This window comes from Oceanicaulis sp. MMSF_3324 (assembly GCF_030733545.1).
Lineage (GTDB): Bacteria > Pseudomonadota > Alphaproteobacteria > Caulobacterales > Maricaulaceae > Oceanicaulis.
This window is the reverse complement of record NZ_JASHIU010000018.1, coordinates 1-41,088: the sequence shown is the minus strand read 5'-3', so window position 1 is coordinate 41,088 and position 41,088 is coordinate 1. Positions and strand designations below refer to the sequence as shown.

Here is a 41,088-nt window from a genome sequence, read left to right as displayed (position 1 = left end):
TGAGAGCGCCCGGCGTCCGGTCTTACATGCCCGGCATGATCACGCTGTCGATGACGTGAACGACGCCGTTGGAGGCGTCCACGTCGGCGGCGATCACGGATGCGCCGTCGACCATGACGGAGCCGTCGTCGCCGACCACGACATTCACGGTGTCGCCCTGCAGGGTGGTCAGGTCGTAGGAGCCCGGGGCAACGTCTTCAGCGAAATATTCACCCTGGACCACGTGATAGGTCAGGATGGACGTCAGCTGGTCCCGGTTTTCCGGTTGCAGCAGGGCGTTCAGCGTTTCATCACCGACTGCGGCGAAGGCGTCATTGGTCGGTGCGAACACGGTGAACGGGCCTTCGGCGGACAGCGCGTCGACCAGTTCGGCGGTTTGCAGCGCCGTGACCAGGGTGGAGAAGTTCTCATCGCCCGTCGCAATGCTGACGATGGACGGTTGGCTGGCGTGGTGGTCCTTGGTCACTTTGGGCGTGGATGCAGCGTCGGTGTTGATCGCAAAGGCCGGCGCGGCGAGCGCGGTGCCAAGGGCGGCGGCGGTCAGAAGTGTACGCATGTCGTCGGTCTCCCATTTGGGTGTGAGCGGATCAGCCGGGTTCATCCCGGCGACCATTCCAACGTGACTGGAACACCCAAGGGTACGGTCTCGTTGCAAAACCGGATCAGCTTTGTGTCTGGTTTCGGGACACTCCGCCATGCGCCCGGCTGAATTCCAGATGCGAATGATTGATGTAAAAAGCTGATTTAGAAGCGCTTCTCGGCAGGTGTATGAGGCGCTAGCTCTCAGACCCGTCTCGCGGCGCCGTGAAATAATGGCTCAAGCCGGAATCGAGATTGGCCAGCCAGTTGACGCCGGGATGGTCATGAAGCTCGGGCTCGGCTTCGATGGTTTCCGCCGTGATGACCTTCAGGGGCCAGCCCGGAAACAGGGCCGCTTCGCCATAGGCGATGTCCAGGATGGCGAATTCCTCATTGCGCCGGTCATCCCAGATGCATTCGAGGATCGAGCGGATGACTTTCGGAGCGCCTTCCAGGGCGTGCAGGCATCGCTTGTCGTTCATCAGGAATGCTGATGTGACGCCCATACGCGCATTATGGTCCAGGCCGTCACGGATCAGTGACTCGATTTCCGCAGCGCCGAGGTCGGCGCGCAATACGCTTCGGTACGCGACTCGGAACACCCAAGTCTCCTGATGGAATCCTCTAAACTTGGCAGGAGGTTATGGAAAACAGCCGGTTAAAAAAGACGTATTCGCTACAGTGAACGCATTTATTGTAGTGCTCTGCAGTTATACGCGTATTCGGATCGCGCTTTATTTGGGCTGTTGGCCGGCTCCGCCGCCGCCGGGGGTCAGGATTTCAATCACTTCTCCGGCCTCTACATCAATACGGAACAGGGCATCCAGTGGTTGTTGTTCGCCATTGGCGCGCCATACCGATTGAGCGCCGGTCAGGCCCGGTTCGCCGCCGTTCAGACCCGCTGGTTGCTCCTGACGCCGGCCTGACAGAAGGGCGGCCTGCATGGGTTCGAGAAACGCGATGCGTCGTACCGACCCGTCGCCGCCGTGATAGGCGCCCTTGCCGCCAGAGCCCTGGCGCACGGCGTGGGTGACGACCCGGACCGGATAGCGCGCTTCCAGCACTTCAGGGTCGGTGAGCCGTGAATTGGTCATGTGGGTGTGCACGGCGCTGGCCCCGTCATAGCCGGAGCCATCCGCGTAATAGCCGGCGCCAGCCCCGCCGCAGATCGTCTCGTAATACTGGCGGGTTTCATCACCGAAGGTGAAATTGTTCATCGTGCCCTGGGCGCAGGCCATGCGACCGGTCGCCATGAACAGGGCGTCCACCACAAGCTGGCTGGTCTCCACATTGCCGGCCACAACGGCGGCAGGGGGCACAGGATTGAGCAGGCTGCCCTCGGGCACGATCAGCGTGATGGGTTTGAGGCACCCTTCATTGAGCGGAATGGCGTCATCCACAAGGCAGCGCAGCACATACAGAACCGCCGCGCGGGTCACGGCGCTGGGGGCGTTGAAATTGCTGGGCCGCTGTTCGGACGTGCCGGTGAAATCGATGACGGCTGTGCGGTCTGTCTGGTCGACGCTGATCTTGACCTTGATGACCGCGCCGTCCTCGAGCCGCATTTCCGCTTCGCCATCCCGGAGCGCCTCGATCACGCGGCGCACCGCGCGTTCGGCATTGTCCTGAACATGGCCCATATAGGCGCGGACCACCGCCGTACCCTCGGCCTTGTTGAGCTTGGACAGTTCTGACGCGCCTTTCGAGCAGGCGGCGAGCTGGGCCTTGAGATCGGCGATGTTCTGATCGGGATTGCGGGCCGGATGCGCGCCGGAGGCGAGCACCTTGCGCACGACATCTTCTTCGAAATGACCCTGGCTGAGGATCTTCACGCTGTCGAAGATCACGCCTTCCTCATCAATGGTCTTGGAGAAGGGCGGCATGGAGCCCGGCGCGATGCCGCCGATGTCGGCATGGTGCCCGCGCGAGGCCACGTAGAACATGCGTTCGCCGCTCTCATCGCAGACAGGCTGGATGACCGTGACGTCGGGCAAGTGGGTGCCGCCATTATAGGGCGCGTTCACCGCGATCGCGTCACCGGGGCCGAGATCGGGATAGGCGTCCACCGCCGCGCGCACGCTGGCGGACATGGAGCCCAGATGCACCGGCATGTGTGGGGCGTTCGCCACCAGCCCGCCTTCGGCGTCGAACACGGCGCAGGAGAAGTCGAGCCGCTCCTTGATGTTCACCGAATGCGCCGTGCGTTCGAGCACCACGCCCATCTGCTCGGCGATGGACATGAAGCGGCGGTTGAAGAGCTCCAGCCGGATCGGATCGAGACTCGTATCGCCGGCCTGCATGGGCGCGGCGGCTTCATGGGTCAGCACCAGCATGCCGTCGGCCAGCCGGTCCGCCCGCCAGCCCGGATCGAGCACGATGGTCTGGTTGGCATCCATGATCAGAGCCGGGCCCTTGATGCGGGCTTCGGCGCCCAGATCGGCCAAGTCGTAAACGGGCACGCTCTGGTCCTCGCCCTGGGCGTGCATGATCGCTTCGGCCCGCGGTGATGCCTCGCCGTCTTGCGGTTCAAGGTCCGCTTCATGGCGCGGCGCGCCCGCTGGCGCGCCTTCGGCGTCCGCAGCGGCAGAGTCGAGCATCAGCACGGCGTTTTCGGGCGTGAAGCCGAAAAGCTGGCTGTGCGCGGCGTCAAAGTCGCGGCGCATCTGGTCTTCATCCGCCCAGCTGACAGGCAGGGCGGTGTCTGATCCGTGGACCCGGATGCTCACTTGCCGGGAGACCGTGATGTCACGGGCGTGCTGGGATTTGAGCGATTGCAGGGCATCCGCTTCGAGCTGGTCCAGAACACGCGCGGCGGTGGACAGGCCCGCCTCGTCAAAGGTGATCTCAAGTCCGGCCTGACGCGTATCGCGCAGCGGGGCGAGGCCGATACCATAGGCGGACAACAGGCCGGCCTTGGGGTGGATCAGCGCCGTGCGCATGCCCAGGGCTTCGGCCACCTTGCAGGCATGCTGGCCGCCGGCGCCGCCAAAGGCGTTCAGGGCATAGCCGCGCGGATCGACGCCCTGGGCGGTCGAGATCTGCTTGATGGCGTCGGCCATGGCTTCGATGGCGACCGAGAGGAAGCCCGCTGCGGCGGCTTCGGGGCTGTCGAGCCCCATCTTGTCCGCCAGCTTGCCCAGTGCCGCGCGCGCCGCGTCCACATCCAGCGGCCCGTCATGATTGGGGCCGAACACTTTGGGGAACCAGTCCGGCTGGATGCGGCCCAGCACCACATTGGCGTCGGTGACCGCCGGCGGGCCGCCGCGGCCGTAACAGGCCGGTCCCGGATCCGCGCCGGCGCTGCGCGGGCCGACCCGGGCGCGCTCGCCATCAAAATCCAGCACCGAACCGCCGCCCGCCGCTACGGTGTGTACGCTGAGCATGGGCGCGCGTAGGACCCGGCCGTCCAGGCTGGCCATATCGGTGCGCGAATAGCTTTCCCCGTCAAAGCGGGACACGTCCGTCGAGGTGCCGCCCATGTCAAAACCGATGACCTTGTCATGGCCGGCGGATTTGGCGGTCAGAGCCATGCCCACCACGCCGCCTGCAGGCCCGGAAAGCACCGCATTGCGCGCCTTGAAGTGCTGGGCGCTCGAGAGGCCGCCTCCCGATTGCATGAAGTAGAGCGGCGCGCCTTCAAGCCCCCGGTCGACCCGGCCCACATAATCGCGCAACACCGGTTCGAGATAGGCGTCGATGACGGCGGTGGAGGCGCGCGGCGCCAGCTTGATCAGCGGGCTCGCCTCGCTGGAGCAGGTGATGTGCTCGAACCCGGCTTCACGCGCCAGCTGGGCGGCGGCCTGTTCGTGAGCGTCGTTGGCATGGGCGTTCATGAAGGCGATGGCGACGCTTTCAAAGCCGTTCGCGCGCGCATCTTCAAGCGCGGTTGTTACGGCCTCGCTCTCAAAGGCTTCGACTTCCTCGCCATGGGCGTCCATGCGCCCGGCCACTTCCACGGTCTGCGCTGGCAGAGGCGAGGGGCGCTTGATTTCCAGCGCGAAGATATCCGGCCGGGTCTGATCGCCAATGCTCAGAATGTCGCCAAAGCCTGTGGTGACCAGGAACAGCGTTTTCGCGCCATCAAGCTCCAGAAGGGCGTTGGTGGCCACGGTCGTGCCCATCTTCACCGCGGCGAGCGCGCCTTGCGGCAGCGGGGCGCCCGTTTCGACGCCCAGGAGGCGGCGCACGCCCTCGGTGGCGGCGTCCTCATAGGCATCGGAATTGGACAGGAGTTTGAGGGCTTTGAGTGCGCCATCCGGCGCGCGCCCAATGATATCGGTGAACGTGCCGCCGCGATCTATCCAGATTTCCCACTCGGCTTGGGCGGCGTCAGATCGGGTCACGCGGAACTCCTTGGCGGCGAATGTGCAGGCCTGCCGCTATGAACAGCATATCTTGCCCGGACAGAGCAAGAACACCACCGCATGTGCTGGGGGGCTTTGGTGCGTGAAAGCATGGCGCGATGCGGGCTTTTTGGGTAGTATTTCGCGGATGCAGCGTCGTCTTGATTTCCCGCGCCGCTTCGGCGGCGACTCGCCATTGGAGGCGGGGGTATGAGCTTTTGGCGCAGACTGGCTGATTTCATTACCGGACATCATGATCCGTTCGAATGCCGGGGCGAGGACTGCCCGCCGGGCCGGGCGGTGGATGACGCCGAATTCGCCATGGCGCTGATCGGGCTCGGCGCAAAGATGGCGAAAGCCGACGGCATGGTGACGCGCACCGAAGAGCGCGCCTTCCTGCAGGTCTTCCGCGCGCCGCCCGGATTCGAGGATTCCATTCGGCGCGCCTTTGATCTCGCCAAGCAGACGACCCTGGGCTTTGACGGCTATGCGCGGCGGCTCGGGCGACGCTTCAAGGACCATCCCGCCGTGCTTGAGGATGTGCTGGACGGCTTGTTCCACATTGCCAAGGCGGATGGCCGCGTTACCCAGGATGAGGATGATTTCCTGTCAAAGGTCGCCGAATTGTTCGGCTTCACCGAACGGGAGTTCGACCGGATCCGCATTGGCCATCTGGGCGCGCCTGAAGACGACCCTTACGTTATCCTCGGCATTGACCGGGATGCGGACGATCAGGCGGTCAAGAAAGCCTATCGTCGCGTCGCTTCTCAGAACCACCCCGACCGGCTGATCGCGCGGGGCGCCCCGGCGGAAATGCAGCGCATTGCGGTCGAGAAGATGGCGGTGATCAACGCTGCCTACGCCGCCATCACGCGACAGCGCAATTCCGCCGGTCTGGGCGCGCCCGCTGAATGACAAATCCTTCACGCTTGAGGATCGATCATTGACCTGAAGCGTTCTCTTCCCAGATGATCATAAGAGGCTGGGGCAGATGACTTACCGTGGAGAGCTAGTAATGACGCACCAACAGACCTTTGACGGGGGCAATTTGATGAACGCCCTGCGCGCGCTTCTGGCCGGTGTGGCGGCTGTCGCGGTGATCGGTCTGGTCCTGGTGCTGGCGGCTTTCCTGACCATGGCGGCCTTTGTCGTCGCCGGGCTCGCCGCCGTGGGCGCAGCCGGCTATTGGGCCTGGCGCAAGCTGACCAAAGGCGCTCACAAGCGCAATACGGACGAGACCGTGCTGGTCGCGCGTCGCGGTCCGCACGGCTGGACCGTGGATGGGGAAGACCAGCCGCGCGGCGCCTGATCGGTCACATTCTGACAATCATCGTGAGCGACACAGTGCTTGCAGGCTGACGCCGGCTCGCTTAGAGCCGGTTCATGTCTTTACGCCACTTCGCTCTTCTCTTCGGTATCTGTCTGGTCTGGGGCTTCAATTTCGTCGTTGCGAAATGGTCTCTGTCCGGCACGCCGATGCTGGTTGAAGGCTTTGAGGGCAGCCCGCCCTTCTTCTTCGCCTTCCTGCGTTTCTTCCTTCTGTATGCCGTGCTGGGTCCCTGGCTGCGTCCGGTCCCCAAGCGCATGGGCGCGGTGATCGGCGCGGCGCTGACCATGGGCGCGATCCAGTTCGCGCTTTTGTTCGTGGGATTGCGTTACGCGTCGCCCTCCGCCATCGCCATCGTGGTGCAATTGGCGGTGCCGTTCACGACAGTCCTGTCCATCATCTTCCTTCAGGAAAAAGTGCGCTGGGTGCGCGGCTCGGGCATGGCGATCGCGTTTGTGGGCGCGGCGCTTGTGGTGTTCAAGCCTGCCGAATTCTCCTTCACCGCCGGTCTTCTGGCCGGTGTAGGGGCCGCGTTCGCAGCGGCGGCAGGCTCGATCCTTGTGAAGAAAGCGGACATGCCCGCCATGTCGCTTCAGGCCTGGATCGGATTGATTTCCTGGCCGCCCCTGCTGGCGATGACCTTGCTGTTCGAGCGCGACCAGATCGCCGCGTCGCTGGAGGGCGGCTGGCTGTTCGTGGCGTCGCTGGCCTTTACCGTCCTGCTCGTGAACATTTTCGGCCATGGCTCCTTCTATTACCTGCTGCGCCGGTATGACGCCTCGCTGATCGCGCCCATGACGTTGATGGGCCCGCTCATCGGGGTCATCCTTGGCGTGGTGATGCTGGACGATCCCGTGACCTGGCAGCTTATCGTCGGTGGTCTCTTGGCGCTGGCGGGGGTGGGCGTGGTCGCCGCGCGCCGCGCCAAGACGGTCGAGCCGACAACGCCCATGGGGCGGCCGCGATAGGAGCGCGTCATGGATGTAATCAAGCACGCCTCGCCCAATTTCAATGAGCGTCGCCTGCCGCTGTCCATGCTGGTGCTTCATTATACCGGCATGGAGACGGCCGAAGCCGCGATTGCGCGCTTGAGCGACTCCGATGCCGGCGTCAGCGCCCATTATGTGGTCGAGGAAGATGGCCGGATCATCCAGATGGTCGCCGAGGACAGACGCGCCTGGCATGCGGGCAGGGGTGTCTGGCGCGGCTGTGCGGATGTGAACTCGGCCTCGATCGGCATCGAGATCGTCAATGGCGGGCATGATTTCGGCCTGCCCGATTTTCCGCCTGACCAGATCGCGGCGGTGCTGGCGTTGAGCCAGGACATTCTTGCGCGCCATCCCATCGCGGCCTGTGATGTGATCGGCCATTCCGATCTGGCGCCCGATCGCAAGCAGGATCCGGGAGAGAAATTTCCCTGGAAGCATTTTGCCCAGAACGGGGTGGGGCTGTGGCCGGAGCCGGTCCAGCCCACTTTCGCAGCTTCAAAGCCGGGCGATGTGGGGCCTGATGTTCTGAGCCTGCGTCATGCCCTCTCAGAGATCGGCTATGGCGTAGAGGCGGACGGCGCGTATGACGACGCTCTGAAAGCCGTCGTCCTGGCGTTTCAGCGCCGTTTCCGTCCGGAGACGCTGAGCGGGGTGGCGGATGCAGAAACCTGTGCGCTGATCGAGGGGATGCGCGTAAAGGTGACATCTGTCACCTCCCGGGCGTGACGCTTGCAACCTGATCGGTCGGCGCGCGCGGGGCAGTATGGGGATAACTAAGCAAAGGAGCTTTCCCCATGTTGTTGCCCCTGATCGCCGCTCTGGGATCCGTCTCTGTCACCGTCACCACGCCGAATCCGGAAGGCGACATGTATGTGTCGATCTGCTCGCAGGAGACGTTCCTGAGCGGCGGATGTGAGCATGGCCAGTATCGCGCCGCCAGCGCCCATGATGTCTTCGTGTTCGAGGATGTGACGCCGGGCGAATGGGCGGTCCAGGTCTGGCGCGACCCTGAAGGCGACGGTGAGATGCGCACCATGGCGTTCGGCATTCCGGCGGAGCCGGTGACCATCTCCAATGATCCGCCCATGAATTTCGGTCCGCCCCGGTTCAGGGACGCCGCTGTCACGGTGGACGAGAACGGTCTCGAGATCGAACTGTCGATCCGCTGATTGCACGCCTCGCAGTCGCAGAAGACTGGCCGTCGCGCTTGACCGCGGCGGCCTTTTTCGTGATGGGATGGCGCATCAGAGGGCCGGGCGGCCGCTGCTGCGAGAGGGGAAACCCTGCAGGAGAGGAAAGTCCGGGCTCCATGGAGGCAAGGCGCCGGGGAAATCCCGGCGGGCCGGATTTCCGGTTCAGGGACAGCGCCGCAGAAATCAAACCGCCGCATTTCGGTGCGGCAAGGGTGAAACGGTGGGGTAAGAGCCCACCGCCCCGACCGCAAGGAAGGGGGCACGGCAAGCCCCGCCTGGAGCAAGACCGAATAGGGACCCGCGCTGCATTTCGGTGCAGCAGACGCGCCTCCGCGTCGAGGTCCGGGTAGGTTGCTGGAGGCGTCGTGCAAGCGGCGTCCTAGAGGAATGGTCGCCCCCGGTCATCACATGGGATGACATGGGACAGAACCCGGCTTACAGGCCCTCTGATCCTTTATTTCAGGTGTTTATGGTGCGCAAAAGGTTAACGGAACCCCTGATCTGTTCTCAATCTGTTCTTGCTCTTGTGTCCCGCTATACGCGGGATTTTCTGTTTTCATGCGGGAAAACGACCGCTGCAACAGGTTAGAGCCATTGTAACCCATGCTTTCCCATGTTATCCCATAGTTAACCCGCCATGATGGGGTGCGGGTGAGTATGGGGCTAAGCCGGTCATGTTCGTCTCCACGACGACAAACGGAATTGATGCGAAGGGGCGGGTGTCTGTACCCGCCGACTTCCGCGCAACCGTGTCCGGTCAGGGCTTTCCCGGCATCTATGTCTGGCGCTCGTTCAACGGCGCCTTCCTGGAAGGCGGCGGCCAGCGTCTGCTTGAGGATTATTCCGACGCCATCGAGGACATGGATCCGTATGATCCGGCCCGCACCGCGTTCGAGCGTGTGATCTTCGGCGGCGCCAAGGCGCTGAGCTTTGACTCCACCGGCCGCGTCTCCCTGCCCAAGGAATTTCTCGATCATGCCGGCCTGGACAAGCAGGCGGTCTTCATCGGCATGGGCAAAAGGTTCGAGATCTGGGATCCGACCGCCCATGCCGAGCAGCAGGCGGATGATCTGAGCTTTGCACGCGACAACAAGTCTGCGCTGCGCGGGCCGTCCCGGCGTCGGGGAGGCGAGGCATGAGTGATCAGCCGCATATCCCCGTCATGCTCGATGAAGTCCTGACCGGCCTGCAATGCCGTGATGGCGGTCTGTATGTGGACGGCACCTTTGGCGCAGGCGGATATACCCGCGGCATTCTGGGCGCAGCCGACTGCCGGGTGCTCGGGATTGATCGCGATCCGAGCGCGCGTGAAACCGCAGAGCTGATGAAGCCCGCCTATGAGGGGCGTTTCGCATTCGGGTTCGGCCCCTTCTCGATGATGGAAGACATCATTGAAGCGGCTGGCAGCTCGGGCGTGGACGGCGTGGTGCTCGACCTTGGCGTCAGCTCCATGCAGCTCGATCAGGCCGAGCGCGGCTTCTCCTTCCAGAAGGATGGTCCGCTGGACATGCGCATGTCCCAGTCCGGCCCGACGGCGGCGGATGCGGTGAACCATCTCGAAGCCAATGAGCTGGCGGCGATCTTCAAGGTCTATGGCGAGGAGCGCCATGCGCGCCGGGCGGCGAACGCTATCGTGCGCGCCCGCGAGGTCGAGCCGATCACCCGCACGCTGGTTCTGGCCGACATCATCGGCAAGGCGGTCGGCGGCAAGCCGGGTCGCATCCACCCTGCGACGCGCGCCTTTCAGGGGTTGCGCATCTACGTCAATGACGAGCTGGGCGAGCTGGTGCGTGGGCTGCAGGCGGCCGAACGCGTGCTGCGACCAGCCGGGCGTCTGGTGGTCGTCACCTTCCACTCGCTGGAAGACCGTATCGTGAAGACGTTTCTGCGCGAACGCGCCGGCCTCACCGGCGGCGGTTCGCGCCATCAACCGGAAATCCAGCCGGAACGCGAACCCAGCTTCTCGCTGGTCAGCAAGAAGGCCCAGTCCGCCACCGAAGCCGAAGCCGCGGAAAACCCGCGCTCGCGCTCGGCCAAGCTGCGCGCCGCCATTCGGAACGAGCATGCGGCCTGGCCGCGTGAGGATGAAGGGTTTGCAGGCGTGCCGTCCTATCGCCGTCTTGAGGAGTGTGTTCAATGATCCGCATCGTTGAAATCGTCGGCGTCCTGGTCGCCGCCGTTCTGCTCGCCGCGCTTTACGTGGCCAAGTCCGGCACGGCCAATGACCAGGAAAAGCTCGCCCAGCTCCAGGCCGAGCTGGCGCGCGAACGCGGCCGGATCAGCGCGCTCGATGCGGAAATCTCTCATCAGGAAGAGCCCGAGAACCTGCGCCGTCTGGCGCGCGCCTATCTGGGATTTGAGCCGGTGCGCCCCGAGCAGGAGCTGGCCTTTTCCGAGCTGCCGCGCCTGAGCGCAGAGGATGCGCCGGACGGTTTGCGTGATCCGCAGGATGCGATGCCGACCGCACGCGTTTCTTACGCCCAGCCTGGACGTCAGTGATGAAGGTCCTCCGTCGGTTCTCGCGGCGGGTGCGGGTCAGTGATGGCCGTCGCGCAACGCCGCCTGCGCCGGTGGAGACGGCCCCTGCGCGCGCCATGCAGCGCGTGCGGATCGAGAACGGCGCCAACAAGGCCGGGCGCCGCCGTTCCCGCCTGAGCGTGATCGGCCTCGTGCTGAGCGTGGGCTTTGTCATCTCTGCCGGTCGCGCCGTGCAGATCGCCGCCTTTGGCGCGCTCGCCAATGAAGAAGCGGAAGCCGTCGTGGCCGAGGCCGCGCCCGTGCGCCGCGCCTCCATTCTGGACCGGGATGGCGAAATCCTCGCCGCCACGCTCGACTTTCACTCAGTTTACGCTGATCCGCTTTATGTCTGGGACGCCGAAGAGGTGGCGCAGCAGCTCGCCACCGTGCTCACCGATCTCGATGTGGAGCGACTGACCCGGCGGCTGTCGTCCAATTCGCGCTATGTGCCGATTGCGGACGGGCTGAGCCCGCGCGTGCGCCAGGCGATTCATCTTCTGGGCCTGCCGGGCATTTTCTTCGAGGTCGAGCCGGGACGCATCTATCCCAAACAGCGCGTGGCCGCCCATCTGGTGGGCTATGTGGACGGCCAGATGCAGGGCGTCGCCGGCGCCGAGCGCGCCTTTGAGGCCGAATTGTCTGAGGGCGGTCGCCCAGTCAGCCTGTCCATCGACCTGACCGCGCAATATCGGGTGGAAAGCGTGTTGCGTGAGCGCATGGCCGCCCATCAGGCGGCGGGGGCGTCCGCGGTCCTGATGCGCGTCGGCACGGGCGAGATCGTCGCCATGGCGTCCTTGCCCGATTACGACCCCAATCGTTTTGCCGAAGCGACCGCGCCGGGCTCTGATGTGGACCCCTTGTTCAACCAGCCTGTCCAGGGCGTGTACGAGCTGGGCTCGGTCTTCAAGCCGCTGGCGCTCGCCGCGGGGCTGGAGGCGGGAAGCGTTCACATGGATGACGTTTATGACGCCTCCACTCCGGTGCGCATTGGCGGGCACACCATCAATGATTATCGTGGTGAGAACCGCCCGCTGACGGCGCGTGAAATGGTGCTCTATTCCTCCAATATCGCAGCGTCTCGCATGGCGGATGTGGTTGGGGCCGAGGATCTGACGGACTTCTATTCCGATTTGCGCCTGTTCGAGGCGCCGCCGATCGAGCTGATGGAGGCGGCCGGGCCGAACCTGCCGCGCCGCTGGGGGCGTATCCAGACCATGACCGCGTCCTATGGGCACGGCTTCCAGGTCAGCCCGCTGGCGCTGGCGGCGGCGTATTCCGCGCTCGCCAATGGCGGGGTGTACACCCCGCCGACCTTGCGACCAGTCGCGCCGGGCGAAACCGTTGCGGGCGTGCCCGTGATGAGTCCGAACGTGGCGGCGCAGGTTCTGGGCGTGATGCGCGAATACGTGGCCCGCTCGCAAACCGGCTCGGCGGATGTCGACGGGCTGGCCGTGGCGGGCAAGACTGGCACGGCGGAGCGCGTGGTCGGCGGCCAGTACATGGAGCGCAACACCTTCAACACCTTTGTCGCCATATTTCCGTTCGATGATCCGCAATATGTGCTGACTGTGTCCATGGATCGGCCTCAGCCAACCCCGGAAACCCACGGGTTCTCCACGGCGGGCTGGACGGCGATGCCGGCAGCGGGCGAGATCATTCGCTCACTGGCCGGTGTGCTGGACATTGACCGCCATGACGCCGACCCTGAAGCGCAAGTCTCAGTGGTCGCTGAACTGTTTGCTCCCCGTCCGCGACTTGTGGCTCCGTCTGAAGAGCCGGTCGCGCTGGAATATGACGCCGCATCCGAGGACACCCCATGATCCGCACGCTTTCCGACCTTCTGCCCGAGACGCTGAGTGCGCCCAAGGGGGCTGAAGACCTGGAAGTGACCGGGCTGGCGCTCGACAGCCGGAAGGTAAAGCCGGGCGATCTGTTCGCGGCCCTGCCGGGCGTGAAGGTGAACGGGACCCAGTTCATCGACATGGCGGTCGAGAAAGGCGCCGTCTGCGTCCTGGCGCCCAAGGGTGCGCACGCATCGGTGCCGGTGGTCGAGGCCGAGGACCCGGCCGAAGCGCTGTCGGCGATTGCCTCAAATTTCTACCCGCGTCAGCCCGCGACCATTGCGGCCATCACCGGCACCAATGGCAAAAGCTCCACCGTGGAATTCCTGCGCCAGATCTGGGCGTCAACGGGGATCGAGGCGGCGGCGCTGGGCACGCTGGGCGTGACGCTGTCTTCGGGGCGCACCGATGTGGGCTATACGACGCCGGACGCCATCGCCCTGCATCAAAGTCTCGATACGCTGACCGAGGACGGGGTGACGCATCTGGCGATGGAGGCCTCTTCTCACGGGCTCAAGCAGCGTCGCATGGACGGGGTGCGCCTGTCCTTGGTGGGCTTTACCAACCTCACCCAGGACCATCTCGACTATCACCCTGACTTTGAGGACTATTTCGCGTCCAAGATGCGGTTGTTCTCGGCGCTGGCCCCGATGGGTGCGCCCGCCGTCATCAACATGGATTCCGACTGGTCCCAGCGCGTCGCCCAGGCGGCGCAATCGGCCGGGCTGTCGCCAGTCGAGATCGGTTGGCGCGGCCGGGACCTGACCGTGCATGAAATCACCCCCCATCCGGCCAGCCAGATGGTGCGCTTCAGCTGGAAGGGTGAGGAGCGGGAGGTCGACCTGCCGCTGATCGGCGAATTTCAGGCCGCGAACGCTCTGGGGGCGGCGGCCATGGCCATCGCCAGCGGGGTGTCTCCGGACGCGGCGTTCGAGGCGATGGCTCGGCTCAAGGGCGTGGCGGGACGTTTGCAGACGGTGGGCACAACGAAAGACGGCGCTCCGGTTCTGCTTGACTATGCGCACACGCCGGACGGGCTCGACAAATTGCTGCGCGCAGCGCGCCCACACACTCAGGGCCGGATCATTCTGGTGTTTGGCGCGGGCGGGGACCGGGACGCCACCAAGCGCGCGCCCATGGGGGAAATCGCGGCGCGATTGTCCGATGTCGCCATCGTCACTGATGACAATCCGCGTACCGAAGACCCGGCGAGCATTCGCCAGACGATCATGGCGGCCTGCCCGCAGGCGCGCGAGATCGGTGATCGTGAAGCCGCCATCCTGGCCGGCATCGAGATGCTGGAAGCCGGCGATGTTCTGCTGATCGCTGGCAAGGGCCATGAAACCGGGCAGATACTGGCGGATCGCGTCATTCCCTTTGACGAGACGGCCATCGTCACCCGTATCCTCAAGGAGCTGGGGGGCGAGGCATGAGCGAGCCGCTCTGGACCGCTAAAGACGCTGCCGAGGCATCCCAGGGGCGCCTGACCGAAGGCGGCTGGGCGGCGACCGGTGTCTCCATTGATACGCGCACGCTGGAGCCGGGCGATCTGTTCGTGGCGCTGACGGATCGACGTGACGGGCATGACTTCGCCGAGGCGGCGCTGGAAAAAGGCGCTGCGGCGGTGCTGGTGTCCAGAGCCGATGCATGCACCGGCCCCCGCCTTGTGGTGGATGACGTGCTTGAAGGGCTGATGGCTCTGGGCGAAGGCGCACGTCGCCGCTCGGACGCGGTCCGGGTGGGCGTGACGGGCTCGGTCGGCAAGACCAGTGTAAAAGAGGCGCTGGCCGTCGTGTTCCGCAAGGCCGGGCCCGCGCATTGGAGCGAGAAGAGCTATAACAATCACTGGGGCGTGCCCCTGACGCTGGCGCGCATGCCGCAATCGACCCGTCATGCCGTGTTCGAAATGGGCATGAATCACAAGGGCGAGATTTCCGAACTGACCCGCATGGTGCGTCCGCATGTGGCGATGATCACCAAGATTGCGCCCGCCCATCTTGAGAATCTGGGCTCCATGGAAGCCATCGCCGACGCCAAGGCCGAAATCTTTGAAGGGCTTGAGGCGGACGGCGTCGCCGTGATCCCGGCGGATGACGAGTTCGCGCCGCGCCTGATGCAGGCTGTTCAGAGCTCGGGCGCCGGATTCATGCTCGATTTCGGTCTTACTCCGGGCGCCGCGGTGCGCATCCTGTCCTATGACGAAGGACCGGATGGAGGCGTGGGTCGCATGGATGTGATGGGCAAGCCGATGGATTTCCGCCTGCGCCTGCCCGGCGCACACCAGGCGGTGAATGCGGCGGGCGTCGTGGCTGCAGCGCTCGGGGCGGGCGTTGATCCGGACCTGGCGCTGGATGCCCTGTCCGAACTCAAGCCCACGGCGGGACGTGGTGTGGCCTTTTACGCCCAGCTGTCCAACAAGCGCGTCATCGAGGTGGTCGATGAGAGCTATAACGCCAATCCGGCCTCGATGCGGGCGGCCTTCGGCGCGCTCAAGCTGCGCAAACCCTCAGGCGAGGGGCGAAAGATCGCCGTCATCGGCGAGATGCTGGAATTGGGTCCGGACAGTCATGCCCTGCATGCCGCCCTGGCAGAACCGCTGGTCGAGGCGGGCGTGGAGCATGTCATTGGCGTGGGCGACGGCGCCCGGGCGCTGATGGATGCGCTGCCGTCGGACCGACGCGCCGCCTGGTGCGAGCGTGCGGACGCTGCAGTTGAAACCCTCGGCGAACTGGCGCGGGATGGCGATGTGGTCCTTGTTAAGGGATCAAACGCTTCTGGTGTTCATAAACTAGTGTCATCGCTGCGCGACAAAGCCAAACCTGCCTCCGCCTAAAGGGCCGACTCGATCATGCTTTATCTTCTGCTGTCTCCGTTCGCAGACCAGTTCCAGGCCCTTAACCTGATCAATTATCTGACGTTTCGGACTGGGGCGGCGATGATGACCGCCTTCATCCTGGCGCTCGCCATCGGCAATCCTTTCATCGGCTGGCTGCGCACCAAGGGCTCTCAACCGATTCGCACCGATGGTCCGGAAAGCCATATCGTGGCCAAGGCGGGCACGCCTACCATGGGCGGCTTCATCATCCTCGCCGGCATTCTGGCGGGGACGCTGATCTGGGGCGATATCTCCAACCCGTATCTATGGGTGGTGATCTTCGTCACCGCCGGGTTCGGCGGCATCGGCTTTATTGATGACTGGCGCAAGGTCACCCAGAAATCCACCGAAGGCCTGTCGGGCAAGGGCAAGCTGATCTTGCAATTCGCCATCGCGGCCGTGGCGGTCGTGGCGATGGTCTATCTGCTCGATACCGCGCCGGACACGCCGGACAATTTCGCGACCTCTGTGGCGATGCCCTTCTTCAAGGATCTCATGATCCCGCTCAGCTATGCCTTCTACCTGTTCGGCATGGTGGTGATCGTGGGCGCGTCCAATGCGGTGAACCTGACCGATGGCCTTGATGGCCTGGCGATCGTGCCGGTGATGATCGCGGCGGCGAGCTTCGGTTTCATCGCCTATTTCGTCGGCTCCTCGGTTTATTCCGAATACCTGTTCCTGAATTTCACGCCCGGCACCGGCGAACTGGCCGTGATCTGCGGGGCGATGATCGGGGCCGGTTTGGGCTTCCTGTGGTACAATGCGCCGCCCGCCATGGTTTTCATGGGCGATACCGGCTCGCTGTCGCTGGGCGGTGCGATCGGAACCATCGCCGTGGCGGTCAAGCACGAGATCGTGCTCGTGATCATTGGCGGCCTGTTCGTGCTCGAAGCGGTGTCGGTCATGGTCCAGGTGGCGAGCTTCAAGCTCACGGGCAAGCGCGTCTTCCGCATGGCGCCGATCCACCACCATTTCGAGAAACTGGGCTGGGCGGAATCCACCATTGTGGTGCGGTTCTGGATCATCGCCTTTGTGCTGGCCCTGATCGGCCTGTCGACCCTGAAACTGCGCTAGGCGCGTCGGGCCGGGCTGAGCCGGCGAGGCGCTGTCGAACTAGGAAGAGCCCATGAGCACCCGTCGCAAGGCCGGATTGTGGAGCGGACTGGACCGCCCGATCCTGGTCATCGTGATCTTTCTGATGACGATCGGGATTGTTCTGGCCTTCGCCGCCAGCCCGGCGGCGGTTGAACGCTCATCCTGGGTCGATGACCCGTTCTATTACCTGTATCGCCAGCTCTTCTTTGTCGGGGCGGGACTCGCCATCCTGGCCTTCACCTCGGCCTTGTCGGTGACGGGCGTCAGGCGCTTTGCCGGCCTGGCGCTGCTGGCGTCGCTGATCGCGCTGGTGCTGGTTCTGGTGATGGGCGCGGATGTGAAGGGCGCAACGCGCTGGATCCGCTTGGGTTCTTTCTCGCTTCAGCCGTCCGAATTTCTCAAGCCTGCTTTCGTGGTCATCGCCGCCTGGCTGTTCTCCGAAGAGGATCGCGGCGCGCCCGTGCCCGGGCGACTGGTGGCGTTCGGTTTTTACGGGGTGTCGGTCGTCCTGTTGATGCTGCAGCCCGATTTTGGCCAGACCGTACTGATCTCGCTGGTCTTCGGCGCACTGTTGTGGGCAGGCGGTTTGTCCTGGCTTCACACGACGGTTCTGGGCGCGCTGGCGCTGGTGGGCGGCGGCGGCGCCTATATCGCCTTGCCGCATGTGCGCGATCGCATTCTCGATTTTCTAGGCCCGGGCGGCGGACGCACCCAGACCGAAACCGCGCTGGACGCCATGTCGCGCGGCGGCGTCTGGGGCGCCGGGCCGGGCGAGGGGCAGGTGAAACACCTCTTGCCAGAAGCGCATACCGATTTCGTGTTTTCCGTGGCGGCGGAAGAGTATGGCCTGATCGCCTCGCTGGCGATCATCGGGCTCTATGCGCTGCTGTTTGCGCGCGCCTGGATGCTGGGGCTGCGTCTGACCGATCCCTTCGCCCAGCTGGCCACGTCGGGTCTGGCGCTGCTCTTTGCACTGCAGGCGCTTGTGAATATCGGGGTGAATCTCGATATCGCCCCGCCCACCGGCATGACCTTGCCCTTCATCTCTTACGGGGGATCGTCCATGCTGGCCCTGTGTTTCTCAGCGGGCCTGCTGCTGGCGCTGACCCGCCGCCGCCCCGGCGCCTATGCGCCTCATGCCCGTCAGGGAGAATTGTCCGCGTGACCCCCAAACGTTTGCTCATCGCCGCTGGTGGTACGGGCGGCCACATGTTTCCGGCGCGCGCCGCCGCTGATGCGCTGATGGCGCGCGGCTGGTCGGTGAAGCTTGTCACTGATGCGCGCGGGGCGCGCCACGCCACGGATTTCCCCGGCGAGCCGGTCAGCGAGATCGAGGCGTCGAGCCCTTTCGCCAAGAACCCGGTGAAAATGGCCCAGTCCATGGTCAAGCTCGGCCGCGGCGTGTTCCAGGCGCGCAAGATCATGGCGGACTTCAAACCCCATGTGGTGGCCGGGTTTGGCGGCTACCCCGCCTTTCCGGTGCTGACCGCCGCCTGGATGGCGTCGGTCCCGCGCGTCATTCATGAACAGAACGCCGTGCTGGGGCGGGTGAACCGCTTGTTCGCCGGCTCTGTGGTCAGCGTGGCGTCGGGCTTTACGCGATTGGACAAGATGCCCGATCAGGCCGTTCACGCGGTCACCGGCAATCCTGTCCGCGCCCATGTCCTGGCGGCCCGAGAGGTGGAGTACGCTCCGCCTGAACCTGATGGCGAGATCCGGCTGCTGGTGCTGGGCGGATCGCTGGGGGCGCGGATCCTGTCAGAGACCGTTCCGCGCGCGATCGCGCAGCTGCCCGAAGCCTTGCGCTGGCGGCTGAAAGTGGTCCAGCAGACGCGCGAGGAGAGCCTTGATAGCGCGCGTCAGATCTACACCGATGCGGGGGTGAAGGCCGAGCTGAGCCCGTTCTTCCGCGATATGGGGCGGCTGTATGCCGAAACCCATCTGGTGATTTCCCGCTCAGGCGCGTCGTCCGTGTCCGAAATCGCCGCCATTGGCCGTCCCGCCCTGTTCGTGCCGCTGGCCATCGCAATGGATGATCACCAGACGGCGAACGCCCAGGGCCTCGTCCGGGCGGGCGCGGCGGAGATGATCGCCGAGGCGGACTTCACCGTTGATCACCTGCGGGCGCGCCTTGAAACGCTGCTGTCGGACGGCGAAGCTCTGGACGCGCGTGCGCGCCTGGCCCGCAAGGAGGGCCGTCCGGACGCCCATGAGCGTCTTGCTGACCTGATTGTACAAGCTGCGGAGCCGAAACTCTGATGCCGCCTATTGATCTCGCCGCCTCCGTTGGTCCCGTTCATTTCGTCGGCATTGGCGGCATCGGCATGAGCGGCATCGCCGAAGTCATGCTCACGCTCGGCTACAAGGTCACGGGCTCGGACATCAAGGACAGCGCCAATGTCCAGCGCCTGCGCGAGAAGGGCGCGGTCGTTCATATCGGTCATGCCGCCGAGAATGTAGAAGGCGCGGGCGCGCTGGTCGTTTCCAGCGCCGTGAAGCCGGATAATCCTGAACTCGTCGCCGCGCGCGCCAAACGCACCCCGGTGGTGCGCCGGGCCGAGATGCTGGCGGAGCTGATGCGTCTCAAGCACGCGGTCGCGGTTGCGGGCACCCATGGCAAGACCACCACGACCTCGCTCGTGGCCTGCCTGATGGATGCGGCGGGGTTTGATCCGACGGTGATCAATGGCGGGATCATTTCCGCCTATGGCTCGAACGCCAAGATCGGCGAGGGCGACTGGATGGTCGTCGAGGCTGATGAAAGCGACGGCTCCTTCCTCAAGCTGCGCGGATCGGTGGGGATCATCACCAATATCGACCCCGAGCACATGGAGCATTACGGCTCGTTCGACGCCTTGCGCGACGCCTTTGCCCAGTTTGTCGAGAACCTGCCGTTTTACGGCTTTGCGGTGATGTGCATCGACCATCCCGAAGTGCAGGCGCTGGCCGCGCGGATCGAGGATCGCCGGGTCATCACCTATGGCTTCTCACCGCAAGCGGATGTGCGCCTGTCCAATCTGGTGATGGATGAAACCGGCGGGCATTTCGATCTGACCTTCCAGCCGCGCGGGACCGAGCCGGTCACCTGGGCAGGCCTGAGCCTGCCGATGATGGGCGAGCACAATGTGCTCAATGCGGCGGGCGCGCTGGCGGTGGTCCAGGCGCTCGGCGGCGGCGAGGAGGAAGCGCGCACCGCGCTGTCAGGCTTCACCGGCGTCAAGCGCCGCTTCACCATCACGGGGCAGGCGCATGGGGTGACGGTGGTGGACGATTACGGTCACCATCCGGTCGAGATCACGGCAGTCCTCAAGGCTGCGCGTCAGCGCGTCGGCGCAGGCCGGGTTCACGCCGTGGTTCAGCCCCATCGCTATTCGCGCCTGCATGACCTGTTCGAGGATTTCTGCACCTGCTTCAACGACGCCGACAGCGTCTGGGTGACGCCGGTCTATGCGGCTGGCGAAGCCCCGATCGACGGCGCCAGCCAGGAATCGCTGGTGGCGGGTCTGTTGCGTCACGGCCATCGCAGCCCCAACGCCACGACCCGGGAAACCCTTCCGGAAGACCTCAAATCGGTCATGCAGCCGGGTGACCTGATCGTGTGCCTGGGCGCGGGCGACATCACCGCCTGGGCGGCGGAGCTGCCCGCGCGTCTGGAGGCGTGAGCATGGGCTGGCCGTCCCTTCTCGATCGTCTGCCCCAAGTGCGCGGCAAGCTGATCGAGAATGCGTCCCTTTCCGATATCACCTGGCTGCGCGTGGGCGGTCCGGCCCAGGTCCTCTTCCTGCCCGCGGACGCCGCGGATCTGGCGCGTTTTCTGGCCGAAACCCCGCGTGATATCGACGTGCGGGTGCTGGGCGCCGGCTCCAATACGCTGGTGCGCGACGGTGGCTTGCCCGGCGTGACGGTCAAGCTGACGCCCGCTTTTGGCAAGGTCGAGGCGCTGGAAAACAATCGTATACGGGCTGGCGCGGCGGCGCTGGACAAGATGGTCGCCAAGGCGGCGGCGAAGGCCGGGGTCGCCGGGCTGGAATTCTATGTGGGCGTGCCCGGCGCCATTGGCGGCGCCCTGCGCATGAATGCCGGGTGCTACGGAACCGAAACAAAGGATGTGCTGGTCGAAGCGGTGGCGCTGGATCGGACCGGCCGACGCATCATCGCCCCGGTCGAAGAATTGGGATACGCCTACCGCCACTCCCAAGCGCCGGACGACTGGATCTTCATCGAGGCGGTCTTTCAGGGCGAGGCGGATGAGCCCGCTGCCGTCACTGAACGCATGAACGCCATTACCGAGCGCCGCGAGGCGAGCCAGCCCATTCGCGAGAAAACGTCCGGCTCCACCTTCAAGAACCCGGACCCCGAAACATCCGGCGGGCGCTCGGCCTGGCAGCTCGTGGATGCGGCGGGCTGGCGCGGCAAACCGATTGGCGGCGCGCGCTTTTCCGAACAGCATTGCAACTTCCTGATCAATGACGGCACGGCGACCGCCAGCGATCTTGAAACCCTGGGCGAAACCGTCAGGGCGGAAGTGAAGGCGCAGTTCGGGGTTGATCTGCATTGGGAAGTCAAACGGATCGGAGAGCCCGAATGAGCAAGCTGGTGGCGGTTCTGCTGGGCGGGCGCAGCCCGGAGCGCGAGGTCTCGCTCGTCTCGGGCAAGAAGGTGGTCGAAGCGCTTGAGGGCAAAGGCTATGCGGTTGCGCCGGTGGATCCGTTGGACCGCGACTGGATCGCCCAGCTGCAGGGCATCAAGCCCGATGTCGTGTTCAATGCGCTCCATGGCGATTGGGGCGAGGATGGCCGGGTGCAGGGCGTGCTCGATTATCTGGGCTATGCCTACACCCATTCCGGCGTTGCGGCGTCCGCGCTCGCCATGGACAAGCAGCGCGCCAAGGCGGTGCTGCGCGAGGCGGGCATTCTGTGTCCTGAAGGCCAGCTGATCAGCCGGTTCGACGCCGCACGTGACCATGTGATGAAGCCGCCCTATGTGGCCAAGCCCAACGCTCAGGGCAGCTCGGTCGGTGTGGTGATTGTGCCTGAAGGCGCCAACCAGCCGCCCGCCATTCTGGGCTCGGAAGACTGGCCCTATGATGACGAGGTCCTGATCGAGCGCTTCGTGCCGGGACGCGAGCTGACGGTCGCCGTCATGGACGACAAGCCGCTGACCGTGACCGAGATCGTGCCCAAGACCGCGTTTTATGATTACGACGCGAAATATTCAGATGGCGGGTCGGTGCATCAGCTGCCCGCAGACGTGCCGCAAGCCGTTTTCGATCAGTGCATGCAAGAAGCCCTGAAGGCCCACAAGGTGCTGGGCTGTCGCGGGCTGACCCGGTCCGATTTCCGGTATGATCCGGAATCGAACAGCGTGTGGTTACTCGAAATTAACACCCAACCCGGCATGACTCCTACATCCCTTGCGCCCGAACAGGCGGCGCACTGCGGCATCGGTTTTCCCGAGCTCGTAGCGTGGATGGTGGAGAATGCGGCGTGTCCAAACTGAAGGCCGCCGGCGCTCGAGACACATCGAAAGCCCGGCGTAAGTCAAAGACAGCCCCCAAAGCGGCGGGCGGGCGCAAGCTGTCCAACTGGGCGGCGGCGCAATGGCGTGCTGCGCGTTACCGCGCGGGCTATGCCTTCAAGCTGATTCTTACCGTTTGCGGCGTCCTTTTGGCGGGCACGGTCGTGATCTTGACCGTCTTCGGCCAGATCGATGATGTGGGCGGGATGATGGCCGGGCGGGCCGAACGCGAGCTGGAACAGGCCGGCTATACGCTCGATTGGCTGGATGTGGCCGGGGCCGAGCGCACCGGAGTTGAAGAAATCGCCATGGCCGTGGGCGCCGCCCCCGGTCTCGGCCTGAGCCGGGTGGATCTCGTGGCGGCGCGGGAGTCGATCCAGTCGCTGAGCTGGGTGAAGTCCGCCGAAGTGCTGCGCCTGTGGCCGGACCGGATTGCGGTGTTGATAGAAGAGCGACAGCCTTATGCGGTGTGGCAGATCAATCAGACCCATCATGTGATTGATCCCGATGGCTATGTCATCGATGCGGCGGACCCGCGTGACTTTCTGGACCTGCCCCGTGTGGTGGGCGAGGACGCCAACCGCGAGGCCGGCGCCGTGATCGCGCTTCTGGCCCTGCATCCTGAGATACGCGATCGCGTCACCAACGCCATCCGCGTGGGTGAGCGGCGCTGGAATCTGCGGCTTCAGAGCGGCGGCGATGTGCTGCTGCCCGAGGATGATCCCGCGAGTGCGCTGGCGCTTCTGGCGGCCATGCATGAAGAGCGCGGCGTGCTCGATTACGAAGCGCAGATCTTTGATCTGCGAAATGCCGGTGAAATGGTCATGCGCCCCTGGCCGGACCGGGCGGCGGAACGCGCAGGGCGAGGGGCTTAAGCGATGGGTGCGATGGGGTTTTTCAAGTCTGCGGGCGCATCGAGCGCCAACACGCCGCCGCGCAAGGCGGGTGTGTTCGCCGCGCTTGATATCGGCGCTTCCAAGACCGTGTGTTTCATCGCCAAGACCGAAGAGACTCTGGCGGGTCTGCGTCCGCGTGTCATTGGCGTGGGGCATCAGTCCACCCGCGGCGTGCGCGCCGGTCAGGTGGTCGATGTCACCCTGGCGGTGGACAGCATCCGCGCCGCGGTGGAAAACGCTGAGCGCATGGCCGGCCATACAGTGAGTGAGGTCTATCTGGCCGCCTCCGCAGGCGCGCCCTCCAGCGCCCGCATCTCGGTGGAAATGGATCTGGCGGCCCGTGAGGTCACAGACCGCGACTTGCGTCGCATCCTCGCCGAAGCGCTGCGTCGCCACCATGAACAACGCCGCGTGCTGCTGCATGCCTTGCCCTTGTCCTGGCGCGTGGACGGCCATCGCGGCGTGAAGGATCCGCGCGGCATGTTCGGGGAAAGCCTGGGCGTGGACCTGCACCTGGTCAGCGCCGCTTCGGATCCGCTTCAGAACCTTGTTTCCTGCGTCGAGCGCTGCCAGCTCACCGTGGCCGGTGTGGCGGCGACCCCTTATGTGTCCGGCATTGCCGCTCTGGCGCCGGATGAGCGCGATCTGGGCGCCATGCTGATCGATATGGGCGCGCACACCACGACTGTGGCGGTCTTCAATGAAGGCGCGCTGCAGCATGTGGACGGCGTTCCCGTGGGCGGCGCCCATGTCACCAATGACATCGCCCGCGGCTTGTCCACGCCGCTCAATGCGGCGGAGCGAATCAAGGCGCTGCATGGCTGCGCGCTCGACAGCCCCGATGACGACCAGATCATGATCGAGACACCGCCCGTGGCCGGGTCCGGCGTGCAGACGATGAACCAGCAGCCCAAGGCGCTGCTGAACGCCATCATCCGTCCACGCCTTGAAGAGGTGTTCGAGATGGTGCGCGACCGGCTGGATGCCGCGGGCGCGGCCAGCGCGTCCGGACGCTCGGTCGTACTCACCGGCGGCGCAGCGCAATTGCCCGGCGCGACCCAGTTGGCCGGCCGGGTGCTGGGAAAGCAGGTGCGCCTGGGACGGCCCGACACGCTGGCCGGGCTGGGCGATGCGGTCAGCGGTCCGGGCTTCAGTGCGGCGGCGGGATTGTTGCTGCGTTGCGTGCAGGGCCCGTCCGAAGCCATTTCCGGTCCGCCCCGCTTTGACCAGGGGCCGGCCCGCATTCGCGAGCACAGCGCGGGCGAGGGCGGCATGAAGGCGGTCTGGCGCTGGTTCGCGGAAAGTTTCTAGACTCTGAATACGGACTCAGGGTCCTGTTATTGTATGCGAAAAAAGGTTTGCTCCGCGTGGAGTAACTTAACGCTCGATTAAACAAGCAAGCGCAGTCTCACGGGGTGATTCGTTAACCCTGCCGCCCCACGGAGACCTGCCATGCCCTTGAACCTTTCCGCGCCAGAAACCACCGAGCTGAAACCACGCATCCTCGTGTGTGGGGTCGGCGGCGCCGGGGGCAACGCCGTAAACAACATGATCGACGCCCAGCTTGAGGGCGTGGACTTTGTGGTCGCCAACACGGACGCCCAGGCGCTGCAACGCGCGCGCACCGATCGCCGCATCCAGATGGGCGCCGGGATCACCGAGGGTCTGGGCGCTGGGGCGCGTCCGGAAGTGGGTGAACAGTCTGCGGAAGATTCCCTGGCCGAAATCCAGGAGCACCTGCAGGGCGCGCACATGGTGTTCATCACCGCCGGCATGGGCGGCGGCACCGGCACCGGCGCAGCGCCCGTGATCGCGCGCGCGGCGCGCGAGCAGGGCATCCTGACCGTCGGCGTGGTGACCAAGCCTTTCCATTTCGAAGGCACGCGCCGCATGCGGCTCGCCGAATCCGGCATTGAGCGCCTGCAGGAGCATGTCGACACCCTGATCATCATTCCGAACCAGAATCTGTTCCGGATCGCCACCGAGAAGACGACCTTCGCGGAAGCCTTCGGCATGGCGGACCAGGTGCTGCATTCGGGCGTGCGCGGCATTACCGACCTGATGGTCATGCCGGGCCTGATCAATCTCGACTTCGCCGATGTGCGCACGGTGATGAACGAGATGGGCAAGGCCATGATGGGCACCGGCGAATCCAGCGGCGAGAAGCGCGCTGTCGAGGCCGCCCACAACGCCATCAACAATCCGCTGCTCGACGATGTGTCGATGAAGGGCGCCAAGGGCGTGCTCATCAACATCACCGGCGGCATGGACATGACGCTGTATGAAGTCGACGAAGCGGCGAACGAGATCCGCAACGAGGTTGATCCGGACGCCAACATCATTGTCGGCTCCACCTTCGATCCTGAACTGGACGGCGTGATCCGCGTTTCGGTCGTGGCCACGGGCATTGACGCCGAGCTCAACGAGCTCAACGACCCGCGTCGCCGTCAGGGCTCCGAGCCGGTCGCGCCGGTCTGGAAAGGCCGTGAGACCCGCCCCCAGCGTCAGGCTGAGCCGCTGGTGCGTCGCGCCTCTGATGCGGTCGCGGTCAACGAGACCCCGCGCGCTGAAGCCCAGTCGGCTCCGCAAGCCTCCGCCGCCCAGCATGGCGCGGACACGGTGAACTCGCCCGATTCCTTCACCGGCGGTCAGCCGGTGCATCCGGTGGCCAAGCCGGCGGTTGTCGAAACGCGCGAGCGCCTTGAGCGTGAAATGACCCCTCAGGCCGAGCCGCAGGCGCATATGCAGCACCATCAGCCGGTCGAGGTTCAGCCCCAGCAACCCCAGCAACCGGCCCAGCCGGCCAAGGCCGAAGACAACCAGCCTGCGCGTGAACCGCGCCGGGGTCTGTCGCTCTTTGGTCGTCGCAAGTCCGCGCCGGTCGAAAACAAGGCGCCGGCCCAGCCCGAGCGTCCCTCTGTGGTCCGTCCGGTCGAGTCTGCACCGCGTCCGAGCCAGCCCTCCGGCGACCTGTTTGGTGAGGATCTGGACGAGAACGAGCTGGAAATCCCGGCCTTCCTGCGCCGCCAGGCCAACTAGGCCCTAGCGCTAAAGTCCTGAAATCGCGTCGCTCTGTTAATCCAGAGCGGCGCGATTTTTTATGTGCGCCCCATTTCGTAACACGGTGCAACAATCCTTTAATTGCGGGATGCATCACGGTTCGTAGTGTGCAGGGCGAGGGGCGTAGTCCGTTAAGCATCTTCATGCGCAACGGGCTCATGGATTGACGAAAGACTGGATTGGGCTTGCTTCATGATTGAACGCGCAACATTGGCGGCGCCGGCGGTTTGCGCCGGTATCGGTCTGCACACCGGAGCCCGTGTCCGCATGGCGATGAAGCCGGCTCCGCTGGGGGCCGGCATTGTCTTTGAGCGCACCGATCTGGATCTTGCCGATTGTCTTGTTCCGGCGCGTCGCGAGTTCGTGCGTTCGACCGATCTGGGCACCACCTTGGTTAATGACGCCGGCGCATCAGTTGCGACGGTGGAGCATTTGATGGCGGCGCTGGCCGGTCTGGGCCTTGATGATCTGATCATCGAGCTGGATGGCCCCGAAGTGCCGGCCATGGACGGCTCGTCCGCGCCGTTCGTCGATCTGATCCTGCATGCCGGGCTGAAAACCCGCCCCGCGCCGCGCAAGGCGCTGCAGGTGCTCAAGCCGGTCGAGGTCGAGGATGGCTCGCGCCATGCCGTCTTCCTGCCGGCCCTGCGTCCGAGCATCGATGTGGAAATCGATTTTGATGATCCCGCAATCGGTCGCCAGCATTTCGCGTTCGAGGTCAGCCGTCGGAGCTTTCAGGATCTGGTGGCGCCGGCGCGCACCTTCGGCTTCCGCCGTGAATTCAGCGCGCTCTTGAAAGCCGGTCTGGCGCGCGGCGGTTCCATGGAGAACGCCGTGGTCGTCGATGATGACGGCGTCGCCAATCCCGAAGGGCTGCGCTTTGCGGACGAGTTCGTCCGTCACAAGGCGCTGGACGCTCTGGGGGATCTGTATCTGCTGGGCGCACCGATTCTCGGGCTCTACAAGGCGCACCGTCCCGGTCACGGCCTGAACGCCAAGGCTCTGGCGGCTCTGCTGGCGGATGAAAGCGCCTGGCGCTGGACGTCCATGAGCGACAGCACGGTGCAGAGCGAACGTCTCGTTCACTCCTGATTTTCCCGTCAAAAGCCGATCTTATTCACACTCGGCCTGATAGGGTGCTTTTGCCCGCGCCCGCGATGGGTTAAACCATTCTCAATACCTAAGAGTCCGCTACGTCCCGAACCTCCGGGGCATGCGGTCGCCGGCTTGAGGGCGTACGTCCATGAAGACTGTTCTGCGTGTTGCTGTTCTGGGCGCCGTCGCCTTGTCCCTGACCGCCTGTGCGTCACGGGATCGCGAGGAACTGGCCTATATCGAACAGCCGGTCGAGACGCTCTATGCTGAAGGCTTCGAGAAGATGCAGCGTCGTCGCTATGACGAAGCCGCCGCCTATTTCGATGAAGTGGAACGCCAGCACCCGTTCTCTGAATGGGCGCGTCGCTCCATGCTGATGGCCGCGTACGCCAATTATCGTCAGTCCCAGTACGACGAGGCGATTTCCGATGCGCAGCGCTTCATCGCCCTGCATCCGGGCAACGCCAGCGCGCCCTATGCCTATTACCTGATCGCGCTGAGCTATTATGAGCGCATCTATGATGTGGGCCGGGACCAGTCCACCACCCAGCAGGCGCTGCAGGCGCTGGAGCAGGTGGTGCGCCGTTATCCCGACACGCCTTATGCCCAGGATGCGCGCCTGAAAATGGACATGACGCGCGACCACCTGGCCGGCAAGGAAATGAGCGTTGGCCGCTGGTATCTGCGCAATGGCTATCATCTGGCGGCGATCAACCGCTTCCAGAACGTCATCCGCGATTACGAGACCACCTCCCACACGCCTGAAGCACTGCACCGTCTGGTGGAAGCCTATGTCAGCCTGGGGGTGGACGAGGAAGCGCGCCAGATCGCGTCCGTGCTGGGATACAACTTCCCCGGCTCGGAATGGTATGAAGACAGCTATGATCTTCTCACCGCGCGCGGCATCGCCGTGCCGGGATCGGAAGATCTCGAGCGTGAACCGTCCCTGCTGCGGCGCGCCCTCGACCGCGTCTTCGGCTAAGCTAGACCCAAGTTGCGAACCTGAATGCTGGCTTCGCTCTCCATCCGCGACATCGTCCTGATCGACGCGCTCGATCTGACGTTCGACGCTGGTCTGTCCGCGCTGACGGGTGAAACCGGCGCGGGCAAATCCATTCTTCTGGGCGCCCTGGGCCTGGCCTGCGGCGAGCGCGCCGAACGGGCTCAGGTGCGCGCCGGCGCCGACAAGGCCGTCGCCACCGCATTGTTCGAACCGCCCGTTGATCACCCGGTCTATGACTTGCTCGATGAAGCTGGCGTCATGGTGGAGCCGGGCGAAGCCGTGATCCTGCGCCGCACCCTGACGGCTGATGGCCGTTCCCGCGCCCATGTGAATGATCAGCCCGCCAGTGTCGGTCTTCTGGCCAGGCTCGGTGAGGTGCTGGTGGAGATCCATGGCCAGCACGACGGTCGCGGCTTGATGAATCCGAAAAGTCATCGCGGCTTGCTGGACGCCTATGCGGATGCCGATGACGAGTTGAAGGCAGTGAAAACCGCCTGGACAGCGCTGAGAGACGCGCGCAACACGCTTGATGAGCTGACCGATGCCCGCGACAAGGCGGCCAATGAAGAGGCCTTCCTGCGCGATAGCGTGGAAGAGCTCGAAGCGCTCAACCCGCAAGCGGGCGAAGAGGACGGCCTGGCCGCCGAGCGCAAATTCCTCCAGCAGGCCGAATCCGCCCTGGCCGAGCTCAATGACGCCATGGATGCGGTCGGGGGTGGCGATGGTCTGTCCACACGTTTGAACACGGCCCTGCGTGGCCTGGAGCGTGTCCGGGCTGCTTTGGAAGACACCGAAGGCGGTGAGGGCGAGGCGGGCGCCGCCCATACTGCGGTTGAACGCGCCGCTGGGGCGCTGGATCGGGCGCTCATCGAATTCAATGAAGCCGAGGACGCCTTGTCTGAAGCGGCGGCCCGCTTTGATGTGGAGCCAGGCCGGCTTAACGAGGTGGAGGAACGGCTGTTCGCCCTGCGTGGCGCAGCGCGCAAGCATAATGTCGAGGTGGATGAACTGGCGGAGTTGCGGGATCGTCTCGCCAGCCGACTCGACATGATCGAACACGCCGATGACCGTCTGAAGGAAGCCGAAGGCGCCTTGAAGGCGGCCGAGGCGGACTATGGCCGCGCCGCCAAGGCGTTGACGGCCAAGCGCAGCAAAGCCGGCGACGCCCTCGCCAAGGCGGTGGAGGCTGAACTGGCGCCGCTGAAAATGGACAAGGCGCGCTTCCGGGTCCGTGTGGAGACCGATGAGGACAAGCCCGGCGCGTCCGGCTGGGACAAAATTGCGTTTGAAGTCGCCACCAATCCCGGCGCGCCGTTCGGGCCGCTCGACAAGATCGCCTCGGGCGGTGAGCTGTCGCGTTTCGCCCTGGCGCTCAAAGTCTGCCTTGTGGGTGAGGACGCCCGCACCATGGTGTTTGACGAAGTGGACCAGGGCGTGGGCGGCGCGGTGGCGGATGCCGTCGGGTCGCGCTTGAAACGTCTGGCGCAGACCGGTCAGGCGCTGGTGGTCACCCACAGCCCGCAAGTGGCCGCGCGCGCCGACGCGCACTATCGTATCGAGAAGGCGGAGCAGGGCGAGAGCATGCGCACGACCGTGCGTCGACTCGCGGACGCTGACCGCCGCGAAGAGATCGCCCGCATGTTGTCGGGTGCGGAAATCACCGATGCGGCCCGCGCCGCCGCTGACCAGCTGATGGGCTCATGAACGCTGCGATGAAGGATGTGGACGCGCTGACCTCCGATGAGGCCGCGTCCGAGCTTGAACGTCTCGCCCGCGAAATCGCCAAGCATGACAAGGCGTATTACGAAAAGGACGCGCCGAAGATCTCGGACGCGGCCTATGACGCCCTGCGCGTGCGCAACAGCGCGATCGAGGATCGCTTTCCCGACCTCAAACGCAAGGACAGCCCGTCTGACCGGGTGGGCGCGACACCGTCAGAGCAGTTTGGCGAAGTGGTTCACGCCGTGCCCATGCTGTCGCTGGGCAATGCGTTCGAGGATCAGGATGTGCGCGATTTCGCGGACCGCATCCGGCGTTTCCTCAATCTCAAGGACGACACGCTGGTCCTCACCGCCGAGCCCAAGATTGACGGTCTGAGCGCCAATCTGCGTTATGAAAAGGGTGAGCTGGTAACTGGCGCCACACGCGGCGATGGCCGGGCGGGCGAGAACGTCACCGCCAATCTCAAGACCATCGCCGACATTCCTCACACGCTTGAGGGCGATGTGCCCGATGTGCTGGAGGTGCGCGGCGAGGTCTATATGAGCCACGCCGATTTCGCCCGGCTCAACGCCATGCAGGAAGAACGCGGCAAGCCGGCCTACAAGAACCCGCGCAATGCGGCGGCGGGGTCCCTGCGCCAGATTGATCCCAGCGTGACGGCCGAACGTCCGCTGCGCTTTTTCGCCTATGCCTGGGGTGAGTTGAGCGCGCCTCTGGCGGATACGCAGTATGACGCCGTCAAACGTCTCGGTGAGCTGGGCTTTGTCATCAATGAGGACATGGCCCGCGTCGAGAGCGTCGAGGATGTGCTGGCGCATTACCGGGCGCTTGAAGAAAAGCGCGCCGATCTCGGCTATGACATTGACGGCGTCGTCTACAAGGTGGATCGGCTGGACTGGCAAGAGCGGTTGGGCTTTGTCGCGCGCGCGCCGCGTTGGGCGATCGCACACAAATTCTCACCCGAAAAGGCCGTCACGCGGCTCAACGCCATCGAGATTCAGGTGGGCCGCACCGGTGCGCTGACTCCGGTCGCCAAGCTCGAACCGGTCACTGTGGGCGGTGTGGTGGTGTCGAACGCCACCTTGCACAATCAGGACGAAATCGAGCGCAAGGATGTGCGCGTGGGTGACACCGTGATCATCCAGCGCGCGGGTGATGTGATCCCGCAAGTGGTCGAGGTCGTGCTCGATAAGCGCCCCGACGGCGCGGAGCCCTTCGAGTTTCCCACCCTGTGCCCTGTCTGCGGCAGCCATGCGGTGCGCGAAGAGGGCGAGGTGGTCCGCCGCTGTACGGGCGGTCTCATCTGTGACGCGCAGGCGGTCGAGCGGCTCAAGCATTTTGTCTCGCGCAAGGCCTTCGACATTGAAGGGCTGGGCGCCAAACAGATCGAAGCCTTCTTCCATGAAGGCCTCGTCAAACAGCCTGCCGACATATTCACCCTGCGCACGCGCAATGGAGCGGGCGAAATCAATCCGCCGATCCAGACCCGCGAAGGCTGGGGCGAGCGCTCGGCGGCGAACCTCTTTGGCTCCATCGATCAGCGCCGCACGATTGGCCTGGCGCGCTTCCTGTTCGGGCTCGGCATCCGCCATGTGGGGGAGGAAACTGCAAGGCTGATTGCGCGCAGCTTCACCAGCTGGAAGGCCGTGCGCGAGACGGCGGAAGCCGCGAACGAGCCCGGTGAAGCCTTCGCCGCCTTCATGGACATTGACGGGATTGGCGAGACGGCGGTCAAAGCCCTCGCCGAGTTCTTCGCCGAAAGCCACAATCAGGACGCGCTCGACGCGCTGCTTGAGCATGTGACGGTCGAAGACGCTGAACAGGTGGCGGCCGAGAGCCCGGTGGCGGGCAAGACGGTGGTGTTCACCGGATCGCTCGAACGCTTCACCCGGGACGAGGCGAAGGCCAAGGCGCAATCACTGGGCGCGAAAGTGTCCGGGTCCGTGTCGGGCAAGACCGACATCCTCGTCGCCGGCCCAGGCGCGGGCTCCAAGCTGAAGAAAGCGCAGGAGCTGGGCGTTCAGACCATGACCGAGGATGAATGGCTGGCGCTGATTGGCGGGTGAGGCCGCATGGGCCTCCGGATCAAGTCCGAAGGCCGAACTGTTGGCGGGAACCCCTCGGTCCTCGGGCTTGACCCGGGGACCCACGGGGAAAGACCTATTCCCCCAACAACCGCTCCACCTCATCCAGAATGACGTCCCACGCCGGTGCGGTCGGGTCGATCAGTTCGAAATGACCGGCGTTTTCCAGCGTGATCTCGCTGACCGTATCGCCTGCGGTTTCCGCTTCAGCCGCATAGGCGACGCCGAACTGTGGCGGCACGATCGGGTCGAGTTCGCCCGAGATGATCATCTGCTCCACCTGCAGGGGCAGTAGCTGATCGGGAGACGTGTCGGCATAGGGCGCGGCGCCGGGATGACCGGCGATCAGGGCGTCCACGGTGTCCGGCTCGCCGCAGCGGCCGGGGCCTTCGGCGCGATAGAGCTCAAGGTCATTGATGCCCGCCAGCGTGATGACGCCGTTGGGGATGAACGGGTCGTCCACAGAAAGCGGGCTGTCCTGCAGCTGGCCGCGCGCGGCGGCCCACAAGGCCAGATGCCCGCCCGCGGAATGGCCCATCAGCACGGTGCGTTCAAGGTCGATGGGATAGGTCTCGGCCAGCGCCCGGACATAATCGGTCGCCATCGCCACGCTGTTGAAGGTGCCGGGATACCCGCCCGTCTCATGGCCGAGGCGCGGATAGGTGATGTTCCACACGGCGATTCCGCGCGCTTTCAGATCGGCGTTCAGCTGGTCCTGCAGGATGGTGCCCGGAATGGCCGCCTGCCAGCACCCGCCATGGATCATGATCACCAGCGGGAAGGGGCCATCACCGTCGGGCAGCCACAACTCGCCATACTGCTCCTCGCCCTGGCCGTATGCGATGCGGGCGTCGGCGGGCGCGCGTTCACGGTCCAGCAGGTTGCGCCAGTCAATCGGGCGGGCGTCAGCATACGGGTCTTGAGCGCACGCAGGCGCGGTGATGAGGAGGGCGGCGGTCAGGTAGAGGGCGAGGCGCATGGAGAGTATCCAGTCTTGTTTTCAGCACTCTAACGCCCATACATACTTCAACCAACTGAAACCCCGGGCGAGCGTGGCGAAAACCCTTGGCCTCCCTCAGAAGTAAACGCCTAAGGCGCCTCTTCCACAAAGCTCGCCACTACCTTCTTCACGCCCGCCTTGTCGAACGCCACGCTGAGCTTCGCGCCGTCGGCGGCTTTGACGGTGCCATAGCCGAATTTCTGGTGAAAGACGCGGTCGCCGCGTTTCCATTTCGAGTTTCCGCCCACAGAGCTTGTGTCGATCAGCGTGGCCTGGCCCTCGATGACGCCGGGATCGGCGCGGCGGCCGGACGCCTTGCTGGCCTGGAAGCGTTTCCAGCCGGGGCTTTCATAGCTCGACTTGAACGGGTCGGCGACTTCCGCGACGCCCTCAAAGCCCGGCCCGGCGTCGTAATAGCCGGTCTCGGACTTGGCTTCGCAATGCTCGGCCGGCATTTCGTCGATAAAGCGCGAGGGCAGCACCGATTGCCAGCGGCCGAAGATCATCCGGTTGGCGGTGAAGCTGATGACGGCGCGTTGGCGGGCGCGGGTGATGCCCACATAGGCGAGGCGTCGCTCCTCTTCGAGCGCCGCCGTGCCGCCTTCATCCATGGAGCGTTGGGAGGGGAAGACGGTTTCTTCCCAGCCCGGCAGGAAGACCAGCGGGAATTCCAGCCCCTTCGCTGCGTGCAGCGTCATGATGGAAACTTCGTCGCCATCCTCGGTGCGGTCGGCGTCCGACACGAGCGCGATGTGCTCCAGGAAGGCTTCCAGGCTGTCAAATTCGCCCATGGAGCGGACGAGTTCCTTGAGGTTGTCGAGCCGGCCCGCGGCCTGCGGGCTCTTGTCCTCGCGCCACATGGCCGTATAGCCGCTTTCATCCAGAATGATTTCCGCGAGCTCGTCATGGCGCATGGTTTTCGATTGCTCGGCCCAGCGTTCGAGATCGCGCAGGAAGGCGATGAGGCCGGTGCGGCCCTTGCCCTTGATCTCGTCAGTCTGGGTCATCAGGCGCGCGGCCTCGGCCATCGAGACCTGGGCGCCGCGCGCCGCCATGGCGATCTTCTGCACGGACGTATCGCCGACGCCGCGTTTGGGGGTGTTCACCACGCGCTCGAACGCCAGATCATCATCAAGGCTGCGCACCAGCCGCAGATAGGCGAGGGCGTCGCGGATCTCGGCGCGTTCAAAGAAGCGCGGCCCGCCAATCACCTTGTAGGGCAAGCCCAGCATGATGAAGCGGTCTTCGAACGCCCGCATCTGCCAGGACGCGCGCACCAGAACCGCGATGTCGGAATGCTGGCCGCCCCCCTTCACATGGGCCTCGATCTCGTCGGCGACAAAGCGCGCTTCCGCCTCGCCATCCCAGAGCCCCGAGATCTGGACCTTGTTGCCGGCCTGATCCTCGGTCCACAGCGTCTTGCCCAGACGCGCCTTGTTGGCGGTGATCAGCCCCGCCGCTGCGCCCAGGATATGGCCGGTGGAGCGGTAATTGCGCTCGAGCCGGATCACGGTCGCGCCGGGAAAGTCCTGTTCAAAGCGCAGGATGTTGTCCACCTCCGCGCCGCGCCAGCCATAGATCGACTGGTCGTCATCGCCCACGCAGCACACATTGCCCGAGCCGCGCGCCAGAAGGCGCAGCCACAGATACTGGGCGACGTTGGTGTCCTGATACTCGTCCACCAGCAGATAACGGAACTTGCGGTGAAACTCCGCCAGCACATCGTCATGGGTCTGGAAGATGGTGATGTTGTGCAGCAGCAGGTCGCCGAAATCGCACGCATTCAGCACGCTCAGGCGTTCCTGGTAGAGCTTGTAGAGCTTCTGCGCCTTGCCGTCGGCGAAGCTCCACTTATCCTCTTCGGGGATGCGCTCGGGCGTCTGGGCGCGGTTCTTCCAGCCATCGATCAGGCTGGCGAGATGGCGCGGCGTCCAGCGTTTGATGTCGATGCCTTCGGCTTCGAGGATCTGCTTGAGCAGGCGCAGCTGGTCGTCCGTGTCGAGAATGGTGAAGCTCGATTTCAGTCCCACCAGCTCGGCATGGCGGCGCAGGATCTGGGCGGCGATGGAGTGGAAGGTGCCCAGCCAGGGCAGGCCCTCGACCTGTTCGCCGATGATCCGGCCCACCCGCTCCTTCATTTCGCGGGCGGCCTTGTTGGTGAAGGTCACCGCCAGGATGTTGTAGGGCTGCGCCTTGCCGGTGGCGAGAATGTGCGCCAACCGCGTGGTCAGCACCCGTGTCTTGCCCGTGCCTGCGCCGGCGAGCACCAGCACCGCCCCGTCGATTGCCTCGACCGCCGCACGCTGTTCGGGGTTCAGCCCGTCAAGATACGCGGCGCTGGCGCGCGGCGCCTGCGGCGCCGCCTGCTGGGAAAGGGGAACGGAAGACATGACGCAGGCTTTCGCAGTTCGATTCGCTAAGGAGAACGAAACTAGCACATCCGCCCTGAATGCGTAGGGGCGGCGATGTCATCGGGCAGCCGCGCTAGCGATGCTCTTCCTCGTGCCGGGTTTGCAGCGCATGGGCATAGGCGGCGTGGGCGTCAGCCTTAGTGATGTAGCCCACAATGGGCTGGTCGCCATGGCGAGAGCGCACCTGGGCGCCGTCAATTTTCTCAGCCGAGAAGAAGCCCATCACCCGGCCCAGATAATCATCGTCATAGACGCACGATTCCTCAAGCTCGCCCTGGGTGTCCTGATTGTCGAGCGGGGTCATGATGTCCCGCGCGCGGATGGTCTGAAGGATGACGCGCGCATCGCCCTGGGTCAGGTCAAAGCCGTGCCGCTCCACCTGCTTGTGAAAGAAGCTGCCCTTGGTGATCGAGGTGGTGATCACGCTCGCCAGCGACACGCAGACCAGGAGCGCGATCGAGGCTTCATAGCTGGCGGTCAGCTCGAACACGATCAGCGTGGTCGAGAGCGGCGCGCCCAGTACGGCGCCGCCCACAGCCCCCATGCCGATGACGGCGAAATAGGCCGAACCCGCGCTGTCGGGCCCCAGTATGGGCGAGATCAGCGCGCCATAGAGCGCGCCCAGCATGGCGCCGAGATAGAGCGAGGGGGCGAAGATGCCGCCGCCGAACCGGAACGCCATGGTGGCGACGATGGCGGCGAGCTTCAGCACGATCAGCGCCGCCAATGTGGCGATGGCGTAGCCGCCCGCCAGCGCGATGGAGGTCGCTTCATACCCCACGCCCAGCACTTCAGGCGCCAGAACCCCCAGACCGCCAATGATAAGCCCGCCAAAGGGCGGCAGGATCCAGAGCGGAACCTTGAAGGCCTGCGCCTGGTTCGCCAGATGCCGCGGCACGTTGAACGCCAGCATGACGCAGGCGATCGCCAGCCCGGCCGAGGCGAGCCCCAGCGGGATGATGGCGATGAAGTCGGCCAGGCTGGCGGGCGGGATTTCCGGCACTTCAAAGGCGGGCGTGGCGCCGAAATGAATGCGCGACAGGATGGCTCCGATCACGCTGGAGGCGGCCACGGGACCGATAGAGCGCAGGGCGTAGTGACCCAGCACCACCTCGAAGGCGAACAGGGCGCCGGCGACGGGCGCGTTAAAGCTGGCGGCCACCGCAGCGGCCGCGCCGCAGGCCAGCATGATGCGCGCCCCGCGGGCGGGCAGGTTGAGCGGGCGGCTGACAAAGCTGGCGAGCGCAGCGCCCAGATTGACGGCCGGGCCCTCGCGACCGGTCGATCCGCCCGCGCCGATAGACACGGCGTGGATCAGGGCGGACCACAGGCTGGGCATCAGCGCCATCTTGCCGCCCTGGGCGGCCCGCGCCTCCATGACATCCGCCACGCCCTCGGCCCTGACTTCGGGAAGCCATTTGGTCCGCAAGCCCACATAGAGCAGCAGCGAGACCACGCAGCCGCCCGCGACGGGGGCCAGGATGATCAGAAGCGGGGGCAGGGTGGACGCCGTGGTAGCCAGGCGTTCGGGAAATTCGCCAAAGGCGATGAGCTGGACCGACTGGATGGCGAGGCGCAGGCCGATGGCGGCATAGCCCGCAACCACGCCCACCACCAGGGCCAGCAGCCAGAGCGCAGGCGATCGCCCGTTCGCAAAGCTGTTCTTGAGATAGCGCAGCAGTTTGGCGAGCGGCGAAAGGGGCGGCGGGGTGACGGCGGAACTCATGCCATCTTCAAACCCCGCCCGCCCCGTATCGTCAACTGCGGATCAGTCCTGACGCGCGTGCAGGGCGCGCTTGAGCGCCCAGACGCGACAGGCGCTGGACAGCGGCTGATCGGGCTCACGCACTTCGTCGATCGTTGTGATGAGCCCGGCCAGGGATCCGCCGTTTTCGTTCAGTTCGGCATCGACCACGGACCAGAACTCCGGCTCCAGGGCCAGGGATGTCGCGTGTCCTCTGAGGGTGACTGAACGTTTCTTGAGCATAATGGTTAGGCCAGTTCCTTGAGCGCCTCGGCGTTGAAGTCTTCCAGATCCTCGAAACGGCCGTCCTTGACCTTGCGGGCCCAGGCGTAATCGGACAGCAGCGCGCGTCCAACCCCGACCAGATCAAATTCGCCCGCGTCCAGACGCTCGATCAGCTTGTCGAGCCCGGACTTTTCAGAGGCTTCGCCCATAAAGGCGCCAATGAAGTCACTATTAAGGCCAACTGATCCCACTGTGATGGCAGGCTTGCCGGTGAGCTTTTTGGTCCAGCCGGCGAGGTTGAGGTCCGAGCCTTCAAATTCGGGCAGCCAGAAGCGGCGCGTGGAGGCGTGGAAGATGTCGATCCCGGCTTCGGACAGCGGCGCCAGGAAGGCTTCAAGTTCAGCCGGGGTCGGGGCCAGCTTCGCCTCATAGTCCTGCTGCTTCCACTGCGAATAGCGCAGGATCAGCGGCAGGTCGGCGGGGATGCGCGCGCGGACAGCCCGGATGATCTCCTGAGCAAACTCGGTGCGCGAAATCATGTCGCCGCCGTATTTGTCGTCACGCTGGTTCATGCCCTCCCAGAAGAACTGGTCGATCAGATAGCCATGGGCGCCGTGCAGTTCGATGGCGTCAAAGCCGATCTTCGCCGCGTTTTCGGCGGCGTCGGCGAAGCCTTTGATGGTGTCGTCAATCTCGGCCTGGGTCATCGGTTCGCCGACGGTCTTGCCGCCCGGGACGATGCCGGACGGGCTGTCGGACGGCGCGTCCGGGTGCGGGCCGGCGCCCGGCTTGCGCGCCAGACCCACATGCCAGAGCTGGGGCGCGATCTTGCCGCCCTTGGCGTGGACCGCGTCCACCACCTTTTTCCAGCCAGCGAGGGCTTCATCCGTGTGGAAGTTCGGGATCGCCGGATCAAAGCTGGCGCCAGGGCGGTTGATCGTGGTCCCTTCGGTGATGATCAGGCCGACATCATTGTCCGCGCGGCGCTCGTAATAGCCGACCACGTCATCGTTCGGCACGCCGCCCGGGCTTTTCGTGCGGGTCATGGGCGCCATGACGATACGGTTCTTGAGCTGGAGCGAGCCGAGCTCGAAAGGTTGGAAGAGAGCGTTGGTGTTCGGCATGGAAGGTCCCCTGAAAGCACGAATGAACGGCGATCAGTTGGATATATCGCGTGCGACAATCAAGGGAGCGGCGTCCCATTGATGCCAGCCTGAATGACCCTCGCAGAATATTTCCCATGTTTTTTCAGGGCAATACGCAATAGCGCCTATGCGCGATTTTCTGGCGCTCTGACAGCGCGACACGACGTCGCCGTGCGATTGTCTGCAGTTGCAACTGATAATGAGATTGATTATCGGGTCGAGGTCTCATAGTTCATCGGAACGAAAAGCATTCTCATATTCAAAACGGGACTGACATCCATGCTCATCACCAAGGCGCGCATGATGACGGCGTTGGCCGCCATCCTGACTCTGGGCTCGGCGCAAGCGGCGGAAACCGCTGATCAGACGGCTGAAGATACGATCGTGGTCACCGGCCGCTTCCTGTCGATCGACCGACTGAACGCGGTAAAGACGCCCACGCCGGTGCTGAATGTGCCGCAAAGCCTGTCCATCGTGCCGCGCGCCCAGATCGAGGATCAGGGCTTCACCTCCATCGCCGATATTCTGCGCTATATGCCGGGTCTGGCGGTCAGCCAGGGTGAGGGGCATCGCGATGCTATCATCATTCGCGGCAATCAGAGCACGGCGGACTTCTTCCTCGATGGTCTGCGCGATGATGTTCAGTATTACCGCCCGCTCTACAATCTCGAACAGGTTGAAGTGCTGCGCGGCGCCAACGCGCTGCTGTTCGGTCGCGGCGGCGGCGGCGGCGTCGTCAACCGCGTCACCAAGACTGGTCAGCTGGACGAGGATTTCGCCAGCCTGAACGCCAGCGTGGACACCTTCGGCGCGCATCAGGTGGCCGGGGATGTGAACTCCGTCCTGTCCGACACGGTGGCGTTCCGCGTCAACGCCTTCGCCGAACACATGGACAATCATCGGGATGTGTTCGAGGGCGACCGCTTCGCCATCAACCCGACTTTCACGGTCGAACTGGCCCCGCAAACCCAGCTTTTCCTCAGCTATGAGTACGTCAATGATGACCGGGTGGTGGACCGCGGCGTGCCCTCCGTATCCGTGGCCAACGGTCCCGACGTGCCCCTGGAAGGCTTCCGCGACACCTTCTTTGGCGTGGCGGACGGCAACTACACGACGCTGGAAGCGAGCATCTTCCGCAGCCGTCTGGAGCACACCTTCTCGGAAAACCTGCGCGGCAATGTGACCGTCCAGTACGCCGATTACGACAAGTACTATCAGAACATCTATCCGGCTGGCCTCGATACGAGCGTGAGCCCGCAACAGCTGACCCTGGACGGTTACGCGGACGAGACCGGCCGCGAGAACTTCATCGCCCAGGGCAATCTGGTGGGTGAGTTCGATATGGGCCCGTTCCGCCACACCGTGCTCCTGGGTGTGGAATATGGCGATCAGTCCACCAGCAATGCCCGCATCGACAACACGTTCGCGGCCAGCAATGACGACCAGATCACCATCGATTTCACCACCCCGATCAGTGTGCCCGATTACGCCTTCGTGGACACGCTGCGTGATCGTGACTCCGATGTGCAGTTCACCTCGCTCTACCTGCAGGACCAGATCGACCTGACCGAACAGCTCAAGCTGGTGCTGGGCCTGCGCTTTGACCGGTTCGACGTCAGCGTGCTGGACCGTGAAGCCGTTTCGCCGACCGATGATGGTCGCCGCGCCCGTGTGGACGAGGAAGTCTCCCCGCGACTGGGCCTGATCTACAAGCCGGCGGAAAACGTTTCGGTCTATGCCAGCTATGCGGAATCCTTCCTGCCGAGCGCCGGTGACCAGTTCCTGACGCTGACCCGCACGACCGAGGATGTTCAGCCCCAGCGGTTCGAGAATACCGAGGTGGGCCTGAAATGGGACTTCAGCCGCAATCTCAGCCTGACGACGGCCCTGTTCCGGGTCGAGCGCGGTCTGTTCACCTCCGTGGATCCGAACAATGTGTCCCAGGTCATCACCATCCCGGGCAGCGTGACTGACGGGTTCGAAGCCCAATTGACCGGTCAGCTGGCCGACGCCTGGACGGTGACGGCGGGCTATAGCTATCTCGACAGCACCGTTGATGGCGGCTCGTTTGACGGTAACCGCACGCTGCAAACGCCCGAACACATGCTGTCGATCTGGAATGAATACCAGGCCACCGATCAGCTCGCTCTGGCGCTGGGCGTGACCTATCAGGACAGCTATTTCGTGCGTGAGGACAATGCGGTCGAAGTGCCGGACTTCACCCGCGTGGACGCCGCCGTCTTCTACGATCTCAGCGATCAGACCCGGCTTCAGCTCAATGTGGAGAACCTGCTCGACGAGGACTATTTCCCCGACGCGCACTCCAATGACAACATCTCCACGGGCAAGCCGCTCAATGCGCGTCTGACGATCCGTCACCGGTTCTAGTCAGACCCGGCTTTCAAGGGCTTGAAGGGGCGATGGAGC

The 41,088-nt window shown here is 64.6% G+C and carries 33 protein-coding genes and 1 other RNA gene; 26 read left to right on the top strand and 8 right to left on the bottom strand.

Annotated features, from left to right (window positions below; translation table 11 throughout):
• Positions 1-22: 22 nt before the first annotated feature.
• The 3 genes from RBA95_RS14040 to RBA95_RS14030 form a co-directional block, all read right to left on the bottom strand.
• Positions 23-556, bottom strand: a complete 534-nt coding sequence (locus RBA95_RS14040; protein ID WP_306017503.1) for a fasciclin domain-containing protein — start codon at positions 554-556, stop codon at positions 23-25.
• A 220-nt stretch (positions 557-776) separates the two neighbouring features.
• Positions 777-1,181 carry a BLUF domain-containing protein gene (locus tag RBA95_RS14035; RefSeq protein WP_306017502.1) on the bottom strand — a complete coding sequence of 135 codons (405 nt, stop codon included), beginning with the start codon at positions 1,179-1,181 and terminating at the stop codon, positions 777-779.
• Between the two features lie 132 nt (positions 1,182-1,313).
• Positions 1,314-4,922, bottom strand: coding sequence for a hydantoinase B/oxoprolinase family protein (locus tag RBA95_RS14030; RefSeq protein ID WP_306017501.1), 3,609 nt, complete (start codon positions 4,920-4,922; stop codon positions 1,314-1,316).
• Positions 4,923-5,132: 210 nt separating this feature from the next.
• Here RBA95_RS14030 and RBA95_RS14025 point away from each other — a divergent pair, with 210 nt between their 5' ends.
• The 25 genes from RBA95_RS14025 (at position 5,133) to ligA (ending at position 32,118) form a co-directional block, all read left to right on the top strand.
• On the top strand, positions 5,133-5,837 hold the full coding sequence (locus tag RBA95_RS14025) for a molecular chaperone DjiA (RefSeq protein ID WP_306017500.1): 705 nt from the start codon (positions 5,133-5,135) through the stop codon (positions 5,835-5,837).
• A gap of 100 nt (positions 5,838-5,937) precedes the next feature.
• On the top strand, positions 5,938-6,231 hold the full coding sequence (locus tag RBA95_RS14020) for a hypothetical protein (protein WP_306017499.1): 294 nt from the start codon (positions 5,938-5,940) through the stop codon (positions 6,229-6,231).
• A 74-nt stretch (positions 6,232-6,305) separates the two neighbouring features.
• Positions 6,306-7,217: a DMT family transporter gene (locus tag RBA95_RS14015; protein WP_306017498.1), complete on the top strand. Its 912-nt coding sequence runs from the start codon at positions 6,306-6,308 to the stop codon at positions 7,215-7,217.
• A 9-nt stretch (positions 7,218-7,226) separates the two neighbouring features.
• Positions 7,227-7,964 carry an N-acetylmuramoyl-L-alanine amidase gene (locus tag RBA95_RS14010; protein WP_306017497.1) on the top strand — a complete coding sequence of 246 codons (738 nt, stop codon included), beginning with the start codon at positions 7,227-7,229 and terminating at the stop codon, positions 7,962-7,964.
• Positions 7,965-8,032: 68 nt separating this feature from the next.
• Positions 8,033-8,407, top strand: a complete 375-nt coding sequence (locus RBA95_RS14005) for a DUF2141 domain-containing protein (RefSeq protein ID WP_306017496.1) — start codon at positions 8,033-8,035, stop codon at positions 8,405-8,407.
• Between the two features lie 75 nt (positions 8,408-8,482).
• An RNA gene (rnpB, locus tag RBA95_RS14000) (RNase P RNA component class A) lies at positions 8,483-8,885 on the top strand.
• A gap of 265 nt (positions 8,886-9,150) precedes the next feature.
• Positions 9,151-9,570, top strand: a complete 420-nt coding sequence (locus RBA95_RS13995; RefSeq protein ID WP_371933617.1) for a division/cell wall cluster transcriptional repressor MraZ — start codon at positions 9,151-9,153, stop codon at positions 9,568-9,570.
• A complete protein-coding gene (rsmH, locus tag RBA95_RS13990) occupies positions 9,567-10,571 on the top strand; it encodes a 16S rRNA (cytosine(1402)-N(4))-methyltransferase RsmH (protein WP_306017494.1) in 1,005 nt (334 codons plus the stop codon). Before RBA95_RS13995 ends, rsmH begins: the two co-directional genes overlap by 4 nt.
• Complete coding sequence (locus RBA95_RS13985; RefSeq protein ID WP_306017493.1) at positions 10,568-10,930, top strand: hypothetical protein; 363 nt, start codon at positions 10,568-10,570, stop codon at positions 10,928-10,930. Before rsmH ends, RBA95_RS13985 begins: the two co-directional genes overlap by 4 nt.
• Complete coding sequence (locus RBA95_RS13980) at positions 10,930-12,768, top strand: penicillin-binding protein 2 (protein ID WP_306017492.1); 1,839 nt, start codon at positions 10,930-10,932, stop codon at positions 12,766-12,768. The genes RBA95_RS13985 and RBA95_RS13980 overlap by 1 nt, the downstream gene beginning before the upstream one ends.
• A complete protein-coding gene (locus tag RBA95_RS13975) occupies positions 12,765-14,222 on the top strand; it encodes a UDP-N-acetylmuramoyl-L-alanyl-D-glutamate--2,6-diaminopimelate ligase (RefSeq protein WP_306017491.1) in 1,458 nt (485 codons plus the stop codon). The genes RBA95_RS13980 and RBA95_RS13975 overlap by 4 nt, the downstream gene beginning before the upstream one ends.
• Complete coding sequence (gene murF, locus RBA95_RS13970) at positions 14,219-15,622, top strand: UDP-N-acetylmuramoyl-tripeptide--D-alanyl-D-alanine ligase (protein WP_306017490.1); 1,404 nt, start codon at positions 14,219-14,221, stop codon at positions 15,620-15,622. Before RBA95_RS13975 ends, murF begins: the two co-directional genes overlap by 4 nt.
• Before the next feature lie 15 nt (positions 15,623-15,637).
• Positions 15,638-16,738, top strand: coding sequence for a phospho-N-acetylmuramoyl-pentapeptide-transferase (gene mraY / locus RBA95_RS13965; RefSeq protein ID WP_306017489.1), 1,101 nt, complete (start codon positions 15,638-15,640; stop codon positions 16,736-16,738).
• A 52-nt stretch (positions 16,739-16,790) separates the two neighbouring features.
• On the top strand, positions 16,791-17,924 hold the full coding sequence (locus RBA95_RS13960; RefSeq protein ID WP_306017488.1) for an FtsW/RodA/SpoVE family cell cycle protein: 1,134 nt from the start codon (positions 16,791-16,793) through the stop codon (positions 17,922-17,924).
• The gene (gene murG / locus RBA95_RS13955; RefSeq protein ID WP_306017487.1) at positions 17,921-19,018 is read left to right on the top strand and encodes an undecaprenyldiphospho-muramoylpentapeptide beta-N-acetylglucosaminyltransferase; all 1,098 of its coding nucleotides are present in this window, start codon (positions 17,921-17,923) and stop codon (positions 19,016-19,018) included. The genes RBA95_RS13960 and murG overlap by 4 nt, the downstream gene beginning before the upstream one ends.
• Before the next feature lie 8 nt (positions 19,019-19,026).
• On the top strand, positions 19,027-20,421 hold the full coding sequence (gene murC / locus RBA95_RS13950) for a UDP-N-acetylmuramate--L-alanine ligase (RefSeq protein ID WP_371933618.1): 1,395 nt from the start codon (positions 19,027-19,029) through the stop codon (positions 20,419-20,421).
• Between the two features lie 2 nt (positions 20,422-20,423).
• Positions 20,424-21,347, top strand: coding sequence for a UDP-N-acetylmuramate dehydrogenase (gene murB / locus RBA95_RS13945; protein WP_306017485.1), 924 nt, complete (start codon positions 20,424-20,426; stop codon positions 21,345-21,347).
• On the top strand, positions 21,344-22,258 hold the full coding sequence (locus tag RBA95_RS13940; protein ID WP_306017484.1) for a D-alanine--D-alanine ligase: 915 nt from the start codon (positions 21,344-21,346) through the stop codon (positions 22,256-22,258). The genes murB and RBA95_RS13940 overlap by 4 nt, the downstream gene beginning before the upstream one ends.
• Positions 22,246-23,151 carry a cell division protein FtsQ/DivIB gene (locus RBA95_RS13935; protein WP_306017483.1) on the top strand — a complete coding sequence of 302 codons (906 nt, stop codon included), beginning with the start codon at positions 22,246-22,248 and terminating at the stop codon, positions 23,149-23,151. Before RBA95_RS13940 ends, RBA95_RS13935 begins: the two co-directional genes overlap by 13 nt.
• A 12-nt stretch (positions 23,152-23,163) precedes the next feature.
• Positions 23,164-24,483: a cell division protein FtsA gene (gene ftsA / locus RBA95_RS13930; RefSeq protein ID WP_306017482.1), complete on the top strand. Its 1,320-nt coding sequence runs from the start codon at positions 23,164-23,166 to the stop codon at positions 24,481-24,483.
• Between the two features lie 141 nt (positions 24,484-24,624).
• The gene (gene ftsZ / locus RBA95_RS13925) at positions 24,625-26,211 is read left to right on the top strand and encodes a cell division protein FtsZ (RefSeq protein WP_306017481.1); all 1,587 of its coding nucleotides are present in this window, start codon (positions 24,625-24,627) and stop codon (positions 26,209-26,211) included.
• A gap of 213 nt (positions 26,212-26,424) precedes the next feature.
• Positions 26,425-27,324 carry a UDP-3-O-acyl-N-acetylglucosamine deacetylase gene (gene lpxC, locus RBA95_RS13920; protein ID WP_306017480.1) on the top strand — a complete coding sequence of 300 codons (900 nt, stop codon included), beginning with the start codon at positions 26,425-26,427 and terminating at the stop codon, positions 27,322-27,324.
• A 151-nt stretch (positions 27,325-27,475) separates the two neighbouring features.
• A complete protein-coding gene (locus RBA95_RS13915) occupies positions 27,476-28,309 on the top strand; it encodes an outer membrane protein assembly factor BamD (protein WP_306017479.1) in 834 nt (277 codons plus the stop codon).
• Positions 28,310-28,333: 24 nt separating this feature from the next.
• Positions 28,334-30,034, top strand: coding sequence for a DNA repair protein RecN (gene recN, locus RBA95_RS13910; RefSeq protein ID WP_306017478.1), 1,701 nt, complete (start codon positions 28,334-28,336; stop codon positions 30,032-30,034).
• A complete protein-coding gene (gene ligA, locus RBA95_RS13905; protein WP_306017477.1) occupies positions 30,031-32,118 on the top strand; it encodes an NAD-dependent DNA ligase LigA in 2,088 nt (695 codons plus the stop codon). Before recN ends, ligA begins: the two co-directional genes overlap by 4 nt.
• Before the next feature lie 94 nt (positions 32,119-32,212).
• Here ligA and RBA95_RS13900 read toward each other — a convergent pair whose 3' ends face one another.
• The 5 genes from RBA95_RS13900 to RBA95_RS13880 form a co-directional block, all read right to left on the bottom strand.
• Entirely contained in the window at positions 32,213-33,115 is a 903-nt protein-coding gene (locus RBA95_RS13900) for an alpha/beta hydrolase (protein ID WP_306017476.1), read from the bottom strand.
• A 110-nt stretch (positions 33,116-33,225) separates the two neighbouring features.
• Positions 33,226-35,526 (bottom strand): ATP-dependent helicase, encoded by a 2,301-nt coding sequence (locus RBA95_RS13895; protein WP_306017475.1) that lies wholly within the window; start codon positions 35,524-35,526, stop codon positions 33,226-33,228.
• A 94-nt stretch (positions 35,527-35,620) separates the two neighbouring features.
• Positions 35,621-37,273 (bottom strand): chloride channel protein, encoded by a 1,653-nt coding sequence (locus RBA95_RS13890; RefSeq protein WP_306017474.1) that lies wholly within the window; start codon positions 37,271-37,273, stop codon positions 35,621-35,623.
• A 42-nt stretch (positions 37,274-37,315) separates the two neighbouring features.
• Positions 37,316-37,534, bottom strand: a complete 219-nt coding sequence (locus tag RBA95_RS13885; protein WP_306017473.1) for a ribbon-helix-helix domain-containing protein — start codon at positions 37,532-37,534, stop codon at positions 37,316-37,318.
• 5 nt (positions 37,535-37,539) lie between these two features.
• Positions 37,540-38,640, bottom strand: coding sequence for an NADH:flavin oxidoreductase (locus RBA95_RS13880; RefSeq protein WP_306017472.1), 1,101 nt, complete (start codon positions 38,638-38,640; stop codon positions 37,540-37,542).
• A 300-nt stretch (positions 38,641-38,940) separates the two neighbouring features.
• Here RBA95_RS13880 and RBA95_RS13875 point away from each other — a divergent pair, with 300 nt between their 5' ends.
• Positions 38,941-41,049, top strand: a complete 2,109-nt coding sequence (locus RBA95_RS13875) for a TonB-dependent siderophore receptor (RefSeq protein WP_306017471.1) — start codon at positions 38,941-38,943, stop codon at positions 41,047-41,049.
• Positions 41,050-41,088 lie beyond the last annotated feature (39 nt).

Bases quoted from the DNA above. Each gene is read 5' to 3' on its own strand.
- ftsZ (WP_306017481.1), top strand. From the start codon at position 24,625: ATGCCCTTGAACCTTTCCGCGCCAGAAACCACCGAGCTGAAACCACGC.
- RBA95_RS14025 (WP_306017500.1), top strand. From the start codon at position 5,133: ATGAGCTTTTGGCGCAGACTGGCTGATTTCATTACCGGACATCATGAT.
- murB (WP_306017485.1), top strand. From the start codon at position 20,424: ATGGGCTGGCCGTCCCTTCTCGATCGTCTGCCCCAAGTGCGCGGCAAG.
- RBA95_RS14010 (WP_306017497.1), top strand. From the start codon at position 7,227: ATGGATGTAATCAAGCACGCCTCGCCCAATTTCAATGAGCGTCGCCTG.
- RBA95_RS13915 (WP_306017479.1), top strand. From the start codon at position 27,476: ATGAAGACTGTTCTGCGTGTTGCTGTTCTGGGCGCCGTCGCCTTGTCC.
- RBA95_RS13885 (WP_306017473.1), bottom strand. From the start codon at position 37,534: ATGCTCAAGAAACGTTCAGTCACCCTCAGAGGACACGCGACATCCCTG.
- RBA95_RS13900 (WP_306017476.1), bottom strand. From the start codon at position 33,115: ATGCGCCTCGCCCTCTACCTGACCGCCGCCCTCCTCATCACCGCGCCT.
- RBA95_RS13875 (WP_306017471.1), top strand. From the start codon at position 38,941: ATGCTCATCACCAAGGCGCGCATGATGACGGCGTTGGCCGCCATCCTG.
- murF (WP_306017490.1), top strand. From the start codon at position 14,219: ATGAGCGAGCCGCTCTGGACCGCTAAAGACGCTGCCGAGGCATCCCAG.
- RBA95_RS14015 (WP_306017498.1), top strand. From the start codon at position 6,306: ATGTCTTTACGCCACTTCGCTCTTCTCTTCGGTATCTGTCTGGTCTGG.
- RBA95_RS13890 (WP_306017474.1), bottom strand. From the start codon at position 37,273: ATGAGTTCCGCCGTCACCCCGCCGCCCCTTTCGCCGCTCGCCAAACTG.
- RBA95_RS13880 (WP_306017472.1), bottom strand. From the start codon at position 38,640: ATGCCGAACACCAACGCTCTCTTCCAACCTTTCGAGCTCGGCTCGCTC.
- recN (WP_306017478.1), top strand. From the start codon at position 28,334: ATGCTGGCTTCGCTCTCCATCCGCGACATCGTCCTGATCGACGCGCTC.
- lpxC (WP_306017480.1), top strand. From the start codon at position 26,425: ATGATTGAACGCGCAACATTGGCGGCGCCGGCGGTTTGCGCCGGTATC.
- ftsA (WP_306017482.1), top strand. From the start codon at position 23,164: ATGGGGTTTTTCAAGTCTGCGGGCGCATCGAGCGCCAACACGCCGCCG.
- RBA95_RS14020 (WP_306017499.1), top strand. From the start codon at position 5,938: ATGACGCACCAACAGACCTTTGACGGGGGCAATTTGATGAACGCCCTG.
- RBA95_RS14040 (WP_306017503.1), bottom strand. From the start codon at position 556: ATGCGTACACTTCTGACCGCCGCCGCCCTTGGCACCGCGCTCGCCGCG.
- ligA (WP_306017477.1), top strand. From the start codon at position 30,031: ATGAACGCTGCGATGAAGGATGTGGACGCGCTGACCTCCGATGAGGCC.
- RBA95_RS13940 (WP_306017484.1), top strand. From the start codon at position 21,344: ATGAGCAAGCTGGTGGCGGTTCTGCTGGGCGGGCGCAGCCCGGAGCGC.
- rsmH (WP_306017494.1), top strand. From the start codon at position 9,567: ATGAGTGATCAGCCGCATATCCCCGTCATGCTCGATGAAGTCCTGACC.
- RBA95_RS13980 (WP_306017492.1), top strand. From the start codon at position 10,930: ATGAAGGTCCTCCGTCGGTTCTCGCGGCGGGTGCGGGTCAGTGATGGC.
- RBA95_RS13960 (WP_306017488.1), top strand. From the start codon at position 16,791: ATGAGCACCCGTCGCAAGGCCGGATTGTGGAGCGGACTGGACCGCCCG.
- RBA95_RS13985 (WP_306017493.1), top strand. From the start codon at position 10,568: ATGATCCGCATCGTTGAAATCGTCGGCGTCCTGGTCGCCGCCGTTCTG.
- RBA95_RS14005 (WP_306017496.1), top strand. From the start codon at position 8,033: ATGTTGTTGCCCCTGATCGCCGCTCTGGGATCCGTCTCTGTCACCGTC.
- RBA95_RS13975 (WP_306017491.1), top strand. From the start codon at position 12,765: ATGATCCGCACGCTTTCCGACCTTCTGCCCGAGACGCTGAGTGCGCCC.
- mraY (WP_306017489.1), top strand. From the start codon at position 15,638: ATGCTTTATCTTCTGCTGTCTCCGTTCGCAGACCAGTTCCAGGCCCTT.
- RBA95_RS13895 (WP_306017475.1), bottom strand. From the start codon at position 35,526: ATGTCTTCCGTTCCCCTTTCCCAGCAGGCGGCGCCGCAGGCGCCGCGC.